This window comes from Thermostichus sp. MS-CIW-41 (assembly GCF_054058915.1).
Map to the genome: position 1 here is coordinate 1 of NZ_JBSSBO010000010.1, position 54,404 is coordinate 54,404.

Here is a 54,404-nt window from a genome sequence, read left to right on the forward strand (position 1 = left end):
AAACAGAAAGATCAACTGGTAGTAATCCGTACTGAACATATTATACATTATTTTCAGTATAGTTGAGCTTATTATTGACTAGAGTCATGCTCTCTTCAGGATCCTGGAAATTTCTTTGCTACCATCTCAAGTAGATGGCCTGCGGCTCAGATCCCCATCCTGCTAGCGGTTTCTCGTGCCTGTGACCTTGCCAACCGCCTCGCTGCAACAGGGTACCTGGTTTAAGTTGATCTGCGGTGCAAGTTTCCACCACTTGCCCTCGGTTCGGGAGCTGGCTTTCCTTTACACGCTGGCCGGGGCAGATTGCATTGATGTCGCTGCCGATCCGGCCATTGTGCGGGCCGCTCAAGAAGGGATCCAACGGGCACAAGCCGAAGATCCCCAGGCGGGGTTCCCTTGGTTGATGGTCAGCGTCAATGACGGCGAAGACGTGCATTTCCGCAAGGCGGTGCTGACGGCTCCTGTTTGTCCTGCCGACTGTCCTCAGCCTTGTTTGGCAGTCTGTCCTCCCCATGCCTTGACACAGGCAGCCCTTCCTGCTCAAGTCCACATCCAGACAGAGCTGTGCTACGGCTGTGGGCGCTGCGAGCCGGTTTGCCCCCACCGGCGCATTGCTACCTTCGGCTACCAAGTGGCTCTGTCAGAAGTCTTGCCGCCTTTGGTCGAGCTGGGCATTCAGGCGGTGGAGATCCACACCTGCATTGGTCGCCAGAGGTCATTCGAGCAATTGTGGGGATCCCTGAAGCCCTGGCTACCTCAGCTCCAGGCCATCTCGATTAGCTTTAACGATGGCCCAGGCCTAGAGGCTTACTTGAGGGATTTGCTGGCCCTCATGGATCCCTTGCCGGAGGTGTTGATCTGGCAGGTGGATGGCCGGCCTATGAGTGGGGATATTGGAGCTGGCACCGGCAAAGCTGCCCTAAAGTTGGCCGAGAAGGTGCTGAACATGGGCCTGCCCGGCTATGTGCAATTGGCGGGAGGAACCAATGCCCAAACGCTGCCGCTGTTGGATCCCCGGTGGCCGGTGGCGGGGGTAGCCTTCGGCAGCTATGCGCGACAGTTGGTGTCAGCCTATCTGGAAGGGCCAGCCCACAGCTCATCGGAGTCAGGATGGAATCCCGGATTGGTGGCAGGGATCCCGTTGGCCAAGCAGTTGGTGCAGCAAGTAAAGCGGCGATCCGTTGCTTTTAGGCAAACCTGTTTTTCCTGCGTTTAACGACGTTGCTCAGCCATGAGTTTCCCCGTACAGCCCTCAACCCCAAGTCCGTCGATGGATCCGGAAAGTGCTCCGCACCGCTTACGTGAACGTACCGGCTTTCCCGGCCAGGTTCAATACAGCGACGACCTGAGTAAGCTTTTGGATATCCTGCCTGCTCCGATTCGTGAGCGCCTAGAACAGCATCCCCACTTGGATCGATTGGTGGAGGTGGTGCTGGATTTGGGTCGCCGCCCCGAAGCCCGCTTCCCCGGCTTTGCCGATTACCTTTCAGAAGACGTGATCACCCGGGCCGACTTGGATCAGGTGATCAGCCGGGTTGGAGAGTTCAGCAGTGACAACCGCGCAGGCATTGCCTCTACCCTGCACCGGATCAGTGCCATCCGCAACCGCCAAGGCACGATCATCGGCCTCACCTGTCGGGTGGGTCGCTGCGTTATCGGCGTGATCAGCATGATCCGCGACTTGGTGGAACAGGGGCGCTCCATGCTGTTGCTGGGCCGACCGGGGGTGGGTAAAACCACGGCCTTGCGGGAGATTGCCCGTGTGCTGGCCGATGAGCTGGGCAAACGAGTGGTTATTATCGACACTTCCAACGAGATTGCCGGCGATGGCGATGTGCCCCACCCGGGCATTGGCCGGGCCAGACGGATGCAGGTGGCCAGCCCAGAGCTGCAGCACAAGGTGATGATCGAGGCAGTGGAAAACCACATGCCCGAAGTGGTAGTTATCGACGAGATCGGCACTGAACTGGAAGCTTTGGCCTCTCGTACCATTGCCGAGCGGGGGGTACAACTGGTGGCCACCGCCCATGGCAACCGCATCGACAACCTGATCAAAAATCCCACCCTCTCCGACTTGGTGGGCGGGATCCAATCCGTCACCCTGGGAGATGAAGAGGCGCGGCGGCGCGGCTCTCAAAAGAGTGTGTTGGAGCGCAAAGCCCCCCCCACGTTTGAGATTGCCATAGAGATGCTGGAGCGATCCCGCTGGGTCATCCACGAAGATGTGGCCGCCACTGTGGATCGCCTCTTGCGCAACCGCGAGCCCCTGACCCAAACCCGCAGTTTAGACGAACACGGCCAGGTGGTGATAGTGCGGAGCACCGCTGGCGCAAACGGGCGCCCGGCTCTATCTGGCCCCCAATGGCCCCCTGCCGGCAGCACAATCTCCGCAGCACGGGAGCGGGGAGGATGGCAACGCTCTGGACGGATGGAAGCTCTGCCTTCAGAGCCGCTTGAAAGTCGCTCGCAGCAGCAAGGAGAATCGGGTTTGCTCCTGGAGAGGCGAGAGGACTCCGTCCCGCTAACGCCGGCGGGATCCCGTCCTGCCGCTCAGGTGGTGGCCGAATCCAGAGTAGAATCCGGCTCTGACGAAGAAGAAGATTTGGACTGGGAGGGATCCGCCCTAGCCCCGACAGGACGGCAGCAGAATCCGGATGGGCCGCTGATGATCTACCCCTACGGAGTGAGCCGCTTCTACCTGGAGCAGGTGATCCAAACCCTGAAACTGCCGGCGGATGTCACCAAAGATCTAGACGAGGCAGACATTGTCTTGGCCTTGCGATCCCAAGTGCGTAGCCGTTCCAAGATCCAGCAGATGGCCCACTCCCGCCAGATCCCGATTCACACCGTCAAGGCCAATACTCTGATTGCCCTGGCTCGCGCCCTGCGCCATATTCTCAACATTGAAAGCGAAGAGGGATCCGATTCCGACCTGGAGCTGTTCATTCGCGCCAGCTCAGGTGATGAAACCGAAGCTCTGGAAGAAGCCCGCCTGGCGGTGGAGCAAATTGTCATTCCCAAGTCTCAGCCGGTGGAACTTTTGCCCCGTTCGCCTCTGATCCGCAAGCTCCAACACCAGTTGGTGGAACATTATCACCTGCGGGCTCAAAGCTTTGGGGAAGAGCCCAACCGCCGCTTGCGCATCTATCCCAACTAGCCCCACACGATAGCGCAGCCAATAGTCCAGCTCTAGAGAACCTCTATCCATTGAGCCGTCGTGGCCAGAGAGGGAGGACTCCGTCCCGCTTCTGTGAACGGGATCCTGGGCTAAGATTTGGCTACGCCAAGTGCGGTTCCCGCTGTTGCGACAGCGCTGCAGGTGTCGGCCCAGTGTCGTAGGTACAGCAGCAGGGTGCCCTGGGCATAGCACCATTTATTGCTATAGGGATAGCTAATGACTGCTACAGAAGTACGCTGGACCACTCGGGATATCGAGGCTCTTCCAGAGAATGAATGGATCCGCTACGAGATCATCGACGGAGAACTGCTGGTGACTCGCTCTCCTCATCACAAACATCAGCACATTATCGGGTGTTTGTTCTCCGCACTGCATCGGTGGTCGCTAGAAACAGGATTGGGAGAACCCTCAATCATGCCAGGGATCCTCTTTTCCGAATTTGATAATGTGTCTCCCGATGTTGTTTGGGTTAGTTATGAGCGGCTATCACAGATTCAAGATGAAGCAGGACATTTTCGGGGTGCCCCTGAGCTGGTGGTTGAAGTCCTATCACCTGGAAAAGTTCATAAGGATCGAGACCGCTTGGCAAAACGGAAACTCTACTCTGTGCATGGGGTGCAAGAGTACTGGATCGTCGATCGGCTGGCTCAGAGAGTAGGGGTGTATCGCAGACAACAGGCCCAGTTGGTCTTGGTAGAAACGCTGTTGGCTCAGGATGCGTTGTCTTCTCCCCTGTTGCCCGGCTTTGTCTGCACGGTTGCTGAGCTGTTTACCTCCCGACCCTAGGCTCCAGGCGTACAACAGCCGAAAGGGATCCCATCCCATCGGCCAAATCAATGAAGCAACCAAGATGCCTGCTGCTGCGTACTCTAGCCGGAAAAAGTGCGGCTTGGCCCTGGCCGAAACTGTTCCGGTGTAACAAAATGTTAAGGGCAGCATTTGTACCGGGATCCCTTCTGAAGGGGCCGGTCTTTTGCTGGCTCATGACCTACATTTCGCACACCTCCAAGGACACATAGCCATGTACAACAATCGTCGCGGTTTTCTTCGCTGGCTGGCTCTTGGTTTGGGCTCGTTGGTGGGTTGGTTACCTGGGTTTGCCCGGCGCCGTTTTGCCCTGGCCCAGGGAACTGCTTCTGGCTCTAAGGCTTCTGAGCCGGAGTTTGTGAAAGTTGCCACTCTGGCCGATCTCAAAGATGGCCCCTTCAAGGTGGAAAACGCCTTTGGGAAAAACACCGCCACCCTCTGGCTGGTCGGGGATCCGCAAAAAGAAGATTCTCTGCTGGCTTTGGATGCCGCCTGTCCCCATGCGGGGTGTGATGTGAACTGGCGGGGGGAGAACTTTGTCTGCCCCTGTCATGGCTCGGCTTTTGCTGCCGATGGCAGCCGTACCCGTGGCCCGGCCAAGGCAGACCTGGCCATCTACAAGGTCAAGGTGGAGAAGGGAGAAATTTTTGTAGCCAAAGCCTCATAAAGTTCTGGGCAGGCTGTGGGCTTTGAGGCCAGGCAAAAGGAGTCGGGTATCCGGATTGAGAAGACAATGGGCTGAGCTACCGAGGCTCTCCCTATGGCTCGTCCCTACCGCTATCTGTTCCTCTCCACCCCTGTTGGACCTCTGGGATCCGGGGCCGGTGGTGGGGTGGAGCTCAATCTTGCCAACCTGACGCGTGTCTTACTCCAGATGGGATCCCAAGTGCGGGTGTTGGCCCCTGTGGGATCCCGAATGGCGGAGTTGCCGGAGGAGGTGATCGAGCCGGTGGCGGGCCTTCCCCCGGCCTATGCGCAAACCCAGCGCCGCGATCAGCCGGTTCTGATCCACACCCCCTCTCTGCTGGCCAACCTGTGGCAGCGGGCTGCCCACCTGCAAGATCAGTTCGATCTAATCGTGAACTGGAGCTACGATTGGCTCTCGTTTTATTTGACGGATTTTTTCCGCACCCCGGTGGCCCACATTGTTAGCATGGGATCCCTCAGCGATGCCGTCGATCAGGCTCTAGAGCACATTGCCCATCGCTACCCTGGTCGGCTGGCGGTGCATTCGCGGGCGCAAGCCCAGACCTTTGCCTTTGCCCGAGCCGAGATGGCGGCAGGTCGGGATCCCTTTGTCTATCTGCCCTGCGGGGTGGATCTGCGCCTCTACGACTTTGTGCCCCAAGGGAATGGATCCCTGTGTTGGATTGGGCGCATTGCCTCCGAAAAGGGCCTGGAAGACTGTGCTGCCCTAGCCGAGAAGACGGGAAGGCCGGTGGTGATCCTAGGCCACCTGCAAGAGCCAGGCTACTGGCAGCAGATCCAAGAGCAGTACCCGCATGCCCAATTGGATTACCGAGGGTTTTTGCCCACCCCGCAAATGCAGCGGATCTTGGGGCAATGCTCAGCCTTGATCATGACCCCCAAGTGGGTGGAGGCCTTTGGCTTGGTGGCGGTGGAAGCTTTGGCCTGTGGCGTGCCGGTGATTACCTACCGCCGGGGTGGGCCCGCGGAAATTGTCAGCGATGGAGAAACCGGCTGGATCGTCGAGCCGGACAACGTGGCAGCTTTGGCAGAGGCTGTAGAGCGCCTAGATCACATCGACAGGAGCCGCTGTCGGCAACGGGCAGAAGAGCACTATTCCCTGGGCGCGATGGCAGAGCAGTTTCTGGCCTGGAGCAGGCAGATTGGCCGGGATCCCACCTGGGCAGCCCGCGAGGGAGGAGACAGGCAGTGGTACTATTAACTTACTTAATTCTGGCGAACTGTGTCAGACACGCAGCCCAACAACGGGAACGTTTTGACTTACGACGGGGAAACCATCATGACGACTGGGAAAGGATCTGTTGCGCTGGTGCGATCAGAGGTTCGTCGGCGGTCACAGGTTCTGGGAACGCAGGTGATCAGCCAGGGCAACGCAGCCCGGCTTGGGGTAGTCAGCGAAGTTTGGGCGGATCTGGAAGCCAAGCAGGTTCTGGTGCTGGGGGTGCTGGAAAAAGCCCTTGCCGGATCCCCCCGTTTGATGGAGCTGCGGCAAGTAACAGCGTTGGGTCAGGATGCAGTTCTTGTCCCCAGCGAAGAAGTTTTCGATAACTTGGATTTGGAGGGCCTGAGTCGCGTGGTTGGCAGCGAGGTGGTAACCGAAGAAGGGATCCGCCTTGGCAAAGTTAAAGATTTTGAGTTCAACTCCGTCTCCGGCATCATCACGGGTTTGGTGCTCTCCAACCTCGGCCTCACCTTTTTACCCGGCTTCATCCTCAGCACCTATCTGCTCTCCACTGACGAGATTGTCTCTGTGGGCGGGGATCGCCTTATTGTTGCCGATGGCGCTGAGACCCGCCTAACCCAACTGGCCAAGGGGATTTTGGAAACCCTGGGAATCGGCAAGCCCCCTTGGGAAGCCGGAGTTAGCCCTGCTCCTGCCCTGCCCAGTGCTGTCGAGAGTTCCGCCGTCGAGGAAGATTACGAAGAAGAATACGACGAGGAATACGAAGCCGAAGAAGAAGACGTTTACGCAGAAGAAGAGCCTGAACCTGAGCCGCAGCCTGTGCGTCCACGCCCGCCTGAGCCCGCACCCGCCCCCGAACAACCGGCTTGGGAACAGGAGTATGCCAAAGAAGAGGCCCCTCCTTCTGAGCCTGCCCCTCCTCCTTCCAGCTCCACTCCTGTGGATGGTGATCCCTGGGAAGATAAGGCCGGGGAGCCCACTTAAGTTGCCGGGCTTGTATCAACTCCCCTTTCCCCTCAGGGAAGTGGCTGGGGGTGGTCGCGTCAGCCGAGAGTACGGTCGTTCCCCCTGATGTCAGGGCTGCTTCTTGCGTCAATCCCCAGCTGTTTTCTTCCAAGGGGTGAAGGGATCCCCCATCTGTCTATCCCGGCAGGGCAGGATCGGCTTCGGCCAAGAAGCGCAAAGCCACCGACAAAAAGGTCTGCGGCGCTTCAATGTGCGGAAAAGCAGCCCCTGGCAACCGGTATATCGGCACCTCCGGGCGCAAGGTGCGATATCGCTCTGCCTGTTCTGGGCCGGTGAGGCGGTTCTGTTCTCCCCAGACCAGAACCATGGGCTTGGTCACCACGCGAAAGTCGTCTTCGATGGGCAAGTTGAGCTTGCCGGTGAGAAAAGAACGGGGGGCAAATTGAGCCCCCGCTTGGTGAGCTGCCCGGTAATAGTAGTCCACCACCGCCTCATCCAGGGCGTAGCTGGGGGAGCATGACTCTAGTCAATAATAAGCTCAACTATACTGAAAATAATGTATAATATGTTCAGTACGGATTACTACCAGTTGATCTTTCTGTTTACTTTCGAGTCTGCCAACATGGTAGCCAAAGCAAAGCAGAAAATTGGTAGTAAGACGACACGGAAACTGCGCTTTGGGTATTCTACTCAAAGCTTTGCGGGATACCGCCATTCTGTTTGGACTCCGTCCCGCTAACGCGAATGGAAACAAACAGAATGCTATCGCTGCATAGTTGAACAGTGATGTTCAGCAGTGTTCAGCGTAAATGTATCAGAACAAGCTCTGCTCTGTAAACAAGCGTACACTCCAGGGGGCGGTGATGCCGTTGTAGAAAGCCAACCCCAAAACGGGCAGGCTGAGAAATCCATAGGCAATCTGGGCCAAAGGGATCCCAAGGGCATCGGGGATGAGGCTGTTGTCTCCCAGAGGGGCGATGAGCAGCAGCTTCTGCCAATGGTGGGGCTGTAGGCGGGCCGAGCGCAGCACAAACCCTGCCGAGAGGGAATTGGCAATGACGTGACACGGTCGCCCGATCACCTGCTGGACAAAATCCCCGATCATCTCGGCATAGAGGCTGCCGGTGTACTTCAAATCTGGACGTTCTGAGTTGCCCCACCCCAACAAATCCAGAGCATAGACTTGATGGTGCTGCCCCAGCTCCGCCATAATGGCACGAAACTCATAGCTGGAGGAGCCTGCCCCAATGCCGTGCAACAACAACGGCTGGCCGGATCCCATGACCTTGTAAAACAGGCGATGGCCGCGCCAGAAGTGATGCCTTTCCTCTCCCGGCAGCAGGCTCTGCAGAGGCTGAGTTTGGGAAGAGATCCAAGCGTTGAAAACGGCTAGAGCACCCAAGCCGCCGACAGTAGTCCAGAGCCCGATCTTGAGAACTTGGCTCAGCTCTTTCATCCTCAGCAGCCTAGCTAGGGAACCTACTTTTTCTTAAGGCGGTAGGTGATGCGCCCTTTGTTGAGGTCATAGGGGCTCAGCTCCACCTTGACCCGGTCGCCGGGCAAGATCTTGATGTAGTTGCGGCGAATTTTGCCGGAGATATGAGCGAGCACGTTGAAGCCGTTGTCCAGATCCACTCGGAACATGGCGTTGGGCAGGGATTCGGTAACAACCCCCTCCATTTCAATGGCATCTTCCTTAGACAATGAGCCCTCCCAAAAACGACATAACAAACAACAGAACAATCCACAGCCGCGACGACACGCGCTGTTAAGAAATGAAAATATACTCCATCTCTTCTATCCTAACCGTTGCAGTCCTTCATCAGGGGATCCCTTAGGACTGAAAAGGCGTGCGATCGGTCAAAATTTCTGCTCCAGACTCGGTGACCAAGACCGTGTGCTCAAACTGAGCTGACCAAGAGCCATCTACTGTGACCACCGTCCATTGGTCTGGCAACACTCGGGTTGCCTCTCCCCCCGCATTCACCATCGGCTCAATGGCCACTGTCATGCCGGAGCGCAGCTTGGGATTGGGCAGATCGCGGGTGCGATAGTTGGGAAACTGCGGCTCCTCGTGCAGGTTGCGCCCCACCCCGTGACCGACATACTGCTTCACCACCGAGTAGCCCCGCCCCTCGATGTAATCTTCAATGGCGCCTGAGACATCCTGAAGCCAAACGCCGTGGCGCACGTGGTCGATGCCCGTCTGCAGGGCCTTGGCCGCTGTATCGATCAGATCCCGAGCTGCGTCGCTCAGGGGTTCCAGGCCGATGGTGATACAGGAATCCGCATGCCAGCCCTCGACGATGGCACCAAAATCCACTTTGACCACATCTCCCGGCTGCACCACTTTACGGGGACTGGGGATCCCGTGCACCACCTCATGGTTGACACTGACACAAACGCAGGCGGGAAAGCCGTAGTAGCCCTTGAAACTGGGCAAAGCATTGAGTTGGGCCACCCGTCTCTCAGCATAGGTATCGATATCTGCCGTAGTCCAGCCCGGCTCTAGGCGCTCCGCGATCTCCTGCAATACTTGGGCCACCACCCGACCGGCCCGCCGCATTTTCTCCACTTCGCGGCGAGATTTGATCTCAATAAGCTGCATGCCCCGCCGCTGGGAGGGATTTCCAGCTCCTGCTCTGATCACGCCGTCCTCCTAAAGCCTTCCAAAAGAGCCTGCAGATGTTCCTGTACGGATTCCATCGGCTGGTTGCCGTTGACCCGTTGCAAGCGCCCCTTGGCCTCATAAAAATCGATCAGGGGAGCCGTCTGCTGCCGATAGACCTCCAGACGCTTGAGAATCACCGACCGATCCGCATCATCGCTGCGCCCCTGTTCCTTGCCCCGGGCCAGCAGCCGGGCCACCACCACCTCATCCGGCACCTCCAAGTTGAGGACGTAGTCATAATCTTGGCCCAGCTCTTGCAGCAGCTCTTCCAAGGCCTCTGCCTGGGCTAAGGTGCGAGGAAATCCATCTAGGATCCAGCCCTGCTCTGGAGATTGCTGCAACTGCCCCTTCACCATTCCGATCAGCACCTCGTCAGGCACCAGCTCTCCCGCATCCATGTAAACCTTGGCCTGGCACCCCAGGGGCGTTTGGGCTTTCACCTCGGCCCGCAACAGATCGCCTGTGGAAATTTTGGGCGTGTGGTAGATGGCCGCCAGCCGCTCCGCCTGTGTACCTTTGCCCGCCCCCGGCGGCCCCAGAAAGATCAACCTCGGCACTACTGTTTGACCATCCCTTCGTAGCGTTGTGAGATGACATAAGTCTGGATCTGCTTGGAGGTCTCGATCGCCACCCCCACCAAAATCAGTAGCGAGGTCGCCCCCAAACCTTGGAAAGTGGTGATGCCGGTTGCCCGTTCCACCGTCGTCGGGATGATGGCCACCGCGCACAGGAACAAAGCCCCCAGCAGCGTCAGGCGGTTGAGGATCCCTTCGACATACTCGGCAGTGGCCTTGCCCGGGCGTACCCCTGGAATGCTGGCCCCCATCTTCTTCAAGTTTTGAGCCAGATCCACCGGGTTGATGAGCAAAGAGGCGTAGAAGTAGCTGAAGAAGAGGATCAGCACGAAATAAAAAGGAATGTAGAACCAGGAGGTGGGGGATAGGAAGTTGGCCACTTGCACCAAAGTCAGGTTTTGGGTGTACTGGGCCAGGGCCAGAGGCAGGGACATCACCGAGTAGGCAAAGATGATCGGCATCACCCCCCCTTGGTTTAGCCTCAGGGGCAGATAGCTTTTCTGCTCGCGGAACAGCTTGTTGCCCACCTGGCGCTTGGCGTAGACGATAGGGATCTTGCGGCTGCCTTCTTGGACAAAGACAATGCCGACAATGGTGACCAAAAAGATTGCCAGCAACAGCAAGATGCCACCGATGGTGCTGCTATCGGCACGGGCCAGGCTAATAGTCTGTCCGAGGGCACGGGGCAGAGTGGCAACAATGTTGACGAAGATCAAGAGCGAAGGGCCACTTCCCACCCCTTTCTCCGTGATCATCTCTCCCAGCCACATCACAAACAGGGATCCCGCCGCCAGAGCCAGGGTGGTGGAGGCCATGAAGGCCAACTCATTGGTGGTACTGGCAAACTCCCGCACCCAAAAGGAAATGCCAATGCCCTGGATGATGGCCCAAACCAAGGTGACATAGCGGGTGTATTGAGAAATCTGCCGCCGCCCCTGTTCTCCCTCGTTTTTCTGCAGGTTCTCCAAGGCTGGAATGGCCGAGACCAGCAACTGCATGATAATTGAGGCATTGATGAAGGGCAGGATCCCAAGGGCGAAAATTCCCAAAGCAGAAATCCCCCCGCCGGAGAAGACATCCAGCAAGCCAAACACAGGGCTGTTGGCAGCTTCGGCAGCAAAGCGGGCCCGATCGATACCGGGAATGGGGATGTAAATGCCCAGTCTGACCAACAGCAGCAAGCCCAAGGTGAGAAACAGACGGCTGCGCAGGCCAGAGGCCATAGCCATCTGCATAAAGGTCTCTTGGGCAGAGGGGGCGGAACCTCGTGTGTCAACCATAGGGAAGAGAATCTCGCGGGAGCAAAGGGCAAGGTTAGCTATCTACCACTCTACGCTGCTGGTGGAGCAGTCGGCAAAATCAAAGCAAAATCAAAAAAGTGCAACTCAGCGCCACCCGGCAGAAGCTGGCCAGAGCAGCGGGAAGGGGCGGTCTAGGATCCCAAGATTTCCACCCGACCTCCGGCTGCCTCGATCTTGGCTTTGGCTGAAGCGGTAATAGCCGCCGCCCTGATCGTCAGGGGCACGCTGACTTCCCCATCTCCCAAGATCTTCAGCGGGCCATCGTTGGTGGTGACGATCCCTCGTTCCATCAGGCTTTCCAGGCTGACCTCGCTGCCGGCAGGCAGATCCGCCAAGGCGCGCAGGTTGACCAGGGTGTATTCCAGACGCCGCGTGTAGCGGGGGAAATGCTTAAGCTTGGGCAAACGCCGGTAGAGGGGAGTCTGGCCCCCTTCAAAGCCGGGTCGTGTACCACCCCCCTTGCGGGCCTTTTGCCCCCGCATCCCCTTGCCACAGGAGGCCCCCTGCCCGGCAGAAACGCCACGACCTAGCCGCCGCCGCCGCCGCGTCGAACCTGCTTGAGGCCGAATGTCTTCCAGTCGCATGTCTACCTCTAGCTCACTTGCTCAATATCACCTGTCCATCACTTGCCCAATAGGCGGCGCACATCGATGTCTCGGTCTTGGGCCACCTGCTTAAAGGTACGCATCCGCCGCAGCGCATCGATGGTGGCACGGGCATTGTTGAGGGGGTTGCTGGATCCCAGTTGCTTGGCCAAGCTGTTGCGTACACCCGCCAGCTCCAGAACGGTGCGGACTGCCCCCCCTGCAATGACGCCTGTGCCAGGAGCTGCTGGCATGACCAAGACAGTGGCACCGCCGCCTGCCCCCTGCATGGGATGGGGTACGGACAAACCTTTGGTGAGGGGCACCTCAATCAGGTGTTTTTTACCGTCCACAACTCCCTTGCGCACTGCTCCGATCACATCGTTGGCTTTGCCCACGCCAACCCCGACTTGGCCCCGCTCGTTGCCGACCACCACCACAGCGCGGAAGCTCAACTTCTTGCCGCCCTTGACCACCTTGGTGACGCGGCGAATCTGGATGACCCGCTCTTGCCACTCGGTGGGTTGCTCTTCGCGGTTTTTTTTGCTTCTGCGACGTTCCCTCTGCTCAGCCATGTGCTATGTCCTCAGTAGCTAGAACTGTAACCCTGCTTCTCGGGCAGCTTCTGCCAAAGCCTGAACGCGCCCGTGATAGAGCTTGCCCCCCCGATCGAAAACCACGCGGGAAATGCCCATCTGTAAGGCTCGTTCGGCAACTGAGCGGCCCACCAAGGCAGCCGCTTCTTGAGTAGCCGTCCCGGTTTCTTTGAATTTTTCGCGCAGCTCCGTGTCCAAGGTGGAGGCGGAGGTTAAGGTATGCTGGGCTACATCGTCGATCACCTGGGCGTAGATGTGTCGATGGGAGCGAAACACGGCCAGGCGAGGCCGCTCGGCAGTGCCAAAGACCTTGCGGCGAATGCGTCGATGACGACGTTGGGTGGTGATTTTGCGGCTGGTTTTCATAGGACTCCGTCCCGCTTTCGCAATGGGCTATTTACTTCTTCGCTTTCCCGGATTTACCCGCCTTGCGGCGAACTTGTTCCCCTAGATAACGGATCCCTTTCCCCTTGTAGGGCTCCGGAGGCCGGACGGCTCGGATGCGGGCGGCAGTATTGCCCACCAGTTCTTTATCTGTGCCTGAGACAACAATGATGTTGTTTCCCTCAACGGCAATTTGGATGCCGGGGGGAAAGGGGATCTCCACAGGGTGACTGTAGCCAACGTTCAAAACCAACTTGCTGCCTTGGATGGCAGCCCGGTAGCCCACGCCCACCAATTCCAGCCGCCGCTCAAATCCCTTGGACACTCCGTCTACCATGTTGGCGACCAAGGTGCGGCAGAGGCCGTGCAGTTGGCGGGCAGGACGAGAATCGTTGAGACGGCTGACCGTGAGCATCTGAGCGTTTTGCTGGACTGTGATCAAGGGCGGCAAACTGCGGGACAGTTGACCTTTCGGGCCTTTCACTGCAATGTGTTGGCCGTCGATCTGGATCTCCACCTTGGCAGGAAGGGCGATGGGGCGTCTACCGATACGGGACATGGGAAAAACTCCTGACCAGAGAAAACTTAAGGTCTAGTAGACAAGACAGAGGACTTCACCACCAATGCCCTGCTTACGAGCCTCCCGGTCGGTCATGATGCCGTTGGAGGTGGAGATGATGGCGATCCCAATTCCTCCCAGCACTCGGGGCAGCTCTTTGTGGTTGCGGTAAACCCGCAGGCCGGGTCGGCTCACCCGCTTTAAGCCATTGATGATGGGCCTGCAGTTGCGGCCTTTGCCCTTGTACTTCAATCGCAACACCACTCGGGCTTGGATCCCTTCTCCCTCCTCCTTCCATTCGCTGACAAACCCTTCCTCATGAAGAACGCGAGCGATGCTGCGGGTCATGCGTGTGGCCGGAACTGCCACCGACTCGTGCCGAGCCATGGTGGCATTGCGAATGCGGGTGAGCATATCGGCGATCGTGTCGTTGGTGTGGGCCATCGGTGGGTCAGTGCTCCTCGGAAGATCGATGCAGATCAAGAAAAGTCAGGGTGGGCAACCTAGGAGGCAAAGGGCATGCCAAACGCTTTGAGCAGGGCACGGCCCTCTTCGTCGGTTTTAGCAGTGGTCACAATTGAAATATCCATACCTCGCAACTGATCTACAGAGTCATAGTTGATTTCGGGAAAAATCAGTTGTTCGCGGATGCCCAGGGTGTAGTTGCCTCGTCCATCAAAGGCTTTGGGGCTGACGCCGCGGAAGTCACGGATACGGGGCAGAGCAATGTTGATCAGGCGATCCAAAAACGCATACATGCGCTCCCGCCGTAGGGTTACCATCAGGCCAACCGGCATGCCCTTGCGAATCTTGAAGCTGGCAATTGCCTTTTTGGCGCGGGTGATCACCGGACGCTGACCGGTGATGGCGCTGATCTCGGCAATGGAGGATTCCAGAGCCTTGGCATTTTGGGAAGCTTCCCCCAAGCCGCGGTTGATCACGATCTTCTCCAGGCGGGGCACCTGGTGGATGTTGGTGTAGCCCAACTCCTTTTGCAGCTTGGGGACAATGACGGTGTTGTAGTGGATTTGCAGACGCTGGGGCATGGTGGCTTCTCCTTGTGGCTCTGGGCTGGGTCAGAGCCAAACCAATGGTGGAAAGGGATCAAAAGCTTAGTCGAGAATCTCACCCGTTTTCTTAAGGACGCGAACCTTGCGACCATCGGCGGTGATTTGATAGCCGATACGGCTGGCCACCTCCTGCTTCTTGGAATAGGCCATCACTTTGCAGACGGGAATGGGAGCTTCCTTGGTCTCAATCCGGCCACTTTCCCCTTCTCGCTGAGGTTTGCGGTGGTAGGTAACAATGTTAACCCCTTCCACCAAAACCATGTTGCGTTCGGGAAAAACGCGCAGCACCTCGCCGATTTTGCCTTTGTCATCGCCGGAGATCACCTGAACGGTATCCCCTTGCTTGATACGCATTTTGTAGCGCAGGCTGTTGCGGTGCTTGCGAATGCCCGGTCGCCGAACTAAGCGCCGAATTTGGCTGGGTTTGAGGGGGCGAACCATCAGAGTACCTCCGGGGCCAGGGAGATGATCTTGGTGAAGTTTTTCTCCCGCAGCTCACGGGCTACAGGGCCGAAAACGCGAGTTCCACGGGGGTTGCCGTCGTTGTTGATGATCACGGCGGCGTTGTCGTCGAAGCGGATGCACATGCCGTCGGGGCGACGTACCGTATCGACGGTGCGGATGACAACAGCCTTGACAACATCGGATTTTTTGACGGGCATGTTGGGCAAGGCATCTTTGACGACGCCGATGATCACATCGCCCAAGCTGGCGTAGCGACGGCCACTGCTGCCCAGCACGCGAATACACATCATCTTGCGAGCACCGGTGTTGTCGGCCACCGTCAGCATAGTTTGCTGCTGAATCATAGTTTCTTCACCTCCCTCAGGATTTCGGCAACTTGCCAACGCTTGGTGCGGCTAAGGGGACGGGTTTCCGTGATGCGCACCAGATCCCCTTCTTGACAGCGGTTTTCCTCGTCGTGGGCCTTAAACTTCTTGGTTTTGACGACGATTTTGCCGTACTTCGGGTGAGCAACTCGATTTTCCACAGCAACAACCACCGTTTTTTGCATCTTGTTGCTGACAACAATGCCAATCTTCTCCCGAACAGCCATTACTCCTCCTTGGTTGGGCGTTTGCCCCGCTTACGCTCTCCCTCCACAGTTAGTAGTTGCGCCAGCTTGTGTTTGCGCAGCCGGATGAGATGGGGCTGGTTCAACTGCCGCGTGGCCTGCTGCAAACGCAGCTCAAACAGCTCTTTCTTGACGGCGTAGATTTCGTTGCTCAGCTCTTCGTCCGATAAAGCACGGGCATCAGCAATTTTGGGCATGGGCATGGCTGAACTCTCCTCATACACTGCTGGTGGCCACCTCTGAAGCCGTTGCCTGGGCGGGCTCTGGCTTTTCAAAGTCGGCTTTGGTTACAAACTTGACCTTAATGGGCAGCTTCTGGGCAGCAAGGCGCATGGCCTCGCGGGCGATGGGCTCTGCCACTCCCCCCATTTCGAAGAGGATACGGCCCGGCTTGACGACACAAACCCAGTACTCAGGGTTGCCTTTGCCGGATCCCATGCGGGTTTCCGCGGCTCGCTGGGTAACGGGCTTGTCGGGAAAGATGCGGATCCAGATTTGGCCACCCCGCCGGACGTAGCGGGTCATGGCCCGACGGCTGGCCTCGATCTGTCGAGCTGTAATCCAGGCGGGTTCTAGGGCCACAAGGCCGTATTCCCCAAAGTTGATGCGGTTGCCACGGGTCGCTTTGCCTTTCATGCGCCCGCGCTGTTGCTTGCGGTACTTGGTGCGTTTGGGGCTTAACATGGCCGTTCCTTAAGTCAACTGCGATAGGGATCCCTGGACGTTCCGGTGTTGGCCCTCAGGCCTCCTGAGCCGAGCGATCTTCAAAGGTGGGCCGCCGCCGCTGCTGCCGACGTTTGGGCTGTTGCAGGGGAAACTTCTGTTCGTGGCGTTCCTGCCCGGGCAGAACTTCCCCTTTGAAGACCCAGACCTTGACCCCGATGATGCCGAAAGTGGTGTGGGCGAGGTGCTCGGCGTAGTCGATGTCGGCCCGCAAAGTATGCAAAGGGATCCGCCCCTCCCGCGTCCATTCGGTGCGGGCAATCTCGGCCCCGTTCAGACGCCCGGCAATTTGGATTTTGATCCCTTGTACACCTGCCCGCTGGGCCCGTTGGATCACCTGGCGCACGATGCGGCGAAAGGCAATCCGCCGTTCCAACTGTTGGGCAATGTTTTCCGCCAACAAGGTCGCCTCGGCATCGGCACGGGTGACCTCTACTACATTGATGCGAATGGTTCGCTCGCCACCACCTCGTGAACCAGGGCTTTGTCCCGCTAGCGCGGACAGCTCTTTCTGTAGACCTTGGCGCAAAGTCTCTAGGCTGGATCCGCCCCGACCCACAACTACCCCAGGGCGAGCAGCCCGGATCTCCAGGTCAATTTGATCCGCTTTGCGCTCGATTTGGATATCGGCCAAACCAGCACTGCTCAGTTGCTTGGTCAGGTAGGTGCGAATCTGGTCGTCCTCCTGTAACAAGGCTGGGTAGCGGGCCGGATCGGCAAACCAGCGGCTGCGATGCTCCTTAATCACGCCGAGGCGGAAACCGGTGGGGTGGATCTTCTGTCCCATGGTGGTGTCGGTTGAAGGGTAAAGGGCTAGAAATACAGGAGGTTAAGAGGCCGTCGCCGCTTCAGCTTCCTCTATGGGCCGGACGGCGATGGTGATGTGACAGGTGCGCTTGCGAATGGGGTAGGCCCGCCCTTGGGCGCGGGGGCGAAACCGTTTCAGGACGGGCCCCTGATCAGCATAGGCCTGGCTGATCACCAGATCCCGGGGATCCAAGCCGTTGTTGTGCTCTGCGTTGGCCACCGCCGAGCGCAGCACCTTACGAACCGGCTCACAGGCAGCGTAGGGCATGAACTCCAAAAGAATCAGGGCATCGGCATAGGTGCGCCCACGGATCTGATCCAACACCCGCCGCACTTTAAAGGGGGACATGCGGATATAGCGGGCTACCGCTTTAACCTCAGGGGATGAATCGGCCATGGCCCTCTCCTTGCCTACTCGATACTTTTCTGTTCGTTATTCCTCTCAACGGCGAGCGGCTTTTTTGTCGCTCCCCGCGTGACCGCGGAAGGTACGGGTGGGAACGAATTCCCCCAGCTTGTGACCCACCATCTGATCGGTGATGTAGATGGGCACGTGTTGCTTGCCGTTGTGAACGGCGATGGTGTGGCCGATCATGACCGGCAAGATGGTGCTGGCCCGCGACCAGGTCTTGATCATGTGCTTCTCGTTGCGCTCGTTCATCTTCTCCACCTTGAGAAGCAGCTTGGCATCCACAAAGGGGCCTTTTTTCAGCGAACGTCCCATAAGAACCTCAACCGTTTGATAAGCAATTCACTGTCGAAAAAGCTTCGGGGAGCGAATGGCCAGCGGCTACTGAGCAGCCCTTCCGCCCTTGTCTCGACGGCCCCCGCGACGACGACCGCGCACGATGAACTTGCTGCTGGGCTTGTTGCGTTTGCGGGTCTTGTACCCCAGGGTGGGCTTGCCCCAAGGGGTGACAGGGGTACTGCGGCCTATGGGGGCTCGCCCTTCCCCGCCGCCATGGGGATGATCCACAGGGTTCATCACCGAGCCACGCACCTTGGGACGGCGCCCCAACCAACGGCTACGACCCGCCTTGCCCAGGCTGATGTTGTTGTGGTCAACGTTGCCCAGTTGGCCGATGGTGGCGTAGCACTCGCCGCGGATCATGCGGACTTCGCCGGAGGGCAGCTTGAGGGAGACATATTTGCCTTCTCTGGCCACCACTTGAGCGCCAGCCCCGGCGGCGCGAACGATCTGCCCGCCGCGACCGGGATACAGCTCCACATTGTGAACCACCGTTCCCAAGGGGATCCGCTCCAGGGGCATGGCATTGCCGATCTCAAAGGGGGCCTCTGGCCCGGCCATGATGGTGGATCCCACCTGTAGGTTGCGGGGAGCGAGGATGTAGCGTTTCTCGCCGTCTTCGTATTCCACCAAGCAGATGTGGGCACTGCGGTTGGGATCGTACTCGACGGTTTTGACAGTCGCCGGGATCCCCCGCTTGTCGCGACGGAAGTCGATGATGCGGTAAAGCCGCTTGTGGCCACCACCGCGGTGCCGGCAGGTGATGACGCCACGGTTGTTGCGCCCTTTCTTGCGGTGAATAAATTGCAGCAGCGACTTTTCCGGTCTGGGCCGCTTGCCGTTCTCGTCACGGGACAGCTCCTCGAAGTCAGAGACCGTCATGTGACGGGTGCTGGGGGTGTAAGGTCGGAGAGTACGAATGCCCATGGCTCGGGTAGGGGTGGGGGATGGGATGACAACAACTCAAAAAGGGGGGTTAGGTGTCCGGGAAGAGGGTGATGGAATCTCCCTCGGCCAAGGTCACAATGGCTCGCTTGGGACGGGTGCGATAGCCAACGAAGCGGCCCACCCGCCGCTGCTTGCGCGGGGGCTTCAGGGTGTTGACGGAAGTAACTCGCACGCGGAACATTTCTTCGACAGCAGCTCGGATGAGCGGCTTGGTGGCAGTGGGCAGCACTTCAAAGACGTATTTGCGCTGCTCCATCAAGGCGGTTGCCTTTTCGGTGATGACGGGGCGCAACAGGACGTCGGCCAGGATCCGCTTGCTCTCAGTCATCGCTTTCCTCCTCTGCTGGGGCTGTTTCGGCCTCTTCTGCAGTTGGCGGCTCTACTCCTTGAGCCAGTTCTTCTGCTGGATCTTGGGGCTCTTCGGTTTGCTCTTCTGGCCCCTGCGGATCTGCTGGACGTCCTTGGAGGGCAGCTTGGTTTTCCTGGGCCTCAGGTTGGGCTGGGGTTTGCTCTGCTTCCTCGTGTTCGCTTTCTGGAACGGCCTGATCTTCCGGCCCATCTCCGGGCAGGGCCTGATCTTCGGCTATGTCGGCCTGAGGTGCATCCTCAGAGGGAGTCTCCAGAACTGCCGGCGCAGCGTCGGATCCCCAACGGGCCTTGAGCTGCTCTAGGGCAGAAACGGTGATCAGCACCCAATCGACGTTGAGCAGATCGAAAACGTTGATCTGATCCAGGCCGATCAGCTTAACGCGGGCGATGTTGCGCACGGCCCGCTCTACGGCTTCCGAGCGTTCGGCAACGATGAGCAGAGCCGATTGATCTTCCATCACCCCCCAGCGCAGCAAAGCCTGGGCCACAGCACGGGTTTTGGGCGGGTTGAGCTGCTCCTGGAAATCCTCCACGACGATCAGGTCTTCCACCCGACTTTGCAGAGCGGTGCGCAGGGCCAGTTGCCGTTCTTTGCGGTTCATGGCCAGGTTGTATTCCCGCTTGCGGGGGCCGAAGATCACCCCCCCTTTGCGCCAAAGTGGGGAGCGGATGGAGCCGGCACGGGCCCGACCGGTGCCTTTCTGCTTCCAAGGCTTGCGACCGCCGCCGCGCACCTCAGCTCGGGTCTTGGTGTGGGCGTTGCCCTGACGAGCATTGGTCATCTGCCGGCGCAGTGCCAGATAGAGGATGTGGGCGGCTGTTTCGGGACGAGCAACTTTAAGGCTCAGCTCCGCGCTGCCCACCGTTTCCCCTTGCCAATTTTTCACCACACAACTTGCCATGGTTCCCTCGTCTTTGCGGATGCGGGTCAGCCTTTGCCAGGGATCCCTCCTTAGCGCTTGTTGCCCACCTGCTTGGCAGGGGTGATCTCCAGCAGCCCTCCTTCTACCCCGGGCACGCAACCCTTGATCACCAGCAGATCCCGCTCTGGATCCACCTGCACCAACTGCAATTTGCGGGTGGTGACTCGGCCACCTCCCAGCCGCCCTGCCATGCGCATCCCCGGAAACACGCGGCCTGGGGTTGTGCCGGCGCCAATGGAACCCGGTCGGCGGTGGTTTTTGGAGCCGTGGGACATGGGGCCACGACCGAAGTGGTGGCGCTTTTGATAGCCGGCAAACCCTCGCCCGATGGAGGTACCTGCCACATCCACCAACTGGCCGGGGGAAAACATCTCGACGGTAATTTTCTGCCCCAATTGGTAAGCTTCCGGCTGATCAACGCGAAACTCTCGCAGGTGGCGCAGCAGCTCTGTCACCCCTGCTTTGGTGAGGTGGCCCCGCTGCGCCCGCGTGAGATGCTTTTCGGCAGTGGGCAAGTAGCCCAACTGAATGGCGTTGTAGCCATCTGTGGCTTGGGTTTTGATCTGGGTCACGGTGCAAGGCCCCGCCTGCACGACAGTGACCGGAATGGCCAGCCCTTCTGGAGAGAAGATCTGGGTCATGCCGACTTTTCTTCCGAGGATGCCAAGTGCCACAAGAACCTCCAATCGAGCCTGCACGACTCGTTTTCATCAACTGAGAGCCAGCTCACTCCGACAATCGGCTAGCCGTCCGCGAAGCGGGCCGTAGGCCAATGGCTCAGTTAGCCGGATGGATAGGCATACAGCAATAGCGTGGCAGCAGGAAGCTCAAGACAAAGCTGAGTCTGCCGGCTGAGGCGAAAGAGCAAGGTAGGGATCCCCCGAGGCCAAGTTCAGCGCCGGCAACGCTGAGCCTTTTGCTTAGTTCACCCCCAAAGCTGCACGCCAAACTGCTTTTGTTGAGAGCTGCTCAGACTTACCTGCTAAAGAGGCAGTATCTGGTGTAGCAGCGCGCCGGGTCGCCAAAGCGGATGGACTCAGTTGGCAACGGAAAACAATCATAATGAAGCGAAGGCCCGTTTGTCCAGACTTTTGCTGAGAAAATGGGTTGGTTGGAGAGGCCGGAGAGGGTAAGGGCAGCTCAAGTGGAAGAAAAGAGCCATTGGCCAGGGAAGCCATCTCCCTTCCAAAGTGTAATGGGCTGGGCAGGCAGTGGGCTGACCCAGGCTTGTGTAGATCACTATCGGAGATTGTTGCAGGCAGGAGCCGATCCGGGCCGGGTCTTATTTTTGGTGCGGAGTCAACGGCAAGCGGATGAGGTGCTGCGGCGCTTGCAGCAGTCCAGTTCGGGCTTGGTGGGGCCGTGGCGGATCGAGACGTTCTTGCAGCGGGTTGGGCGCTCTCTGGCCGATCATTGGCCGCAGGTGTGTGCCCGCCTTCCTCAGTTGCCTCCTCAGTTTGAGCCGATCCCCTTGGCCAAAGATCTCACTCAATTTCTCTGCGAACGAGCCTGCGCTTTGTGCCCTCGGCATGGGGAAGCCTTTGCCGGGGTCGGGCTCAAGGAGTTCCAGATCTGGGATCAGATCAGCAGTGCTGCTTATATTGCGGGGGCTTCGGGTTTGCCGGCAGAGGTGGTGGGATCCCGGCTGGCCCGGGCTTGGCCCGAGGAGGCAGATCCGCGGCGGGCAGAGGCTTTGCAGGCAATGGGCTGCTGTGTGGGTCGGCTGTGGGAGGCAGCGCTTCGGTTGGGATCCCTGGATTTTGGCCTGCAAATTCGGCTGTTTGGCGAGCACATCCTGCCGCTGGCGGAGTTTTGGCAAGAGTGGGATCACCTGATTGTGGATCAGGCGGAAGACAGTTGTGCCGTGGCGCTGGAGTTTTACCGGCAGGGGCAATCCCATCTGCAAAGTCAATTTTTCAGCTACACCCTTGGTGGTGGGGTTTCCTTGACCGGGATCCCAGAGGCAGTAGCTGACTTCTTGATGGCAAAAACGCAGGTTCGGTTTCTGGAGGGGAGCCATCGCGCTTCAGCAGGCATGATCCGCTTAGGGGTGCAGATTGCGCGGGTGTTGGATCCCCAGTTTTCCCATCCGCTGCCCGAGCCGCAGGGGGGAGGACTGCCGCTGGTGCAAACGCTGGAGGAAGAGACCCAGTTTGCGGCAGTGGAGGTGATGGTTGCCCAAATTCGCCGGCTTTTGGGGGCCGGGATCCCGGCCCATCGCATTGCTGTTTTGCTGCCCCGTATGGATGTGGGGGTGAGCCTGAGCTTGCAGGAGCAGTTGTCGGAAGTGCCGGTTTTGTCGATTGCCCCCTTCCCGGCGTTGATCCGCTATCCCTTGGTGCGGGCGGTGCTGACGGCAGCAGAATTGGCCCATCCCGAGTGGGGTGCTTTTCCCACTTTGCCGGCTTGGCGGCTGATGTTGAGCTGGGTGCTGGGGCTGGATCCCATCCGGGCAGCTCTGTTGGCCGAAGATACCTGGGATCCGGTGGGGCGTTCTCTGCGTCCCCGAACGGCAGTACGGCAGCCAGAGCGGGTGGGGTTTGCCAACCTGGAGCGCTACCAGCGACTGTTCGATTGGCTGCGCGGCTATCATCCCGGCCCTTCATTGGCCGCTTTCTTCCAGCAGTTTTTTGCCGATCACTTAGCCCCGGCGATTGCTTCCTCTCAGGATCAAGAGCTGCTGCGCGTGTTGATGGAAGCGGCACGGCGGTTTCGCCAGGCCTTCCCCGCCGAAGGGGATCCCGCCTTTTTGGCCATGATCCGCTCGGGACAGACCCCCAGCAGCAGCCGCTTCGAGCCCGACTATTCCCGTTACTTGGTAGTTGCAACTCCGGGGGCCTACATCACTCGGGGTTTGGAGGCGGATTACCAATTTTGGTTTGATATCACCAACCCCAGCTGGTCCCGCTCCCTCTGGCATGTGCTCTACAACAGCCGTGTGCTGACGCCGGAATGGGACGGGGAGGTTTTCGATGCGGCGCGGGATTTACAGGCGCGTCAACAGATTTTGGCCCGCACGCTGCTGAACCTCTGTTGCCGCACTCAGAAGGGGCTGTGGCTGGTGCGCTCCAATTTTAATTATCGCGGCGAGGAGAACACCAGTATTCTGGACTACCTGATTTTGAAGGGGTTGAAGGCCATGGCAACCGCCGGCTAAGGGAGAGCCTATCCTGAAAGGGTGCTGGCAACTCAGGCCTCCAAGAAATCGGGGGATGCACTGCAGGAATGGTCAAAGGCAAGGGTTTTAGAAGAGCGGCGCAGCCGCCCCTCTTATTGTGGGGGTAGGAGTCGGCGGCAAAGTGTCTTAATCTTGTTTGAAACAACGATAAAGCAATACAGCAGAGCCTTTCCAAGAAATGGCTGGCCGGGATCCCTCTCAGGCAGGGGTAAGACTGATGACCTTGGGTGGCGCAGAGGGCCGGCGTCTCAAGCCGGCTGGAAACGGCTGTGGGCATTCCCTCTGTCTTCCAACACAGTCGAGTATCGAGTAGAGTGGGGGCGCCTGCTTTGATTTGGATTGGGTTTTATGAATCCAGCTACCCCTCCTGCTGCGCCCTCGTCCCGCCGCTTTCCCCTTCGTCCCGTAGCAATGGTGGCCCTCACTGCCGGCTTCTTGGCGGGGTTAGGAGCGGGGGGCTATGCCTTACTGCAGCGGCTACGGCTGCAGATGCACCGGGATCTGATCTTCTATCGGTACACCGTCTTTTCTGAGTTTGGCTATGGAGGCTCGCCAGCGTTCGATCCCGGCCAAAGTGATCGCTGGTTTCCTCTTACCTATCCGGTGTTGGCCCGCTGGGGGGGATCCGCCGACCCGAGCCGCCGCAGCTACGCCTTCTACACCTTGCAAAGCCATGGCCTGCCCTACAGCCGTTGGTGGTTGGAGGATCGGCTGCGGCAAAATTCGGCTCAGCCACTGAGTCTTTAAGCGTACCGCAGCTTTGCAGCTTTATAGCCTCTTCACAGAGCCTTCATGAAAGGCAAATAGGGGTATTCTTGGACGAGAGCTGTCTTGCGAGATCCAGGGAGAAAGGCTTTATCTCCCCTTTGTCTCGGCGGATCTGGACTAGCTTGGGTTGAGTTTCCTTGGGCTGCCATGGGCTGATGGATCCTGCCACCTTTCTGGAGCACTATGGGTTTGAGCTGGAAGGTCAACCCAGCCAGGTTTGGGTGGAGCGCTGGGGCCAGTCGTTCCCGGCCCGTTGGATCCCGGCAGCCTTGCTAGAAGCCCTCTACCAGGGGCGGTACAAGGCCGCCTCTGTGGAGCAGCTTCTCCGCCTTTGGCAGCGTCGCGGCTCTCCTCATCTTACCTTTCCCCCAGAAATCGGCCAGTTCCTTTGGCAGGAGCAGCAGGAGCGGATCCGCTCTTTGGCTGCGGCTGCCTTTGCCTGTTCTCCTCTGCCGCCGGTACCCCCCGCGGGATCCCTGTTTTCCCGAGAACCGGCCATATCTCTAAACTTGTTGTTGGAGCAGTTGCAGGAGCTTCCCCCCAAGCTGCGCCGCCTGCTTGCCCAGTCCCCTCCTCCCCAACTCGCCCGTGCTGGTGGGGCAGAGTCCTCAGGGATCCTAGAGCTCCAGCAGACGGTCGTTGACCCTCCAACTCCTGCCGAGCCCCCTCAGGGACAGTCTTGATGGGCTTGCCACTCTCTTTCCTCAGGGATCCTGGCCATGAACTTTCCCCTCGATTGCGACAGCGGTGCGGAGCACATTTTTGCCGCCTTGCCCTGTGGGGTGATCACCGTCAGCGACACGCGCACCCCTGAAACCGATCACAGCGGCCAGTTTATCTGCACAGCCCTCCAGGAATCCGGCCACCGGGTGGAGAGGTATTGCATTCTCCGAGATGAACCGCAGCTCATTCGAGAGCAGGTTCAGGATTGGGCCGGATCCCTGCCGGTGATCTTGTTGAATGGCGGCACAGGCATCGCCCCCCGCGACACCACCTATGACGCCATTGAGGCTCTCTTAGAGAAAACCTTGCCCGGTTTTGGGGAGATCTTCCGTCAGCTCAGCTACGCCCAGGTCGGCAGTCGGGCCATCGCCTCTCGGGCCATCGCCGGGATCCACGGAAAGTGCTTGATCTTTTCCATGCCTGGCTCCCCAGCAGCCGTGCAACTGGCTATGCGCAGCCTGATCCTGCCGGAGCTACCCCACCTGGTCAAGCAGCTTCACCAGGGCAAACATTGAGGGAGCAGACCGTCCCCCCCCTAGGCCAGGATGGCAGTCGCCTTGGCGAGAGCCTCCTCCCGCAGCAGAGCAGCTTTGTCGGTGCGCTCCCAGGGCAGATCCAGATGGGTTTGCCCAAAGTGCCCATAGACCGCTACGTCTTGGTAGAAGCGCCCTCCCCGTTGGCGAGGCAACTCCCGCAGTTGGAACTGAGCCAAAATGGCTGCCGGCCTCAGATCGAAGTGGCGCTGCACCAGCCGCAACAGCTCTTCGTCGGGGATGCGCCCTGTGCCAAAGGTTTCCACCAAAATGTTGATGGGGCGGGCTACCCCAATGGCGTAGCTCACCTGCACTTCACATTTTTGCGCCAAGCCAGCTGCCACGATGTTCTTGGCCACGTAACGAGCCGCATAGGCAGCGCTGCGATCCACCTTGGTGGGATCCTTGCCGGAGAAGGCCCCGCCCCCATGGCGAGAATAGCCGCCGTAGGTATCGACGATGATCTTGCGTCCGGTCAGGCCCGCATCTCCCTGAGGGCCGCCGATGACAAACTTGCCGGTGGGATTGGTGAGGAAGCGGGTGTGGCTATCCGGCTTGATGGGCAGCTCGGCAAACACCGGCGTGACCACCGCCTCCCAGAGATCGGCGCGGATCCGCTCTTGTACCGCTGCCTCTTCCGTAAGGGTGCCAATCGTGGGCGTGTGCTGGGTAGAGATGAGCAGGGTGTGAATGCCCACCGGGCGACCCTCCTCATAGGCTACAGTCACCTGCGTTTTGCCATCCGGGCGCAGATAGGGCAGGGTGCCGTTTTTGCGAACCGTGGCCAACTGGCGGCTGAGGCGGTGGGCCAAGCTAATGGGCAAGGGCATCAACTCGGGAGTTTCATCGCAGGCAAAGCCAAACATCAACCCCTGATCCCCGGCCCCGACCAAGTCGAATTGATCTTCCTGGGAGCCGCGACTTTCCAGGGCCACATTCACCCCTTGGGCAATATCGGGAGATTGCTCATCGAAAGCCACCAACACCGCGCAGCTTTCTGCACAAAACCCATTCTTGGCATCGGTATAGCCAATTTCGGCCACCTTGTCCCGCACCAGACGGGTGAAGTTGACCTGCGCTTGCGAGGTGATCTCCCCGGTCAACAAAACCAGGCCCGTATTGACCACCACCTCGGCGGCCACCCGACTGAGGGGATCCGCCGTCAAGAGGGCATCCACGATGGCATCGGAGATCTGATCGCAGATTTTGTCGGGGTGCCCCTCCGTCACCGACTCCGAGGAAAACAAAAACGACTTGGACAACGAACCTTCTCCTTAAAAGCTAGAACTGAGAACCTGAACAAAAAACAAGGCTCACCCGCTCGTTCATCATCCGTGGGAGAGAGAGTCGGCCAGGGATCTCTAGGTGCTCCCCATCGCCAACGCAACCAGCCCCAACCCAGCCAGGGAAAAGGCCCAGCAAACAGCAGGTGACCCAAACCGCTGACGCGACCAGCGCCCTCGCGAAAGCCTTGCCCCACTGCCGCGACCAGAGCTATGGGAGCCGCTAAAGGATAAAGTCGCCAGATAAATTCCCTCAGCAAAGAGGGCTATCCTCTAGAGAAAACTTTATTGCCTTTATCTTTCGGTTACTGACTAACCGCAGGAATTGGCACCGTAGCGGAGGCTTCCGCCGGGTTGCCGCAGCTTCATTGGGCCTGATCCCTCAGTCTGCTCTGGATAAAGAACGGAACTTGTCCCTATAGTACCCCCAACCTTGATCCATTTGTCAAAAAAATGAGCTGTGGGCGGCCTCAGCCAAACAGACCCTGCCACCAGTCTGTCCCCTGAGCGGCTTTGAGAAAGAATGCGCCGGCCAAGCCCAGGGGGGAGAGAACGCCGAGAAAGCCAACTGTCCCCAATCCCCAAGCCAAGCGGTGCAGATGCTTTTTGTCGGCAGGATTTGGCGTCGTTTCGGCTGAGATGGCCAACAGGGATCCCAAGGCTGCCAATAGGGATCCCCCCAGACCTGCAAAGTAGCTGGGCGCTAGCCACGGTTGCAACTCGGCGGCAGATACGACTTGGATGCGGGGCAAGACTTGAAAACACCCTATTGCCAGCACTGCCCAGATGAAGCAGTACATTAGCAGGCTATCTCGGAAAGCAGCAGCCGGTTCTCTCATGATCCCAGCCAATGCAACCAGATGAGGGATTAGGATGGGGGCGGTCTGCTGTGGGGGAACTTGAGTTTGCCCTAACAGTCGCGTCAGCGGTGCAGTTCCCCTGCCGTAGGCACAGCACCTTCCCCTCAGCTTGTGTGGCGAATCTCAATTTTTTTTATGATTATGGCCCAACCCGCCCTGTCTGGCTGGCCTGCACCGGCTTCGGGATCCCAGCCCCTGCCCCCCTCGACAACAGAACTTGAGGCTGCTTGCGATAGCTCACCGGGCACAGAGGCTGACCCAAACTGGCGGCATCGCCAAAGAATGCAAAAACGCCAGCAGATCCAGCGGCAGCGTCTGTCGGGCATGCGAGATGACAAGGGCTTGATCATCGTGCACACGGGGCAGGGCAAGGGAAAGACCACGGCTGCCTTTGGCATGATCTTCCGCGCCCTCGGCCAGGGATTGTCGGTGGGGGTGGTGCAATTTATCAAGGGGGCCTGGGATCCAGGAGAAGCCAAGCTATTGCGGAAATTGGCCGAGCATCCAGAGCTGGGCCTGGGGAAAATAGCTTTTTACGCCATGGGAGAGGGCTTTACCTGGGAAACCCAGGATCGGGAGCGAGACATCGCCCATGCACAGGCGGCCTGGGAAAAGGGGCGGGAGCTGTTCACCAGCGGGGAGTTTCAGTTGGTGCTTCTGGATGAGATCAATGTCGCCCTCAAGTTGGGATATCTCTCGCCGGACAGGGTGTTGGCCGGGCTAGCGGAGAAACCGGAGCGGGTTCACCTGATCTTGACGGGGCGGGGCGCGCCGGCAGCGTTGATCGACCGAGCCGATCTGGTGACGGAGATGACTTTGGTCAAGCATCCCTTCCGCGACCAGGGGATCAAGGCGCAAATCGGCATCGAGTTCTAACCCTTGGGCAGGAAAGATGGCCATTCTGCTGGCGGCAGCGGCAAGCGGCAGCGGCAAAACCACCATCACTCTGGCTCTGTTGGCCGCTCTGAGACGGCGGGGCCTGCGCATCCAACCGTTCAAGGTGGGGCCGGATTACATCGATCCTCTGTTTCACACAGCGGTGAGCGGGATCCCCTGTCGCAATTTGGATCCCTTCTTGACCGACGAGGACTTTGTGCAGCGCTGCTTTCGCCACCATTGCCAGGGCAAGGATGGAGCCATTGTGGAGGGGGTAATGGGCCTCTTCGATGGACGAGCGCCGGGATCCCTGCCCCTCCCCGAGGGCGGAACGGAGCCTTTTTTTGCCAGCAGCGCCCATGTGGCCCGCCTGCTCGGGATCCCTGTGGTGCTGGTGATCGATGGCAGTGGCATGGGAACGACGGTGGCCGCTTTGCTCTACGGCTTGAGCCGCTGGGATCCCCGCCTCTCCATTGCCGGGGTGATCTTCAACCGGGTGGCCTCGGAGCGGCATGGACAAATCTTGCAGCAGGCGGCGGCTGCAGTGGGGATCCCGGTCTTGGGCCAGTTTCCCCGGCGGGAGGATTTGCGGTTGCCCAGCCGACACCTGGGGTTGGTGCCTGTCTCAGAACTGGATCACTTCCCCCACTGGCAAGCTGCCTGGGCCGAGCTGGCGGAGCAACACGTCAATTGGGATGGCCTATTGCCCCTGATTCGGACGCTTCCTCCGGCGGTGGGAGAGCTGTGGCCGTCCCGCTGCTGCGAACAGGTACGGGTGGCGGTGGCCCAAGACCACGCCTTTAACTTCTACTACGCCGACAACTTGGATCTGTTGCGGGCCTGTGGAGCCGAGCTGCTGGAGTATTCCCCCCTCCAGGTGGGGCTATGGCCACCGGAGCCCTGCGACGGCGTGCTGCTGGGGGGAGGGTTCCCGGAATTGTTTGCAGCACCTCTATCTGAGAGAATTAACCAACAACCTCCCCCGCCCACCCACCCACCCCTCTACGCCGAGTGCGGCGGACTGATGGTGCTGGGCCAATCCCTTACCGATTTTCAGGGAAAGACCTACCCGATGGCCGGGCTGTTGCCCATCACAGTAGACATGGCCAACCGGCTGTGTTTGGGCTACCGCGAAGCTGCGGTTTTGCGCCCAACCCTGCTGGCCCCAGCCGGGGATCGCCTGCGCGGGCATGAATTTCACCGCTCCCGCAGCACCCCCATCTCCCCCAGCCCAATCTACAGCTGGGGATCCCCCGCCCAGCTTCAACAGGAAGGATGGGCCACCGAGCGCCTTCACGCTTCGTACCTGCATCTGCACTGGGGATCCCGTCCTGATTTGGCCCTGAGATTATTACAGAACTTCTTAAGAATCTCGAAAGGGGATCCCTAAAAAACCGTGCCATCGCTGAGCAGTTGGATGGGAGGAGAAGCATCTGGCCTGAGCTGGGCAGCGATTTGCCGCCCTGCCGTCCAGGTTCCCCCTTGCAGTATCTTCACCAGGGGCAACTCTTGGGCAGAGCAGCCAAGCCTTTCCCGGATTAAGGAGGCAACTTGATCCAGCAAAATCACCGTCAGGGCCCGCCACTCCACAATCACCGTCGAATCTGGGGGATGCGGTTGCTGCCCAATCTCCGGCTGCTTGAGCTGGATCACCCCCAAATCCACAAACAGCCCCCCGTTGCGATACTCCGCCAAACCCGTCAGCTCATCCAAACCCCCGATTGGGATCCCCTCCTGCTGCAACGGCTCCAGCAGGGAATAGGTCATCCATTGGGACAACTTGTGAAAAGGCACCCAATGGCTCCCCGGCTCCGTTTGGGGCAGGTGGGGATAGGGCCAGACATCCCCCAGAGGGATCCCGGCCAGCGAGACTCGCCCAGGCCAAATGGAGCTAAACCCCCTCTGAACCGCCTGTAAGACCTGTGCTGCCTCGATCCCACCGCTGGGATCCTCAGGCTGGATGGCGTCCCACAACCGGCCTGGACGAGGAAGATTGTGACCAGATCCAAAGTATTGAGGTTGAGCCCGCAAAGTTTGTGCCAACCTTTGCAGCAGTTGCCAGCGCCCCTCCAGTCCCAGTAAAGGATTTTCCGGCCCCACCTGGAAAGCTGCTGCCAAATCCGCCAAGGTGATCCGCTCCAGGCCCGCCGCATCCACCTGCAGAGGCTGCTGGGGATCGCTGGAAAACCCACCTTGCCAGAACCAGTCGAAACTGGCCAAGGCCAAACCTTCGGAACGACCCACCACCGTCTGACTTTCTGGATCCCAGTACTTCCAGGCAGAGCCTGCGCCTGCGTCCAGCAACACGCTGACGATGGCCAGATCCCACTTGCATCGCAGCCGCTCCAGCGGATCCATGTCTTTAAGTCGATTTTCCAAACGGGCTAGGCGCTCCCCGGATCCCACCTGAAAATGTTGCCAGCGGCTGTGGAAGGGAATTTCCCCGTTGGGATAATGGGCCCGCATTGTGGTGATCACATAGTCGGCTACGGATCCCAGCCGGTTCAGGTCGAGGCGAAAGTGCTCTGATTCATCGGCCAAAACCCTTTCAAATAGCAACTGACAGCGATCCCGAATGGCTTGGGGACTCTGCAAATAAGCCACTCGTTTCTCCAGATCAACAGGTGTCAGCATCAAGCCGTTCCTTCTCAATTGTCCATGCCGGGAGTTTTCTCAGCATAATCGGGCGGGAACCCACCTTGATCTGCATTCGTCTGCAAGCCTTGGCCCACTTGACACTCCCGCCGGTCTCTTGTCAAAAGACCGCGTCTTACTTCGCGATCGGTGAGACCCTTGCAAGAGAAAGCTTTGAGGCAACTGTCCTGCTGACACGAGCAGCCCTGAGCCATTTTGAGAAAAGACTGGGCCAAGCACTGGGTGAGGATCCCGATAGATAAGAGCATTGACTCGAGGTAAATTTTGATGTCCCTGTTAAGAGAAGTGTTGAATACTACATTTGACTGAAGTAGACTTCGCCTACTCTGTGGCCTTAACCACTTCCTTGAGGGGTTGTCGATTGTTATGATAGATGTAATCCTAGCCCTAAGCATAAATTACTAGTTAGGTCATTTGCAGCTAGGCTAAGCCCCAAAAGTGCCAATCCGTTAGGGAGGAGCGTGATGTTCACACGGTTGGCGGAACAATACCGCAGCTATGTTCAAGATCTGGTGATGAGTTTGCAGGCCCTGGCCATCGTTTTGGAGAAGCGGGGCTACCCAGCCTCTTGCTACACCTGTGGTACGTCTTTCGAGAGTGCCTCGTTTATGGTCAGTTTACGAGAGGGGCACCTAATCCGCTTTTTGGTTTCCGAATGCTCCATTAGCTGGACAGAAATGCGGGATGACCGGGAGCTTATGAAATTGGAAGGGGCAGAGGCGATTCGCCAACTGCAGGAGCTGGCAGAGCTTATCAAAGATGAGCTGTTGGTCGCCGCCACGCCGGCTGAAGCTCTGGTGGCCAGCACCTGATCCTGGCAGGCCCTAGGTCTGCTCAAACCCAAGCCGTAGCCGATTGGACAACTAAGCCTAACCTTCTAGGCCGCTGCTTTGGAGATTTTTCCCCTGTTGAGGAGTAAGGGTGGAATAGGGATCCCCCTCGACGGAGTGGCAGTTGGCTGGCTGCCCATGCCGCTTGTATGGGGATCCCGGATGACCCACTTTCCGGGTTTGTATGCTTATGGCCGTGAAGACTCTCCAGGCAGGGCGTCACTGCTGCCAGGGATCCCGTGTCGACAGCTTCATCTCTCCCCTGACTCTGACGCCTCTTAAACCCCTGTCCCCAAGACAATGCAACAACCGCCCCTGGGCCTGGAAGAAAGCCCTGAAGCAGACCTTATTCGTCTCTATACCCCCAAGGGGATTCGAACCCCTGTCGCATCCGTGAAAGGGATGTGTCCTAGGCCTCTAGACGATGGGGGCGCTCTCCGACAAGGCGATCCTAATCCTAAAGAAGGATAAGTAAGCTTGTCAACCTTTTAATCTGCATCCCCAGACCCACGCCCTGCCAAGTTCAGAATCAAGATCCCCAGCAAAGCCAGGCTCAGCAGGCTGGCAATCACGATCGGTTCATCTGGGATCACGTCCATCTTGGCTTCGCCTTCCCCCATCGTTAAAAAGCTACACCTCAGACCCGTTCCACATCCCAGAAGAAGAGGGATCCCGCCATAACCACCCCGTCTCTTTGCTGTTCTAGCCGGCTCACACCCCATCGAGCCCCGTACGGAGGCGGGCCGGTGAGTCGTCCTGAGCAAAGCATCCGTCCGGTGGCTTAGACTACACTAGTAAGGACTGACCCATCGTTTGGACTGGCATGATTCCCACCGTTATTGAGCAATCTGCGCGAGGCGAGCGCGCCTTTGACATTTACTCGCGTCTCTTGCGGGATCGGATCATTTTCTTGGGCACCCAGGTGGACGACGACATTGCTAACCTGATTGTGGCCCAGATGCTCTACTTGGAGTCCGAAGACCCTGAAAAAGACATCTACCTCTACATCAACTCCCCCGGCGGCTCTGTCTATGCTGGCATGGCCATTTACGACACCATGCAGCACATTCAGCCGGATGTCTCCACCATCTGCATTGGTTTGGCTGCTAGCATGGGAGCCTTTCTGCTGGCAGGGGGCACCAAAGGCAAGCGCATTGCCCTTCCCCACGCCCGCATCATGATCCACCAACCCCTTGGTGGAGCTCAGGGGCCAGCTACCGATATTGAAATTCAGGCCAAAGAGATCCTCTTCATCAAAAACAGCCTCAATAGCTTGCTGGCCTACCACACCGGTCAACCTCTAGAGCGCATCGAACGAGATACCGACCGCGACAACTTCATGACCCCAGAACAAGCCAAAGAGTACGGCCTTATCGACCAGGTGATCAGCAAGAGACCCCAGCCAACCCTGGCAGCCGTTTCTTGACCGTCCAGGCCCTGCGGGTGGGTTTGCTCTGCTCCCTCAAAGAAGGGAGCTTTTGGTTTTGGCCGGGGATCCCACCCGAAGGATATTAAGAAAGCCAAAGAAATCTGTATTCTCAGCGGGAAGCAGGGGGTCTTACTTTAATTAAACTAATCAAACTCATAAAGAAAGTAATGATCAGCCCATTATTGCGGATGGTAGCTTAGGATTAAACCTATATAGAGTTGTGTTTGCCGAGATTCTAGCTTAGGCGCTGTATAAATTCCTTTCCGCTGGGTTTGCAAATCCAGGGAGTCGAAGCTAGTGATTGAAGGCGCTCGAAAAGAAGGGTTTAGGGCTTCCATCCGCCGGGATGAAGAGTGTCTTAAAGCCCAACTTTGGCCTCATGGTTGTGGGGCGGTCTTATTCACGGAAACTCGGCGGTCTCGAGTTTTGGCCCTGAGTTTTTCCTCTTGGTTGCATCCGTGAAGGGCATTTTCTGGTTCTGTAATTCGTTCAGAGGGAGATCAACGTGGCCTACTCAGCAACCCAATCCAAAAGCGGCTATCAAGCCGGTGTGAAGGATTACCGACTCACCTATTACACTCCCGACTACACGCCTAAGGATACCGATGTCTTGGCCTGTTTCCGGGTTACTCCTCAGCCGGGTGTTCCTCCCGAAGAGGCCGGGGCGGCTGTGGCGGCTGAGTCTTCGACGGGCACCTGGACAACGGTATGGACAGATTTGCTGACCGACTTGGATCGGTACAAGGGCCGCTGCTATGACATCGAGCCGGTTCCCGGCGAAGACAACCAGTACTTCTGCTTCGTCGCCTATCCGCTGGATCTGTTCGAGGAAGGCTCGGTGACCAACATGCTCACCTCGATTGTGGGCAACGTTTTTGGCTTTAAGGCCCTAAAGGCGCTGCGGCTGGAAGATGTACGAATTCCGGTGGCCTACCTGAAAACCTTCCAAGGCCCTCCCCACGGCATTCAGGTGGAGCGGGATAAGTTGAATAAGTATGGCCGTCCGCTGCTGGGCTGCACCATCAAACCCAAGTTGGGCCTTTCTGCCAAAAATTACGGGCGGGCCGTGTATGAAGCTCTGCGGGGCGGCCTGGACTTCACCAAAGATGACGAAAACATTAACTCCCAGCCCTTCCAGCGCTGGCGGGATCGCTACTTGTTCGTGATGGAGGCTGTCCACAAGGCCCAAGCGGAAACCGGCGAGATCAAGGGCCACTATTTGAACGTGACAGCGCCCACCTGCGAAGAGATGTTCAAGCGGGCCGAGTTTGCCAAGGAGTTGGGCGCCCCTATCATCATGCACGACTACTTGACAGCTGGCTTCACTGCCAACACCAGCTTGGCCAAGTGGTGCCGGGATAACGGCATTCTGCTGCACATTCACCGGGCCATGCACGCGGTGATCGACCGGCAGAAGAACCATGGCATCCACTTCCGGGTGTTGGCCAAGTGTTTGCGCATGTCCGGTGGCGACCACCTGCACTCTGGGACGGTGGTGGGCAAGTTGGAAGGCGACCGCGCCATCACGATGGGCTTTGTGGATCTCATGCGGGAAAACTACGTAGAGGCCGATCGCTCCCGCGGCATTTTCTTCACCCAAGATTGGGCTTCCATGCCAGGGGTGATGCCAGTGGCTTCCGGTGGGATCCACGTTTGGCACATGCCGGCGCTGGTGGAAATCTTCGGCGACGACTCGGTGCTGCAGTTTGGCGGCGGAACCTTGGGACACCCCTGGGGCAATGCGCCGGGCGCAACCGCCAACCGGGTGGCCTTGGAGGCTTGTATCCAAGCTCGTAACGAAGGTCGAGACCTGGCCCGCGAAGGCAACGACATTATCCGGGAAGCAGCCAAGTGGTCACCAGAGCTGGCGGCTGCCTGCGAGCTGTGGAAGGAAATCAAGTTCGAGTTCAAGGCCGTCGACACCCTCTAGAGATCTGCTGGGGGCAAGGGATCCCTACGGTTCTCTTGCCCTGCTGGCCCCCTCCCTGGATCGGCAATGGATCTGAAACAGATCGCCAAAGACACCGCCAAGACCTTGATCAGCTACCTGACTTATCAGGCGATGCGCACGGTGCTGGCCCAACTGAGCGAAACAGATCCCCCCAGGGCCCTTTGGCTACAGCAGTTCTCCGCTCGGCAAAACCTTCAGGATGGAGAAGCCTACCTGCGGGCTTTGCTGGCTGAGCGTCCTGAGTTGGCCTATCGCATCATGACCGTTCGTGAACACATTGCTGCGGAGGTGGTCGATTACCTGCCGGAAATGGCCAAAGCCGGCATCCAGCAAGCCAACATGGAGCACCGCCGCAATCATCTGGAACGGATCACCTCAGCAACAGGATCCCTACCCGTTACCCACCCGGAAGCGGGATCCCCCCCACAAAACCCTAGGCTCGAAACGGAGTGACACCGATCATGCAAACCTTACCAAAAGAGCGCCGCTACGAAACCCTCTCCTATCTGCCGCCGCTGACGGATCTGCAGATCATCAAGCAGGTGCAGTACATCTTGGATCAGGGCTACATCCCGGCCATAGAGTTCAACGAATCTTCTGAACCGACGGTTCGCTATTGGACGCTGTGGAAGCTGCCCCTGTTCAGTGCCACTTCTCCCCAGGAGGTGCTCAGCGAAGTGCAGGCTTGCCGCAGCGCCTACCCCAACTGTTTCATTCGCGTGGTGGGGTTCGACAACATTAAGCAGTGCCAAGTGCTCAGCTTCCTGGTCTATAAGCCCAGCGGCCTGCGCTAAGGGAGCTCTGGTCAGCGAAAGGGGAGAGCTTCTCCCCTTTTGGTCAAGCCTCCTGGCTTGACTTCTTTGTATGGCCGTTCTCGGTGGCACGGCAATAGAGACCGTGGTTCGGTAATGGTCATGTACAACGTTGCCGTCAACGGGCAACCGGGGTTGGGAACCAGCCTCGTTGGTCTCGGATGTTGCAGCACTCCTTCAGAGACCTGCGGGTCTATGAAGCAACTGGGACAGAGGAAGGGACAAAAACCTCACTGTTAAGGGGATGGGGCACTAGAAACCCCATCTGCCTATACGGTGGGGTAGTTCATGGTGACCCTATTTCTAGGATCCGATGCCCATAAGGGATCCCAGCCCTACCGCCAGAAGAGCGGCCAGGGTTGTTTGAATACTGTTTACAACTTCGTTGGTCATCCAGGCCAAACGGGGTTGTAACACCACTCCCATCCAGCTTTCCGCCAGGGTGGCCAGGATCCCAGCCAGCCAGCAGATGCCCAACCAAAATGGGCTTTCCCCCACCCACTCCCCGCCAATCCCCCAGGCCAACCCGGCCATCCCTGCCGCTGCCGCCACCCCCGCCAGGGATCCCTCTAGGCTCACGGCTCCTTCTGTGCCCGCCGGCACGGACTGGAAGGTGGTGATCAAAAAGGTCTTGCGGCCATAGGCTTTCCCCACCTCGCTGCTGACGGTATCGGCCAATTTCGCTGCAAAGCTGGCGCTGTATCCCAACCACCACAGGGGATGCGGGAAGAAAGCGTATCCTAGCGCACATACTGCCCCGGTTAAAGCGGATCCCCAGACGTTCTCCGGCCCTCGCGCCCCCTCTCGCTTTTCGGCGATCCCCTGCGCCTGCTTGCGCCGGATCCCTAGCTTGGTTACGGCTGTCCCTATTAAAAAATAGGCGGCTACCACCGCGTAGCCCCGCCCGCCCAGCCCCCCCCACACCAGCAAGCCCAGCAGGCCCGCGTGGATGACCCCTGCTCGCGTCAGAGCTTTCTGAGGGCTCAGCAGACCCAGCACCACCAGAGCCAGGTTGAGCCAGAGTGCCACCCCCCACTGACTCAGAAGCCACGCCTGCCACATATACCCTTAAACTTTAGCCACAGCAATTTGGCCAGATAATTCTCAGCACAAGCACCAATATAGCAATCCGTGTTAAATCGCAAAAAAATCTTTTATCGACTAAATGCCTCTCCCTGTAAACGTGCCGGTCAAATCTCCCACCACCCTCCTATTCCTCTTAGAAGGAATCAGCACCCGGCCTTCCCTTGTCTATCCTCTCCCTGAATTCCTGAGAATCTTATCCCCTATCACCTTCGTATGCTCTTCTTGCCAACTCTCTGGTAATGCCTCTGCTTGGGTAATATCCTGCTTTGCCCTGCTGTGATTCTAAACACTAACGGCTTCCCCAAACCATCCACACTCACATGGATCTGAGTGCTGTATCCACCTCGACTCCTCCCCAAAGCTTGCTCCCCTTTTTTTGCGGCTGCCCAGGGGTGAGCACGAACGACAGTTGAGTCAAGGATAAGATGCTCTAAGTCAGGGTCTTTCCCAAACTCCCAAGCAACTCCAGCGATGGAATCTCTGGTGTATCATTTTCCATATCTTTTTGGGAGGTAGCGCCACAGGGATCCAGAGCGAGCTATTACAGCAGGCCTTGGATAAACTGTTTGCATCCTGCCTCTTTGCCGATGTGGATCTGGATTCTGTTTTCAGGAAAGCTATAATTTTTTGCTATTTTATTTGCTGTGATCTGCAGCAAGATAACTCATCAGACCTTACCCAAAAACTGTCCTTATCATAACTAAATGCAAAAAACCTAACGACTACACCTTTTGCCGTTCAACTGGGATCTTCAGCCAACGGCTTAGTTCCGAGGCCAACCACTCCAGCTCTGGCTCCTGCAAAGGGATCCCCGCTCCCAACTCGTATTTGCGGTTGCCCGCCCAGATGTTCAACTGTGGGCTTTGGCGTGGGATCAGCTCTAGCCGGTCAATATCCCATCGCCGACTGGGGGGAACATTGCGAAACCTCAGGCCAAACACCTCGTGAGCCAGGCGAATGTATTTTGTGTCGATCCGTAGGTGGACTTTGCCGAATAGACCGTAGAGGATCCCGCCCACCATCCCCAACCCCACCGTCCAGAAGGGCAGGGTGAATAGGCCAAACATCAGATTGGCCGGAAAAGGCGCATGCCCAACCGATATGATCGTGAAAAAGGTGATGAAGGAGTTCCAAGCGATGGCGAAAGGCAGCAACACCAAAACACCGATTTGCCGGGCCGGGATCACCACCTGAAAGGTCTGTTCGGACTTGTGCAGTTGAATCCGGCTGCCTGCTGGCTGTCGAGTAGGGACTGCTGCTGCGTCTGAGGGAATCAAGGCGGGACGACGATCCAAATGCTCCAGCGCCTCCAGGGCCTGCCGGGCGGAAGCAGGACGATCCGCCACCACAGGTTCCGTCATCCACCGCAGCCAGTCGCGAAAGGGCGGGCTCAGTTGCACCGCTTGCTCGAACACAATCCGGGCTCCCTCCTGGGGCAGATCCGCCGGGTGTTGGCCGGTGAGCAGGTGGATTAGGGTGGCACCTAAGCTGTAGAGATCGGAAGCGGGCACGGTTCTGCCGCCAAATTGCTCTTGAGTGCTGGACTGATAGGGGCTGCTCTATGTTTGGCGGGCTTGGCCCTTTGGAATGCCTTCAACCCGGCCCAAGACTTGGACGCAGCCGGCAGAGTGGCCCTCCAGGCTCCTGCCAACCCGGATCCCTCTCCCTCGCCCAGGCCAGACTCCGGATGGGATGGGGATCTGCCCGCAACCTCTTCAGAGACGATGACCTCGGCCCCGGCTAGTCTTTCTGAAGCCACCTCTCCACCTTCTCCTGAGCAGATTGACCGCTTTGCCCGCACCCTCCCGGCGGTGCAACCTCTTCTGGAGAGCACCCAAAATCGCCTCCAACAGGCCAACAGCAGCGAGGAACGTCGGCAAATCGAACAACAGTTTGAGGCTGCTGCTGCCGAGATCATCGTCGCCCATCAACTGACTCCAGAGGACTATCAGCGCATCTCCGCCAGCGCCCAATTGGATCCGCAGGTGGCAGCCGCCATCACCGCAGCCGTGCGCCGTTGGAGGTCTCCGTCGCGCTAGCGGGACAGGGCCCTTGCGGCCAGCCGTGGAGAAAACACCTCGTAGATGACGGTCAAAGGCTGGCCCCTGTGCAACAAAAGATAATGCCTAGCCCAGAAGGGACCGGAACACCGTAGCAGCCGGGCCACCGGCTCAGCCTCGCCGTAGTAAAGGCCGCGCAGCTCGCGAAAGGTCTCCAGTTTTTCTTGGATCAGATTTTGGCCAATGGGCCGATCGGGATGGGGCAAGTATTGAACCAGATGTTCGGAGTTCCACCAAGAGGTGGCATAGAGCAAGGGCTGTTGAGAGGTTACTCCGCACAGCCAAACCCGCCGCCGCATCAAAGGGGATCCCAGCCGCCCCAAATCTCTGGCCAGCTGTTGCATGGACTTGGGGGCAGTGCCCTGCTCTGCCTGTAAATCAACCCGGCCCGTGTCCAGCAGATGAGCCTGAATCGGCTCTTGGATCAAGGCAGCAAGATTACGGGTGGTAAAGCCATCCCCCAAAAGCAGCAAGCGCAGCACGGGATCCACCTGCACCAGCTCAGGCTGTACCGGGTCTGGCTCCCCCTGCCAATGCAGCTGTAGAGGCCACCAATCGCCTTGGCCAGAGGAGACATTGCCCAAAGAGCCATCTGCAGAACGGAGAGCAGCGCTCCAAGGGGATCCGGAAGCGGCGGCATGGCAGGTGAGGGGAGAGGGGGAAAGTTCCAAGGCGGCGGTTCAGTTGTTAAGTTCTGTATCGCCCCTAGTCTAACCCACCCACCGTCTCTGCTCCGAGGACTTTCGTGACATACTCCGGCACTCATGCTGATGCACAGAGGGCGGGGCTTCCCGGCGGTCTAGCTAACTCGTGCCCGGCTGAACGAGCAGTCGCACCACCCAGGGGACGACCACGACGACACTGATCAGGCGTGCCAAGTGCATGACCACCACTGTGCTGGTTTGGGCTCCCATGTCCAGGGCTATCAGGCTCATGTCGGAAATGCCTCCTGGAGCTGTGCCCAAGATGGCAGTCAAGCGCTCGATCCCCAGCCAACGGGAGATCAGGTACCCCGACAAGACCCCCGTGCCCACCGCAATCACTGTACAGAGCAGGGCTGGTCGCCACAGATCTTTCAGGGCCAGAAGCGTATCGGCAGTGAGCTTAGTACCCAAAAGAATGCCCAACACCACCTGCATGGCAAAACGGATCCCGGCTGGGGGAGCGGGAATTGGGATCGCTCCCCAGACATTCACCAAACCCACCGCCACCATGGAGCCCACCAGTGCTCCCGCCGGAAGCCTCAGCTTGACCCCGATCAGGGCGCCGGCCAGCCCGATCAACACCGTCCAGAGATAGCTCATCATTTGGGCTTAGCTTTGAGAAAAGAGGAACGCTGTGAGTCCGGGCCTGGCCCAACCCCTCTACGGCACTGGGCACAGACGCCGTAGAAGTCAAGCACATGGTACTCGATCGCGAATTGGTACTGACTGGAAAGCTGTGCCTCCAAATCTTCCACCGGACAATCGGGCAAAGGCACCACCCGCCGACATTCGGTGCAGATCAGGTGGTGGCGGTTGTGGCCATTGCTGGGCAGAACCTGGTAGTAGGTCTGCTGGTCTCCCAAGTTGACCGCTTGCAGCTTGCCCTCATTGCGCAGAGCATCCAAAACTCGGTAAACCGTGGCCAGACCGACGGTGTGGTTGGCATTGCGCAACTCCAGAAAGATCTCTTGCGCCGAAAGGGGTTGTGAACGATGCTCTAGCACCTCCAGAATCAATTTCTGGTTGCGGGTCTGGCGGGAAGAAGACATGATCCCTTCGTGTAGGTCGTTCTTGGGGGTCAACGCTCAGCGTCTGCCTCAGCTTTCATGCGCTCTAGGGTCTGGTGCATCTGGTCAAACATTTGGGTCAGGGAGAGCCCAAACCCCCCAAGCTGAGTTTGCAGTTGTTTGATGGTCATTTGAGCCATAAAGTCGTCGGAGAGTTCCAGCCGCTTCATGAAAATGCGCTGGCGCTCCAGCAACTCCTCCATCTGTTCGATGAAGATTTTTTTGCCTTCCCGGTCGAATTGGCCGTACCGTTGACCAAGCTGCATCAGGTTTTGGAAATCCTGAAACAGTTGCTTGGCTTCCTCTTGGACGATCTCAGAGTCGAAGAAGCTCATGGCCTTCCGTTTGCCCTGAATAAACTGCATTGGGTATACCCATCCTATCCGAATCCGATTGCCTCAGCAGGAGGCAACCCCTTCTGCGAGTACGGGATCCCGCCCTTCTGGCTCAGGATAGACTCTGGCTTGTTTGCCTCGGTGTCCGGTATGCTTCCGTTTCCTTGTGTTAAGGCTTACACTCAGCCGGCTGTGGCCCGGCGGTGGTGCGAACGGGTGCAGGGATCCCGACCTCTGTTTCTGGCCTGCTTGGGGTTTACCGAAACGGCTCTCGTTCCCGGCATTTCGGCTGCCGGCGCTACCCCCTCCTTGCGTCGCTACACGGCTCTTGCCGATGGCGAAGTGTTGCTGGCGGGCCATTCTCACCGCTTGCCCACCTCTCCCGATGGCTATCCTTCCCCAGTGGTGATCAGCTGCGCCATCCTGAGGGAGTTGGGGATCCCGTGCCGAGTGTTCGATTGTGGCTTGCCGGAACCTTTGCCGGGGGCAGAAATGGTGAGCTCTGGGGGGGTAGCCCGCTGCTTGAGCACAGGGCAGGCTCTGTCTTTGGAGCAGGTGGGATCCCTTTGGCAAGAAGGGTACGACCGCGGATCCCGGCTGGAGCAAGGCTACTGTGTGATTGGGGAGTGTGTGGCAGGGGGCACCACCACGGCGCTGGCGGTGTTGTTGGGACTGGGGTGGGCAGCAGAGGGCATGGTAAACAGCAGCCACCCGGTCTGCAACCACGCCCAAAAGCTGGCCTTGGCCCGGCAGGGATTGGCCCGTCTGCCAAGGGGAGCTTCTGCTGCTGAGGTGGTGGCGGCAGTAGGGGATCCTATGCAGCCCTTTGTGGCCGGGTTGGCGATGGGCGCAGCGCAACGGGGAGCGGTGCTGCTGGCAGGAGGAACCCAAATGTTGGCGGTGCTGGCCTTGATGCAGCGCTGGGGGGAAGAGCAGGGGATCCCTTGGCCCCCGGAGAACGTGGTGGTGGGAACCACCCGCTGGGTAGCAGAGGATCCCTCGGGCAATACGGTGGCCTTGGCAGAGTTGTTGGGGGTTGCTCCCCTTTTGGCCACCCAACTGAGCTTTGCCAATAGCCGCTATCTGCCTCTACAGGCTTACGAGCGGGGCTATGTCAAGGAAGGGGTGGGGGCGGGTGGGCTGGCCATTGCCAGCAGCCTTTACGCCGGTTGGGGCCAAGCGGAGCTGTTGGCAGCAGTTGAGCGCAGCTACGAACGCCTGGTGCTTCAGGCCGGCTCCAAGGGGGCCATGGTCAACCCCTCCCGCAGCAATTGCTGATGGTAGAGCTCCGCCTGTTCTTGAGGGCCGACCCAAACAACTGCTTGCCCTTCGGCATCCACCTGCACGGTCAGTTGCCGCGCTAGGGGCAAAGTCATGCCGGGGATGTATTTCAGCAGACATTCCGTAACGTGCTGAAAGGTATTGAAATCGTCATCCAAGACGATCACCTTGAAGTGGGGGTAGGGCTGGCGAACCTGGGTTCTCGAGGGCGAGAACTGCTGAGCAGGTCGAGTTGGAGCTTCCGTAGTCATAGCAGAAGAGATCGACACAACTACCGAGTAACTTGGGTCTCTCAGGGGTGAGAAACCGGTCGCTTCTGATGATCTATCTCTATCTAGTTTCTAGTCTAATTGGCATCTTGTTGGCAGCTTGTGTCTGTATTCGGATCCCTTGTCGGTCGTTGGCGTCAGCTAGAAATCGCAGGAGCCCCGCACTGTACCCGTAGGGTCAGTGCCGGGAGGAATGCGCTTTGATGAAGTACAATGAACTTATGAGCCAAGTCCTGACCATATCCTGTAAGCTCAAGGCGTCCCCGTCGCAAGCCGCCAAATTGGACGCGACGATGGAGGCTTTTGGCCAAGCCTTGAACTGGGTCAACCAGAACACGCCGGAGAAGATCGTCAACGCGGTCAAGCTGCAATCCCTTTGCTACTACGAGATTCGAGCCCGGTTTGGCTTGTCTAGCAACTTGGCTCAACAGGTGTGCAGACGGGTAGCGGGTTCCCGCAAAGTGGCTAAGCAGAAAAAGCGTCCCGTCAAGGAGTTTAAGAGCGGCTTTGTTACCTACGACGCTCGCATCTTTTCGTTCCGTCAAAAAGACTGGACGGTGTCGCTGACCACGGTGGAAGGGAGAGAACGCTTTGAACTGGTCATTGGCAACTACCAGCGTGGGATGCTGGCTGGTTCCAACCCCAAATCTGCCACCCTGGTCAAGCGCAAAGATGGCTCCTACTACATCCAGATTTGCGTAGAGAAAAAACCACCCAAGCAACAAGATACCGACAAGGTGATCGGGGTGGACTTGGGGAGGACAGATATTGCCCATACGTCAGAGGGGGACAACTGGAATGGACAGCAGTTGAACAGAGTCCGAGACCACTACTCCCGGTTGAGGGCGGTACTCCAACGCAAAGCCAGTAAGGGCACCCGCAGTTCGCGGCGCAGATGCAGAGAACTGTTGCAACGGCTGTCTGGCAAGGAGAGGCGCTTTCAGGCGTGGGTCAATCATCGCATCTCCAAAGCTATTGTCTCTAGGGCAAAGACCACAAACAGCGCTATCGCCCTGGAAGACCTGACAGGGATCCGGGAAAGGGTCAATCAACAACCCCGCAGCAAAACCGAAAGGCGCAGGGCCAACAGTTGGGCGTTCTACCAACTACGTCAGTTTCTGGAGTACAAGGCGAGGGTTGCAGGGGTTTCTCTGATTCTTGTGCCGCCCGCCTACACGTCGCAGACCTGCCACAAGTGTTTGCATATCCATCCCGATCCTGCGCAATCCTACCGCAGTGGCAAGTCGTTCAAGTGTGGGCACTGTGGATGGGAAGGGGATGCGGATTTGAATGGTGCGAATGTGATTGCGCTCTTGGGGGCTGTCGTAAACCAGCCTAGAGGTCCGGGCTTGTTTTGTTCTCTGGTAGAGCAGAACAGGCTCAGGGCTACTGAAAGCCCGCTCCGTACCGCTTAGCGGTCGGAGCCGGGTAGTTTACCGATAGAGCATGGTTCCTCTAAAGCTCTTCCCGCAGCGGGCGGCGGGGCTTTTGCCCGCCGAAGTGGCGCTCGAAATACAGGGCAGTGGCCCGGCGTAGAATCCCGGCTTGGGCAAGGGCCTGACACAGGGATCCCCCTGGCGGCAGGTGCTTCTGGATCTGTTCGATTTGGGCGGCGCTGACCAATCCAGAAGCCTTGAGGTAGTCGGCCACGTGGCGTCCCCCCGCCAGTTGAACGGAGTAGCCCCCTTCGCTGAAAAATTTGACGGTCTCCGGCTTGAGGCCACTGTGGTGGGCCAGCACATCCGTGAAGGTGCCCCCTTCCTTTTCCCAAGCGTGAATGACGGTTTCGATGCCGGCATTGTCGATCAGGCCAGCCGCCCGCAATTGGGTCAACACCCGCTGTACCCAGGGGGTGGCCCGCTGCAAGGCTTCCAAGTCCTCTTCCCCCAAATATTGCTGCGGGGGCAATTCGCTTTCTGGGGCACTCAGCTCGGCTGCCCAGTCGGCTACGGTCAGGGTCTTGAGATCCTCTGCCTCTGGCCGGGCTTTCTCCGAAGCTGGGGTCGGTGCAGCTGCAGGTGGGGAAGTTCGCCGGGCTTCGGCTAGCGCTGCAGCTAGAGCACGGTTTTCCACTTGAGCCGCTTGCAGTTGGGCCTGGAGCTGGCTCACTTGGGCTTGGGCTTGCTGCAAGCGATCTTGAGTTTCTCGCAGTTGGGCTTGGGTTTCTTGGAGCTGCACTTGCAGGCGGTGGGTGGCCTCGGCAGCTTCTTGGCGAACGTGGGCCAGGTCGGCAGTTAAGCGCTGCTTCGTAGACTGGGCCAGTTGGAGTTGATGTTGGTGCTCCTGCAGCGATTGGTTCAGGGCGGCCACTTGGGCTTCCATTTGCTGCAGAGTATGACGCAGGTGGGTTTGCTCTTGGAGCTGCTGTGCCTGATCCTGCTGTATCTTCTGCTGCTCCTGCAGTTGGGATCCCAGCTCTTGCAGCTGGTGTCTGGCCTGAGATTGCCATTCTGTCAACTCGTGGCAGCGGCGCCGCAGGGTCTCCAGCTCTGCTTGGGCGGCTTGCAATTGCGCGGATCCCTGAGTTTGCTGGGCTTGGAGTTGCTCCTCCAGTTCCCGAATGCGCTGCTGGGCAGCCTTTTGTTGTTCAGTGCCCTGCTGGATTTGGGCTTCCAATTGGGCAATGCGCTGCTGCTGCTCCTGCTGGCGGGCTTGATGGTCGGCAACCTGCTGCAGCGATTGTTCGACCAGAAGCTGTTGCTGCTGCCGCTGCTGCTCCAGTTGCGCTTCTAAGATGGCAATTTGCTCTTGGTAGCGCTCCAGCTGGGCTTTGTATTGCTGGGTAACTCTGTAGGTCTCTTGGGCTACCTGTAGAGGGGAGACATAAAGAGGGGGCTGATCGGGAATGGTGGACCACTGCTCCACCATCACCTCCCAACTGTTGGCAGCTCCTTTCTGGCACCGCAGCCGCTGTTGCTTGTCCAAGGCCCATTCCAACCAGTGGGGTTGTACCCAGCCCTGCTGCACCAAGATCTCCCCCAGCTTGCGCTCCGGGTGCTGCCGCTGCTGAATCAGGGCCTGATGGATGTGCTCCAGCTCCAGATACCCATGCAGCATCAAGATCTCGCCGATACGCACCAGTTCGACCGGGATCAACGGATAGAGATCTTGGGGGGCAATCCAGCCGTGCTGCATACACAGCTCCCCCAACATCAAGGGGGTATCGGCCTTTTCCCACATGGCCTGAGCCAGTTGGGCGGGGGTGAGCAGTCCTGCTCGGTTGAGGGCTTCTCCCAAGCGGATCTCAAACTTTTCCTGCTCGATGGCGGTTGGGGTGGGGCTGGTCGGCGGATTCATTGGGCCTCTCGGACGGGAAGAGTAAGCTCTGCTACAACTATCGTAGTGGAAAATCCTTAGAGAAGTAGCATGCTGCAACCGAAACGCATTTTGTCAAGCCGAGGATCCACGGATTTTGCTGGAAGGTCGCTTTTTAAGTCCTAAGAGGGGCGCTGTTCTTGGCTTTGGGCAAACTGTTGCAGCCGCCGCAGCATCAGCAATTGTCCCAAGCCCAAGGGCAGGAGAGAGACGGCCTCTACCCGCAACTGCACCCAGCCGTTCCCCCACAGCCAGTCACAGTAGCCATCGGCTCCTCCCCACATCAGCAGGCGCAGCCGTTCCGGCAGCAGGGTTTCCACCTGGTGCATGATCGAGAGGGGGCCCCATTGGGCCGCAAAGGTGCTGCCCGGCTCCAGCCTTTCGGGAAGGGATCCCTGCAGTTGCTGGGGCCAGATCCACTGCTGCAACAATCCCACCTCTGTCAGACAGCGCTGCACGGTCGATGCACTGGCCTCGACTTCAACCCGGATGGTGGAGGATTGAAATGTCCCTAGCATATCCGTTCCGCGTGGGCGCTCTGGTGACCGGTGCCACGGTTCCCCCGGCGATGCCTGACTCTATTCTGGTCAATTTGTAGGGTTTGCCCACCCTTTCTCAGCAATCTTGTCTTTGAATCGTCCCCATTTGGTAGCCATCTTCGCCCAGAGCTTGGATGGAAAGATCGCAGCCCACCGAGCGCAGAGGCCCTCCTTCAGCAGCCCTGAGGACTATCGGCACTTGGAAACCCAAGCTGCTCAGCAACAGGCTTTGATCATGGGGGCCGCCACTCTGCGGGCCTACGGCACCAGTCTGCGTATTCGGGATCCCGAGTTGATCCAACGCAGAACCGCTCAGGGCCTCTCTCCCCAGCCCCTGACGATCATCTGTTCCGACAGCGGGGATATTCCTGAGGATTTGCCGTTTTTTCGCCAGCCCCTCACCCGTTGGCTGTGGACAACTCCCAAGGGATCCCGGATTTGGCAGAACCGAACCGGCTTTGAGGACATCTGGGTGGCTGCCGATTGGGATCTGCCGGCACGGCTGGCCCGCCTGCGCAGCTTGGGCATTGAACGGGTGGGGTTGTTGGGCGGGGGGCGGCTTTTGGGGGCATTTCTCCAGGCAGGGGCCTTGGATGAGCTGTGGGTTACCCTCGCTCCGGTGCTGCTGAGTGGATACGCCGATGCGCCTGCCAGCATTGAGGGTTGGCAAGTGCAGGGATCCCTGCCCCAGTTGGAGCTGCTGGAATGCCGCCGTGGCTCCAAGGAGCTGTTTTTGCGCTACCGAGTCGAGTGGCCCTGAGAAATGCTCTATACAAACACAAAAATTTTTGGACAAATTCAGATTTCCCAGAAATCCACAGGTTTTCCCCAGGCTTTCCACAGGCGGGCGGGCCGTTTTCCACAGGGCTTTTTCCTCGGGGGGCGGCATCGGGGGTTTCTGTGGAAAAGTGGAGGTGGGTAAGGTTCAGGCGACTACACCCTGAGAAACGTAACGGGATCGCGCCGTTTTTTCCGATCCCATCAAGGCCAATGGAGAGCTTTTGTCCTGTTGGATCCCTGACTTGGGATTGACACCCCCCGTGGGTTAAAGGGCAGAATAGCCGCACCTGAGGGTGAGTGGTGTGGAGGTGTTCCCAACCGCTCTCCTCAGAAAAGACTTCATCTGTTCTACAGCCCACGACAGGCTTAGGAACAGTTGTGCATGCCCTCCCTCCCATCCGCCGGGATAGGGGCAAGCTATGAACCTATATTGCTTGCTTTTCTGCTTGCGAGCCTGCTGAGGCTCTTGGCCTATCTAGGTTGGGTTTTGATGTTGCGGGTTCGCTCTGTTCGAGCTGCCCAAGTTTTGGCTGTGGCCGCAGGTTTTGCGGGATACCGTTTTCTCCCCTCTTAAGCCCGAGTGAGTAGTTGGACTATGAGTTCTCACAGCGTCAGCATTTTGAGCGAAATTCCTGAGGAGCTGCATGACACCCTCCAAAACTACCTCTCCCGCCATCCCGACTGGGATCAGGATCGGGTGGTGACGGCAGCGCTCTCGTTATTCCTGCTCCAAAGCGGGGAGAGCGACCGGCGGGCGGCACGCATCTACTTGGACAGCCTGTTTCGCCGCAACTGAGCCCCAAGGATGGCCCGTGAAAACCGGGGCAATGGGAACCTTTTGTTAGCCTGGGTAGGGATCCTGTCCCACCGCTGTCATTTGGACACTGGGGGGAGGGCGCTAAGAAGTGAAAAGGATCTCAAAAGAGGCAAAAAAGAGCATGACTCTAGTCAATAATAAGCTCAACTATACTGAAAATAATGTATAATATGTTCAGTACGGATTACTACCAGTTGATCTTTCTGTTTACTTTCGAGTCTGCCAACATGGTAGCCAAAGCAAAGCAGAAAATTGGTAGTAAGACGACACGGAAACTGCGCTTTGGGTATTCTACTCAAAGCTTTGCGGGATACCGCCATTCTGTTTGGAAACAAACAGAATGCTATCGCTGCATAGTTGAACAGTGATGTTCAGCAGTGTTCAGCGTAAATGTATCAGGCAAAGACGTGCCACGGGGCTTTGGGCGAGGAAAAGACAATCGGCAAGCGGCTAAGTCACAGGATCCAGAGCGGGGATCCGAGATCCCATCCCCAGAGGCGGCTCTGACGTGGGTTCAACGCTACCGACAGGCGGGGGATCTGAAAGCTGCTCTGCACCTCTGCCGGCAGCTTACCCGCGCCCATCCCCATCTGTTCGCCGCTCAGGCGTTGCTGGGATCCCTTTATCTCCAGATGGGGGATCCCCGCCAAGCTTTGACCCCCTTGCAACTGGCTCTGCACCTGCGGGGGGATTGGGTGCCGGCCTGGCAGGATCTGGGCGATGCCTGGATGCAGCTTGGCAACCCAGAGGAAGCGGCGCGAGCCTACGAACAGGGCCTGGCCTTTGCCCCCGGTGATGGGCAATTGCTTTTCCGATTGGGCAGTTGTTGGCTCACCCTGGGGAAATTGGCCCAGGCAATTGAGGTGTTGCAACAGGCAGCAGCAGCCCAGCCTCCCCAGGTCTATGCCTTGGCAGCTTTGGGGAATGCCCTGATGCTCGATGGCCAAGCTGGGGAAGCGGAAAGTTGGTTTCGCCAAGCTCTCGCCCTTGCACCCCAGGAGGGGCGAATTCTCGTTAACCTCGGCCACTGCCTGCACCTGCAAGATCGCTTGGAGGAGGCCGCCGATTGTCTGCAACGGGCCATCTCGCTGTTGCCGAGGGATGCCCAGCCTCACAACAACCTGGGCACCATCTTGCAGGAACAAAACCGGTTGGAAGCGGCCATTGAAGCCTATCGGCGCAGCTTGCAGTTGGCCCCCCACTGGCCGGAGATCCACTACAACCTGGGCACGGCTTTGCTGACCCTGGGCCGCTACGAGGAGGGGTGGCGGGAATACGAATGGCGGCTGCAGCGACAAGAGGCGGCCTACCCGCGCTTTCTTTCCCCTCTGTGGACGGGATCCCCCCTGAGCCATCAGACCCTGCTGATCTGCGCCGAACAAGGGTTGGGGGACACGATTCAGTTTGTGCGCTACTTGCCGCTGCTGGCCGAGGCCCATCCCCAAGCGCAAATCTGCCTTCGCTGCCAGGAATCCCTCGTGGAGCTGTTCAGAGGGTGCCTGCCCCAGGTGCAGGTGATCTCGGAAACGGATCCCTTGCCCTCTTTCGATTGCCATCTGCCTTTGCTCAGCTTGCCACAGCGGTTGGGTACCACCCTGGAGACGATCCCTGCCTGCATCCCCTACCTTGTCTGTCCCGTTCGCGCAAGTGGGCCGCAGACCTCTTCGAGCCTCTCCTGGCCGGAGCTTTCCCAGGAGCGGATGAAGGTGGGGCTGGTGTGGGCCAGCGGTCGGCGTGCCCATCCTGAGCTCAACCGCGTACAAAGGCTGAAAAGTTGCCCTCTGAATCTGTTGCTCCAGCACTTGCATGGGCCTTCCATCCAGTGGGTTAGCCTGCAGGTGGGGGAAGATCTAAGGCCGCTGGGATCCCTATTGGAGCAGCACCAAGTGTTGGAGCTGGGATCCCGTTTCCGCAGTTTTGTCGATACAGCCGCAGCCGTTGCCCAGTTGGATCTGGTGATCAGCGTTGATACAGCCGTTGCTCATTTGGCCGGGGCGATGGGCAAGCCGGTATGGGTGCTGCTCCCCTTTGCCGCCGATTGGCGCTGGCTGCTCCATCGAGAAGATAGCCCCTGGTACCCCGGGGTAATGCGACTGTTTCGACAAGACACACCGGGAGACTGGGTTGGCGTGTTGAGGCGGGTGCAGGCCGCTCTTGAAGAGAGGTTGCGAGGGATCCCCTCTCAAGACCGTGCCTGTTCCTCTCCCTGAACGATGCGCTGAAATAGATAGCCGGTGCCTCGGGCCGTCAGGATCAGCTCTGGGTTGCTGGGGTCATCCTCCAGCTTGGCCCGCAGCCGCGAAATGTGGACATCCACCACCCGCGTATCCACATGGCGCTCCGGGGTATAGCCCCACACCTCTTGCAAAATCTCGGAGCGGGAAAAAGGCTCCCCCGACCGACTGACCAACAACTCCAGCAGACTAAACTCCATCCCCGTCAGGCGAATGCGCTCGTCCCGTTTGTAGACCTGCCGCTTGTTGGTATCGATGCGAATATCCCCCACTTGAATCACCCCAGAACTGGGGATCCCATCGTGGGCCGACCGCGCCACCCGGCGCAACACCGACCGAATGCGAGCTTCCAGCTCCTTGGGCGAAAAGGGCTTGACCACATAGTCGTCTGCCCCCAGCTCTAGCCCTGTGATACGGTCGGCTACATCTCCCAGCGCCGTCAGCATGATGATGGGGATGTCCGATTCTTTGCGCAGCTCCTGGCAAACCCCATAGCCATCCAGCTTCGGCATCATCACATCCAGCACCACCAGGTCGGGATCCTGCTTGTGGAAAACCTCCAGCGCCTCCTCGCCGTCCGAAGCTGTGACCACATCGTATCCGATCATGGACAGACGGGTTTCCAAGATGCGTCGAATGCTGGCCTCATCATCGACCACCAGAATCCGTTCCTTACGCTGTGCTTCCACGGTGCTGCAACTCCTGAACTTCTAACGGTACTCGGTAAAAGAGAAATCTGAAAAAGAACTAAGGTGGGCGCTATCTTGAGTTGGGCGGATGCAGGAACCTCAGGGGCTGCTCCTCAGTTGGGCAGACTCACCGAGTGAAATTGAACACTCACAAGCAATCATCTGCAATTAACCAAAGCCGCACCCCAGGGATGCAGCTCCGGGAAACAAGCGCCAAGCAGAAGGCCCTCTCAGCAGTGGATTCAATCTTGTTAAAAGCTCCAACTTCAATCCCACCTGATGATGCTGCCCAGTACCTGGTGCAAGGCACTCCTCCCCCCAAACCATTGCTCAAACCTGAGAGGCCTTCGTAAGAAGTTACTTTCCATAACCTAATTTATCATCCAAAATCGGCTGCCAACCCGCCTCGATGCTCTATTTTGCGGCTATTGGGCCGGACTTGATACATACCTTCACAACTTTTTCAGGCCGATGCCCATTTTTCGGGATGTCCCTCAGGAAAAGCCGGGGATCCTTGACCGTTTGCGGTGGGAACAGCGTAGCAACTGGCCAATAGCTCGGCGGAACGGATTTCTCGATCCGTATGATGCTCCAAAACGCGCCGCAACAGACGTTCTGCCTCCAGCCAAGCAGCCAAAGGCAGCGAATCCTCAGGCAGAGGCAGTGTGGAGCTGGGCAGGGATCCCAAGGCACGCAAGGCAGAAGCGGAGACCCAGGCAATTGGGCTGGGCCGCTGGGCCACCCGGCAGGGATCACAGACCAAGCCACCCCATTGGGGGCTGAAAAAAACGCTGCCGACCAACCCCCCTTGACAGAAGTAGCAGGCTTGTACCTGAGGGGCGAACCCCGCCAACGCCAGGAGGTGGTACAACCCGTGGGTGAGCAAGGGCAAAACGGCCTGTTCCGAAGCAGCCCGCTCGATGCGTTCCAAGTGTTCGACCAACACCACAAACAGCTCTTCCTGAGCTTGATCGGGCAAGGCCAACAGCAAGGCCACCTCCGCCAAATACTGCGCTGCTGTGAGATGGGCTAAGCTGCGGCTGAGACGAGGAAAAGTCTGGAGGGTTTCCGCTTGGACAATGCGCTGTAAACGCTGGGAGGTATCTGCTTGGGCAGACCAGCGCCCCCGCACCATCAGCAAGTCGTTGATGACAAAAGGCTCCATCCGCCCTCCCAGCTTGGAAGGCTGCTTACGGGATCCCTTGGCCACCGCCCGGATCAACCCTTGCTCGCGAGTCAAGATGGTTACAATCCGATCCGCCTCTCCCAGGGGGATCCCTTTGAGATTGATGCCCGTAACCCGATAGGTGCGCCCACTCATGGGGTTCCTCTGGCTTTCAGCTCTTGCATCAGCTCCAGCCCCCAAGAGGTGCCGATACGGCTGGCCCCCGCCTGGATCATGGCCTCTGCTTGAGCCACCGTGCGAATGCCGCCCGACGCTTTCACCCCCACTTTGCCGCGGCTGAGTTGCCACAACAGTTGCACATCTGCCGGCGTCGCCCCCCCCATCCAGCCGGTGGAAGTCATCAGAAAAGCCGCCCCCGCATCGATACAAATCTCCCCGGCCAGCTTTTTCTCCTCCTCGGTCAGCAGAGCCGTTTCCAAAATGGCCTTGATGCAGACCCCCGTTTCTTCCACCAGTTGGGCAATCTCAGCATGGAGGCGATCCAGCTCCCCCGCCTTGAGCCAAGCCAAGTTGATGCGGACATCCAGCTCCCGGCACCCCTGCTCCACCGCCAGTTGGGCCTCGTAAAGCTTGGCCTCTGCAGTGGTTGTGCCCAGGGGAAACCCCACCACCGTGCTCACCTTGACCGGGGATCCATGCAGCCGCTCCACCACCCGCGGCACGTAGCAAGGAGGAACGCAAAAAGTGGGGAAGCCATAGCGCAAGGCAATCTCACACCCCTGGTCAATCTGTTCTGGAGTAACCATCGGCAACAGCAGAGTATGGTCGATGTACTCCGCCAAATTGAGCGAGCTATCCGCTATGCCCTTGCGCTCCAGAGAGAGCATTGGTCGATCCCCCAGCACCCATCTTTACTCTAGCTTCAGCTAGAAATCGCAGGAGCCCCGCACTGTACCCGTAGGGTCAGTGTCGGGAGGAATGCGGAAGTTATGATAGAACCATGACCCAAGTCCTGACCATATCCTGCAAGCTCAAGGCGTCCCAGTCGCAGGCCGCCAAATTGGACGCGACTTTGGAGGCTTTTGGCCAAGCCTTGAACTGGGTCAACCAAAACACACCCGAGAAAGTCGCCAACGCCGTTAAGCTCCAGTCTCTGTGCTACCGCGAAATCCGTGCCCAGTTCGGCTTGTCCAGTAACTTGGCTCAACAGATATGCAGACGGGTAGCGTCTGCTCGCAAGGTGGCACAACAGAAAAACCGCCCCGTCAAAGCGTTCAAGGGTGGCTTCGCTACCTACGATGCCCGTATCTTTTCGTTCCGCGAGAAAGACTGGACGGTGTCGCTGACCACGGTGGAGGGTCGGGAGCGCTTTGAGCTGGCGATTGGCCGCTACCAGAGAGAACGGCTGGCGGGCTCCAATCCCAAATCTGCCACCCTGGTCAAGCGTAAAGATGGCTCCTACTCCATTCAAATCTGTGTGGAAGCGGAGCCATCCCCACCGCAACGCACGGGCAGAGTGCTGGGGGTGGACTTGGGGAGGACGGATATTGCCCATACGTCAGACGGGGACAATTGGAATGGACAGCAGTTGAACAGAGTCCGAGACCACTACTCCCGGTTGAGGGCAGCACTCCAACGCAAAGCCAGTAAGGGCACCCGCAGTTCGCGGCGCAGATGCAGAGAACTGTTGCAACGGCTGTCTGGCAAGGAGAGACGCTTCCAAACGTGGGTCAATCATCGCATCTCCAAAGCTATTGTCTCTAGGGCAAAGGTCACAAACAGCGCTATTGCTCTGGAAGACTTGACAGGGATACGGGAGCGTATCAACCAACAACCCCGCAGCAAAGCCGAGCGGCGCAGGGCCAACAGTTGGGCGTTCTACCAACTACGCCAGTTTCTGGAATACAAGGCGAGGGCTGCAGGGGTTTCTCTGATTCTTGTGCCGCCTGCTTACACGTCGCAGACCTGCCACCGGTGTTTGCACATCCATCCCGATCCTGCGCAATCCTACCGCAGTGGTAAGTCGTTC

General features: G+C 58.5%; 63 protein-coding genes, 1 tRNA gene, 1 pseudogene and 1 riboswitch (1 of these 66 running past the window's edge). Of the genes and pseudogenes, 24 read left to right on the forward strand and 41 right to left on the reverse strand.

Annotated features, from left to right (window positions below; genetic code table 11):
* Positions 1-175 precede the first annotated feature (175 nt).
* From ACVWXE_RS04625 to ACVWXE_RS04650, 6 genes are all read left to right on the forward strand, one after another.
* Entirely contained in the window at positions 176-1,216 is a 1,041-nt protein-coding gene (locus ACVWXE_RS04625; RefSeq protein WP_457489704.1) for a Light dependent period protein LdpA domain-containing protein, read from the forward strand.
* Positions 1,217-1,270: 54 nt separating this feature from the next.
* Positions 1,271-3,157, forward strand: coding sequence for a R3H domain-containing nucleic acid-binding protein (locus ACVWXE_RS04630; protein ID WP_457489731.1), 1,887 nt, complete (start codon positions 1,271-1,273; stop codon positions 3,155-3,157).
* Positions 3,158-3,394: 237 nt separating this feature from the next.
* The gene (locus tag ACVWXE_RS04635; protein WP_457489705.1) at positions 3,395-3,964 is read left to right on the forward strand and encodes a Uma2 family endonuclease; all 570 of its coding nucleotides are present in this window, start codon (positions 3,395-3,397) and stop codon (positions 3,962-3,964) included.
* Positions 3,965-4,199: 235 nt separating this feature from the next.
* Positions 4,200-4,652, forward strand: coding sequence for a QcrA and Rieske domain-containing protein (locus tag ACVWXE_RS04640; RefSeq protein ID WP_457489706.1), 453 nt, complete (start codon positions 4,200-4,202; stop codon positions 4,650-4,652).
* Positions 4,653-4,745: 93 nt separating this feature from the next.
* A complete protein-coding gene (locus ACVWXE_RS04645) occupies positions 4,746-5,894 on the forward strand; it encodes a glycosyltransferase (protein WP_414384084.1) in 1,149 nt (382 codons plus the stop codon).
* 108 nt (positions 5,895-6,002) lie between these two features.
* A complete protein-coding gene (locus tag ACVWXE_RS04650) occupies positions 6,003-6,860 on the forward strand; it encodes a PRC-barrel domain-containing protein (protein WP_238376801.1) in 858 nt (285 codons plus the stop codon).
* A 157-nt stretch (positions 6,861-7,017) separates the two neighbouring features.
* Here the strand turns inward: ACVWXE_RS04650 and ACVWXE_RS04655 are convergent, their stop codons facing one another.
* The 24 genes from ACVWXE_RS04655 to rplC all read right to left on the reverse strand — a co-directional run bounded on the left by ACVWXE_RS04655 (position 7,018) and on the right by rplC (position 20,849).
* Positions 7,018-7,329: an alpha/beta fold hydrolase gene (locus tag ACVWXE_RS04655; protein ID WP_414332241.1), complete on the reverse strand. Its 312-nt coding sequence runs from the start codon at positions 7,327-7,329 to the stop codon at positions 7,018-7,020.
* A 327-nt stretch (positions 7,330-7,656) separates the two neighbouring features.
* Entirely contained in the window at positions 7,657-8,298 is a 642-nt protein-coding gene (locus ACVWXE_RS04660; RefSeq protein ID WP_457489707.1) for an alpha/beta fold hydrolase, read from the reverse strand.
* Between the two features lie 23 nt (positions 8,299-8,321).
* On the reverse strand, positions 8,322-8,546 hold the full coding sequence (gene infA / locus ACVWXE_RS04665) for a translation initiation factor IF-1 (protein WP_011434173.1): 225 nt from the start codon (positions 8,544-8,546) through the stop codon (positions 8,322-8,324).
* Positions 8,547-8,676: 130 nt separating this feature from the next.
* Positions 8,677-9,450 (reverse strand): type I methionyl aminopeptidase, encoded by a 774-nt coding sequence (gene map, locus ACVWXE_RS04670; RefSeq protein WP_414349590.1) that lies wholly within the window; start codon positions 9,448-9,450, stop codon positions 8,677-8,679.
* A 38-nt stretch (positions 9,451-9,488) separates the two neighbouring features.
* Positions 9,489-10,070, reverse strand: a complete 582-nt coding sequence (locus tag ACVWXE_RS04675; RefSeq protein WP_011434171.1) for an adenylate kinase — start codon at positions 10,068-10,070, stop codon at positions 9,489-9,491.
* On the reverse strand, positions 10,070-11,368 hold the full coding sequence (gene secY / locus ACVWXE_RS04680) for a preprotein translocase subunit SecY (protein ID WP_414412798.1): 1,299 nt from the start codon (positions 11,366-11,368) through the stop codon (positions 10,070-10,072). The genes ACVWXE_RS04675 and secY overlap by 1 nt, the downstream gene beginning before the upstream one ends.
* A gap of 152 nt (positions 11,369-11,520) precedes the next feature.
* Positions 11,521-11,973 (reverse strand): 50S ribosomal protein L15, encoded by a 453-nt coding sequence (gene rplO / locus ACVWXE_RS04685; protein ID WP_414349592.1) that lies wholly within the window; start codon positions 11,971-11,973, stop codon positions 11,521-11,523.
* Positions 11,974-12,011: 38 nt separating this feature from the next.
* Positions 12,012-12,548, reverse strand: a complete 537-nt coding sequence (rpsE, locus tag ACVWXE_RS04690; protein ID WP_011434168.1) for a 30S ribosomal protein S5 — start codon at positions 12,546-12,548, stop codon at positions 12,012-12,014.
* An 18-nt stretch (positions 12,549-12,566) separates the two neighbouring features.
* The gene (gene rplR, locus ACVWXE_RS04695; RefSeq protein WP_414349593.1) at positions 12,567-12,935 is read right to left on the reverse strand and encodes a 50S ribosomal protein L18; all 369 of its coding nucleotides are present in this window, start codon (positions 12,933-12,935) and stop codon (positions 12,567-12,569) included.
* A gap of 31 nt (positions 12,936-12,966) precedes the next feature.
* Complete coding sequence (rplF, locus tag ACVWXE_RS04700) at positions 12,967-13,512, reverse strand: 50S ribosomal protein L6 (RefSeq protein ID WP_011434166.1); 546 nt, start codon at positions 13,510-13,512, stop codon at positions 12,967-12,969.
* A gap of 33 nt (positions 13,513-13,545) precedes the next feature.
* Positions 13,546-13,956, reverse strand: coding sequence for a 30S ribosomal protein S8 (gene rpsH / locus ACVWXE_RS04705; protein ID WP_011434165.1), 411 nt, complete (start codon positions 13,954-13,956; stop codon positions 13,546-13,548).
* Between the two features lie 59 nt (positions 13,957-14,015).
* Entirely contained in the window at positions 14,016-14,558 is a 543-nt protein-coding gene (gene rplE, locus ACVWXE_RS04710; RefSeq protein WP_414328930.1) for a 50S ribosomal protein L5, read from the reverse strand.
* Between the two features lie 66 nt (positions 14,559-14,624).
* Entirely contained in the window at positions 14,625-15,023 is a 399-nt protein-coding gene (rplX, locus tag ACVWXE_RS04715) for a 50S ribosomal protein L24 (RefSeq protein WP_011434163.1), read from the reverse strand.
* Positions 15,023-15,391, reverse strand: coding sequence for a 50S ribosomal protein L14 (gene rplN / locus ACVWXE_RS04720; RefSeq protein ID WP_011434162.1), 369 nt, complete (start codon positions 15,389-15,391; stop codon positions 15,023-15,025). Before rplN ends, rplX begins: the two co-directional genes overlap by 1 nt.
* Complete coding sequence (gene rpsQ, locus ACVWXE_RS04725) at positions 15,388-15,639, reverse strand: 30S ribosomal protein S17 (RefSeq protein ID WP_011434161.1); 252 nt, start codon at positions 15,637-15,639, stop codon at positions 15,388-15,390. The genes rplN and rpsQ overlap by 4 nt, the downstream gene beginning before the upstream one ends.
* A complete protein-coding gene (rpmC, locus tag ACVWXE_RS04730; protein ID WP_011434160.1) occupies positions 15,639-15,860 on the reverse strand; it encodes a 50S ribosomal protein L29 in 222 nt (73 codons plus the stop codon). Before rpmC ends, rpsQ begins: the two co-directional genes overlap by 1 nt.
* A gap of 13 nt (positions 15,861-15,873) precedes the next feature.
* Positions 15,874-16,341, reverse strand: a complete 468-nt coding sequence (gene rplP, locus ACVWXE_RS04735; RefSeq protein WP_011434159.1) for a 50S ribosomal protein L16 — start codon at positions 16,339-16,341, stop codon at positions 15,874-15,876.
* Between the two features lie 55 nt (positions 16,342-16,396).
* Positions 16,397-17,167 carry a 30S ribosomal protein S3 gene (gene rpsC / locus ACVWXE_RS04740; RefSeq protein ID WP_011434158.1) on the reverse strand — a complete coding sequence of 257 codons (771 nt, stop codon included), beginning with the start codon at positions 17,165-17,167 and terminating at the stop codon, positions 16,397-16,399.
* 42 nt (positions 17,168-17,209) lie between these two features.
* Positions 17,210-17,584 carry a 50S ribosomal protein L22 gene (gene rplV, locus ACVWXE_RS04745; protein WP_011434157.1) on the reverse strand — a complete coding sequence of 125 codons (375 nt, stop codon included), beginning with the start codon at positions 17,582-17,584 and terminating at the stop codon, positions 17,210-17,212.
* 45 nt (positions 17,585-17,629) lie between these two features.
* Positions 17,630-17,911, reverse strand: coding sequence for a 30S ribosomal protein S19 (rpsS, locus tag ACVWXE_RS04750; protein ID WP_414331934.1), 282 nt, complete (start codon positions 17,909-17,911; stop codon positions 17,630-17,632).
* Positions 17,912-17,977: 66 nt separating this feature from the next.
* Positions 17,978-18,862 carry a 50S ribosomal protein L2 gene (gene rplB / locus ACVWXE_RS04755; protein ID WP_414349595.1) on the reverse strand — a complete coding sequence of 295 codons (885 nt, stop codon included), beginning with the start codon at positions 18,860-18,862 and terminating at the stop codon, positions 17,978-17,980.
* A gap of 49 nt (positions 18,863-18,911) precedes the next feature.
* Positions 18,912-19,211 carry a 50S ribosomal protein L23 gene (locus tag ACVWXE_RS04760; protein WP_011434154.1) on the reverse strand — a complete coding sequence of 100 codons (300 nt, stop codon included), beginning with the start codon at positions 19,209-19,211 and terminating at the stop codon, positions 18,912-18,914.
* A complete protein-coding gene (gene rplD / locus ACVWXE_RS04765; protein ID WP_457489708.1) occupies positions 19,204-20,154 on the reverse strand; it encodes a 50S ribosomal protein L4 in 951 nt (316 codons plus the stop codon). The genes ACVWXE_RS04760 and rplD overlap by 8 nt, the downstream gene beginning before the upstream one ends.
* 50 nt (positions 20,155-20,204) lie before the next feature.
* A complete protein-coding gene (gene rplC, locus ACVWXE_RS04770; protein WP_011434152.1) occupies positions 20,205-20,849 on the reverse strand; it encodes a 50S ribosomal protein L3 in 645 nt (214 codons plus the stop codon).
* 521 nt (positions 20,850-21,370) lie between these two features.
* Here rplC and ACVWXE_RS04775 point away from each other — a divergent pair.
* From ACVWXE_RS04775 to ACVWXE_RS04790, 4 genes are all read left to right on the forward strand, one after another.
* Positions 21,371-23,332, forward strand: coding sequence for a hypothetical protein (locus ACVWXE_RS04775; protein WP_457489709.1), 1,962 nt, complete (start codon positions 21,371-21,373; stop codon positions 23,330-23,332).
* Between the two features lie 369 nt (positions 23,333-23,701).
* Positions 23,702-24,100: a hypothetical protein gene (locus ACVWXE_RS04780; RefSeq protein ID WP_457489710.1), complete on the forward strand. Its 399-nt coding sequence runs from the start codon at positions 23,702-23,704 to the stop codon at positions 24,098-24,100.
* Between the two features lie 176 nt (positions 24,101-24,276).
* Complete coding sequence (locus ACVWXE_RS04785) at positions 24,277-24,804, forward strand: hypothetical protein (RefSeq protein ID WP_457489711.1); 528 nt, start codon at positions 24,277-24,279, stop codon at positions 24,802-24,804.
* Between the two features lie 36 nt (positions 24,805-24,840).
* Positions 24,841-25,359, forward strand: coding sequence for a MogA/MoaB family molybdenum cofactor biosynthesis protein (locus ACVWXE_RS04790; protein ID WP_414399829.1), 519 nt, complete (start codon positions 24,841-24,843; stop codon positions 25,357-25,359).
* 20 nt (positions 25,360-25,379) lie between these two features.
* Here ACVWXE_RS04790 and metK read toward each other — a convergent pair whose 3' ends face one another.
* Entirely contained in the window at positions 25,380-26,639 is a 1,260-nt protein-coding gene (gene metK, locus ACVWXE_RS04795; protein ID WP_457489712.1) for a methionine adenosyltransferase, read from the reverse strand.
* 312 nt (positions 26,640-26,951) lie between these two features.
* Positions 26,952-27,063: riboswitch (SAM riboswitch) on the reverse strand.
* Positions 27,064-27,130: 67 nt separating this feature from the next.
* On the reverse strand, positions 27,131-27,499 hold the full coding sequence (locus ACVWXE_RS04800) for a hypothetical protein (protein ID WP_011434147.1): 369 nt from the start codon (positions 27,497-27,499) through the stop codon (positions 27,131-27,133).
* 132 nt (positions 27,500-27,631) lie between these two features.
* Between ACVWXE_RS04800 and cobO the strand changes: the two genes are divergently transcribed.
* Together cobO and ACVWXE_RS04810 are read left to right on the forward strand one after the other, a co-directional pair.
* A complete protein-coding gene (gene cobO / locus ACVWXE_RS04805) occupies positions 27,632-28,396 on the forward strand; it encodes a cob(I)yrinic acid a,c-diamide adenosyltransferase (RefSeq protein ID WP_457489713.1) in 765 nt (254 codons plus the stop codon).
* A gap of 16 nt (positions 28,397-28,412) precedes the next feature.
* Positions 28,413-29,786, forward strand: a complete 1,374-nt coding sequence (locus ACVWXE_RS04810) for a cobyrinate a,c-diamide synthase (protein ID WP_457489714.1) — start codon at positions 28,413-28,415, stop codon at positions 29,784-29,786.
* On the opposite strand, the gene ACVWXE_RS04815 is transcribed toward ACVWXE_RS04810, so the two are convergent.
* Complete coding sequence (locus ACVWXE_RS04815; protein WP_457489715.1) at positions 29,783-31,030, reverse strand: URC4/urg3 family protein; 1,248 nt, start codon at positions 31,028-31,030, stop codon at positions 29,783-29,785. The two genes, ACVWXE_RS04810 and ACVWXE_RS04815, sit on opposite strands and share 4 nt — an antisense overlap.
* Before the next feature lie 485 nt (positions 31,031-31,515).
* Here ACVWXE_RS04815 and ACVWXE_RS04820 point away from each other — a divergent pair, with 485 nt between their 5' ends.
* Positions 31,516-31,863: a DUF1815 family protein gene (locus ACVWXE_RS04820; RefSeq protein WP_011434143.1), complete on the forward strand. Its 348-nt coding sequence runs from the start codon at positions 31,516-31,518 to the stop codon at positions 31,861-31,863.
* A 377-nt stretch (positions 31,864-32,240) separates the two neighbouring features.
* Here the strand turns inward: ACVWXE_RS04820 and ACVWXE_RS04825 are convergent.
* Positions 32,241-32,313: transfer RNA gene (locus ACVWXE_RS04825), tRNA-Glu, on the reverse strand.
* A 391-nt stretch (positions 32,314-32,704) separates the two neighbouring features.
* On the opposite strand from ACVWXE_RS04825, the gene clpP reads away from it, so the two are divergent.
* From clpP to ACVWXE_RS04845, 4 genes are all read left to right on the forward strand, one after another.
* Positions 32,705-33,307, forward strand: coding sequence for an ATP-dependent Clp endopeptidase proteolytic subunit ClpP (clpP, locus tag ACVWXE_RS04830; protein ID WP_011434140.1), 603 nt, complete (start codon positions 32,705-32,707; stop codon positions 33,305-33,307).
* Between the two features lie 508 nt (positions 33,308-33,815).
* The gene (locus ACVWXE_RS04835; RefSeq protein ID WP_011434138.1) at positions 33,816-35,240 is read left to right on the forward strand and encodes a form I ribulose bisphosphate carboxylase large subunit; all 1,425 of its coding nucleotides are present in this window, start codon (positions 33,816-33,818) and stop codon (positions 35,238-35,240) included.
* A 66-nt stretch (positions 35,241-35,306) separates the two neighbouring features.
* On the forward strand, positions 35,307-35,714 hold the full coding sequence (gene rcbX / locus ACVWXE_RS04840; RefSeq protein WP_011434137.1) for a RuBisCO chaperone RbcX: 408 nt from the start codon (positions 35,307-35,309) through the stop codon (positions 35,712-35,714).
* Between the two features lie 8 nt (positions 35,715-35,722).
* Positions 35,723-36,055 carry a ribulose bisphosphate carboxylase small subunit gene (locus ACVWXE_RS04845; RefSeq protein WP_011434136.1) on the forward strand — a complete coding sequence of 111 codons (333 nt, stop codon included), beginning with the start codon at positions 35,723-35,725 and terminating at the stop codon, positions 36,053-36,055.
* Between the two features lie 321 nt (positions 36,056-36,376).
* Here the strand turns inward: ACVWXE_RS04845 and ACVWXE_RS04850 are convergent, their stop codons facing one another.
* From ACVWXE_RS04850 to ACVWXE_RS04860, 3 genes and pseudogenes are all read right to left on the reverse strand, one after another.
* The gene (locus tag ACVWXE_RS04850; RefSeq protein WP_414389982.1) at positions 36,377-37,135 is read right to left on the reverse strand and encodes a TIGR00297 family protein; all 759 of its coding nucleotides are present in this window, start codon (positions 37,133-37,135) and stop codon (positions 36,377-36,379) included.
* 94 nt (positions 37,136-37,229) lie between these two features.
* Positions 37,230-37,783, reverse strand: a pseudogene (locus ACVWXE_RS04855) (IS5 family transposase); the annotation flags it as partial.
* A gap of 98 nt (positions 37,784-37,881) precedes the next feature.
* The gene (locus ACVWXE_RS04860; protein ID WP_457489716.1) at positions 37,882-38,670 is read right to left on the reverse strand and encodes a hypothetical protein; all 789 of its coding nucleotides are present in this window, start codon (positions 38,668-38,670) and stop codon (positions 37,882-37,884) included.
* 21 nt (positions 38,671-38,691) lie between these two features.
* On the opposite strand from ACVWXE_RS04860, the gene ACVWXE_RS04865 reads away from it, so the two are divergent.
* Positions 38,692-39,198: a DUF4168 domain-containing protein gene (locus tag ACVWXE_RS04865; RefSeq protein WP_457489717.1), complete on the forward strand. Its 507-nt coding sequence runs from the start codon at positions 38,692-38,694 to the stop codon at positions 39,196-39,198.
* Here the strand turns inward: ACVWXE_RS04865 and ACVWXE_RS04870 are convergent.
* The 4 genes from ACVWXE_RS04870 to ACVWXE_RS04885 form a co-directional block, all read right to left on the reverse strand.
* Positions 39,195-39,890 carry a chorismate pyruvate-lyase family protein gene (locus tag ACVWXE_RS04870; protein ID WP_457489718.1) on the reverse strand — a complete coding sequence of 232 codons (696 nt, stop codon included), beginning with the start codon at positions 39,888-39,890 and terminating at the stop codon, positions 39,195-39,197. The genes ACVWXE_RS04865 and ACVWXE_RS04870 overlap by 4 nt on opposite strands.
* A 132-nt stretch (positions 39,891-40,022) precedes the next feature.
* Positions 40,023-40,526 carry an AbrB family transcriptional regulator gene (locus tag ACVWXE_RS04875; RefSeq protein ID WP_414330730.1) on the reverse strand — a complete coding sequence of 168 codons (504 nt, stop codon included), beginning with the start codon at positions 40,524-40,526 and terminating at the stop codon, positions 40,023-40,025.
* Positions 40,523-41,005 carry a Fur family transcriptional regulator gene (locus ACVWXE_RS04880; protein WP_457489719.1) on the reverse strand — a complete coding sequence of 161 codons (483 nt, stop codon included), beginning with the start codon at positions 41,003-41,005 and terminating at the stop codon, positions 40,523-40,525. The genes ACVWXE_RS04875 and ACVWXE_RS04880 overlap by 4 nt, the downstream gene beginning before the upstream one ends.
* Positions 41,002-41,325: a DUF1825 family protein gene (locus tag ACVWXE_RS04885; protein ID WP_011434128.1), complete on the reverse strand. Its 324-nt coding sequence runs from the start codon at positions 41,323-41,325 to the stop codon at positions 41,002-41,004. The genes ACVWXE_RS04880 and ACVWXE_RS04885 overlap by 4 nt, the downstream gene beginning before the upstream one ends.
* A 150-nt stretch (positions 41,326-41,475) precedes the next feature.
* Between ACVWXE_RS04885 and cobT the strand changes: the two genes are divergently transcribed.
* Positions 41,476-42,603, forward strand: coding sequence for a nicotinate mononucleotide-dependent phosphoribosyltransferase CobT (gene cobT / locus ACVWXE_RS04890; protein ID WP_041436788.1), 1,128 nt, complete (start codon positions 41,476-41,478; stop codon positions 42,601-42,603).
* Here the strand turns inward: cobT and clpS are convergent.
* Positions 42,552-42,857 (reverse strand): ATP-dependent Clp protease adapter ClpS, encoded by a 306-nt coding sequence (gene clpS / locus ACVWXE_RS04895; RefSeq protein ID WP_011434126.1) that lies wholly within the window; start codon positions 42,855-42,857, stop codon positions 42,552-42,554. The two genes, cobT and clpS, sit on opposite strands and share 52 nt — an antisense overlap.
* A 239-nt stretch (positions 42,858-43,096) precedes the next feature.
* Here clpS and ACVWXE_RS04900 point away from each other — a divergent pair, with 239 nt between their 5' ends.
* The gene (locus ACVWXE_RS04900; protein WP_457489732.1) at positions 43,097-44,290 is read left to right on the forward strand and encodes an RNA-guided endonuclease InsQ/TnpB family protein; all 1,194 of its coding nucleotides are present in this window, start codon (positions 43,097-43,099) and stop codon (positions 44,288-44,290) included.
* 40 nt (positions 44,291-44,330) lie between these two features.
* Here ACVWXE_RS04900 and ACVWXE_RS04905 read toward each other — a convergent pair whose 3' ends face one another.
* On the reverse strand, positions 44,331-46,172 hold the full coding sequence (locus ACVWXE_RS04905; RefSeq protein ID WP_457489720.1) for a hypothetical protein: 1,842 nt from the start codon (positions 46,170-46,172) through the stop codon (positions 44,331-44,333).
* A gap of 140 nt (positions 46,173-46,312) precedes the next feature.
* Positions 46,313-46,708 (reverse strand): hypothetical protein, encoded by a 396-nt coding sequence (locus tag ACVWXE_RS04910; protein WP_457403774.1) that lies wholly within the window; start codon positions 46,706-46,708, stop codon positions 46,313-46,315.
* A 112-nt stretch (positions 46,709-46,820) separates the two neighbouring features.
* Here ACVWXE_RS04910 and ACVWXE_RS04915 point away from each other — a divergent pair, with 112 nt between their 5' ends.
* The 3 genes from ACVWXE_RS04915 to ACVWXE_RS04925 all read left to right on the forward strand — a co-directional run bounded on the left by ACVWXE_RS04915 (position 46,821) and on the right by ACVWXE_RS04925 (position 50,536).
* Positions 46,821-47,489, forward strand: coding sequence for a RibD family protein (locus tag ACVWXE_RS04915; protein WP_457489721.1), 669 nt, complete (start codon positions 46,821-46,823; stop codon positions 47,487-47,489).
* A gap of 615 nt (positions 47,490-48,104) precedes the next feature.
* Positions 48,105-48,305 (forward strand): DUF2811 domain-containing protein, encoded by a 201-nt coding sequence (locus ACVWXE_RS04920; protein ID WP_041436785.1) that lies wholly within the window; start codon positions 48,105-48,107, stop codon positions 48,303-48,305.
* A gap of 428 nt (positions 48,306-48,733) precedes the next feature.
* Positions 48,734-50,536 (forward strand): tetratricopeptide repeat protein, encoded by a 1,803-nt coding sequence (locus ACVWXE_RS04925; protein WP_457489722.1) that lies wholly within the window; start codon positions 48,734-48,736, stop codon positions 50,534-50,536.
* Here ACVWXE_RS04925 and rpaB read toward each other — a convergent pair.
* From rpaB to deoC, 3 genes are all read right to left on the reverse strand, one after another.
* Positions 50,509-51,249 (reverse strand): response regulator transcription factor RpaB, encoded by a 741-nt coding sequence (gene rpaB / locus ACVWXE_RS04930; protein ID WP_011434119.1) that lies wholly within the window; start codon positions 51,247-51,249, stop codon positions 50,509-50,511. The genes ACVWXE_RS04925 and rpaB overlap by 28 nt on opposite strands.
* Positions 51,250-51,712: 463 nt before the next feature.
* Complete coding sequence (recO, locus tag ACVWXE_RS04935) at positions 51,713-52,570, reverse strand: DNA repair protein RecO (RefSeq protein ID WP_457489723.1); 858 nt, start codon at positions 52,568-52,570, stop codon at positions 51,713-51,715.
* A complete protein-coding gene (gene deoC, locus ACVWXE_RS04940; RefSeq protein ID WP_414399412.1) occupies positions 52,567-53,262 on the reverse strand; it encodes a deoxyribose-phosphate aldolase in 696 nt (231 codons plus the stop codon). The genes recO and deoC overlap by 4 nt, the downstream gene beginning before the upstream one ends.
* A gap of 113 nt (positions 53,263-53,375) precedes the next feature.
* On the opposite strand from deoC, the gene ACVWXE_RS04945 reads away from it, so the two are divergent.
* Positions 53,376-54,404 carry the 5' portion of an RNA-guided endonuclease InsQ/TnpB family protein gene (locus ACVWXE_RS04945; RefSeq protein WP_457489724.1) on the forward strand. The gene runs 165 nt beyond the window's last position, so the window shows 1,029 of its 1,194 coding nt (coding positions 1-1,029); the start codon lies at positions 53,376-53,378; the stop codon falls past the right edge of the window.

Coding starts and splice junctions, on each gene's coding strand:
- ACVWXE_RS04780 (WP_457489710.1), top strand. CDS start 23,702: ATGAATCCAGCTACCCCTCCTGCTGCGCCCTCGTCCCGCCGCTTTCCC.
- ACVWXE_RS04630 (WP_457489731.1), top strand. CDS start 1,271: ATGGATCCGGAAAGTGCTCCGCACCGCTTACGTGAACGTACCGGCTTT.
- ACVWXE_RS04905 (WP_457489720.1), bottom strand. CDS start 46,172: ATGAATCCGCCGACCAGCCCCACCCCAACCGCCATCGAGCAGGAAAAG.
- ACVWXE_RS04920 (WP_041436785.1), top strand. CDS start 48,105: ATGAGTTCTCACAGCGTCAGCATTTTGAGCGAAATTCCTGAGGAGCTG.
- deoC (WP_414399412.1), bottom strand. CDS start 53,262: ATGCTCTCTCTGGAGCGCAAGGGCATAGCGGATAGCTCGCTCAATTTG.
- rplP (WP_011434159.1), bottom strand. CDS start 16,341: ATGTTAAGCCCCAAACGCACCAAGTACCGCAAGCAACAGCGCGGGCGC.
- rcbX (WP_011434137.1), top strand. CDS start 35,307: ATGGATCTGAAACAGATCGCCAAAGACACCGCCAAGACCTTGATCAGC.
- ACVWXE_RS04820 (WP_011434143.1), top strand. CDS start 31,516: ATGTTCACACGGTTGGCGGAACAATACCGCAGCTATGTTCAAGATCTG.
- rplE (WP_414328930.1), bottom strand. CDS start 14,558: ATGCCCCAGCGTCTGCAAATCCACTACAACACCGTCATTGTCCCCAAG.
- ACVWXE_RS04815 (WP_457489715.1), bottom strand. CDS start 31,030: ATGCTGACACCTGTTGATCTGGAGAAACGAGTGGCTTATTTGCAGAGT.
- clpS (WP_011434126.1), bottom strand. CDS start 42,857: ATGACTACGGAAGCTCCAACTCGACCTGCTCAGCAGTTCTCGCCCTCG.
- rpmC (WP_011434160.1), bottom strand. CDS start 15,860: ATGCCCATGCCCAAAATTGCTGATGCCCGTGCTTTATCGGACGAAGAG.
- cobT (WP_041436788.1), top strand. CDS start 41,476: ATGCTTCCGTTTCCTTGTGTTAAGGCTTACACTCAGCCGGCTGTGGCC.
- rplX (WP_011434163.1), bottom strand. CDS start 15,023: ATGGTTCGCCCCCTCAAACCCAGCCAAATTCGGCGCTTAGTTCGGCGA.
- rplB (WP_414349595.1), bottom strand. CDS start 18,862: ATGGGCATTCGTACTCTCCGACCTTACACCCCCAGCACCCGTCACATG.
- rpsQ (WP_011434161.1), bottom strand. CDS start 15,639: ATGGCTGTTCGGGAGAAGATTGGCATTGTTGTCAGCAACAAGATGCAA.
- map (WP_414349590.1), bottom strand. CDS start 9,450: ATGCAGCTTATTGAGATCAAATCTCGCCGCGAAGTGGAGAAAATGCGG.
- ACVWXE_RS04800 (WP_011434147.1), bottom strand. CDS start 27,499: ATGAGAGAACCGGCTGCTGCTTTCCGAGATAGCCTGCTAATGTACTGC.
- ACVWXE_RS04885 (WP_011434128.1), bottom strand. CDS start 41,325: ATGAGCTTCTTCGACTCTGAGATCGTCCAAGAGGAAGCCAAGCAACTG.
- clpP (WP_011434140.1), top strand. CDS start 32,705: ATGATTCCCACCGTTATTGAGCAATCTGCGCGAGGCGAGCGCGCCTTT.
- ACVWXE_RS04635 (WP_457489705.1), top strand. CDS start 3,395: ATGACTGCTACAGAAGTACGCTGGACCACTCGGGATATCGAGGCTCTT.
- ACVWXE_RS04810 (WP_457489714.1), top strand. CDS start 28,413: ATGGCCATTCTGCTGGCGGCAGCGGCAAGCGGCAGCGGCAAAACCACC.
- rpsC (WP_011434158.1), bottom strand. CDS start 17,167: ATGGGACAGAAGATCCACCCCACCGGTTTCCGCCTCGGCGTGATTAAG.
- rpsE (WP_011434168.1), bottom strand. CDS start 12,548: ATGGCTGAGCAGAGGGAACGTCGCAGAAGCAAAAAAAACCGCGAAGAG.
- ACVWXE_RS04875 (WP_414330730.1), bottom strand. CDS start 40,526: ATGATGAGCTATCTCTGGACGGTGTTGATCGGGCTGGCCGGCGCCCTG.
- ACVWXE_RS04645 (WP_414384084.1), top strand. CDS start 4,746: ATGGCTCGTCCCTACCGCTATCTGTTCCTCTCCACCCCTGTTGGACCT.
- rplF (WP_011434166.1), bottom strand. CDS start 13,512: ATGTCCCGTATCGGTAGACGCCCCATCGCCCTTCCTGCCAAGGTGGAG.
- ACVWXE_RS04785 (WP_457489711.1), top strand. CDS start 24,277: ATGGATCCTGCCACCTTTCTGGAGCACTATGGGTTTGAGCTGGAAGGT.
- ACVWXE_RS04760 (WP_011434154.1), bottom strand. CDS start 19,211: ATGACTGAGAGCAAGCGGATCCTGGCCGACGTCCTGTTGCGCCCCGTC.
- ACVWXE_RS04775 (WP_457489709.1), top strand. CDS start 21,371: ATGGGCTGGGCAGGCAGTGGGCTGACCCAGGCTTGTGTAGATCACTAT.
- ACVWXE_RS04845 (WP_011434136.1), top strand. CDS start 35,723: ATGCAAACCTTACCAAAAGAGCGCCGCTACGAAACCCTCTCCTATCTG.
- ACVWXE_RS04640 (WP_457489706.1), top strand. CDS start 4,200: ATGTACAACAATCGTCGCGGTTTTCTTCGCTGGCTGGCTCTTGGTTTG.
- rplN (WP_011434162.1), bottom strand. CDS start 15,391: ATGATTCAGCAGCAAACTATGCTGACGGTGGCCGACAACACCGGTGCT.
- rplO (WP_414349592.1), bottom strand. CDS start 11,973: ATGCGACTGGAAGACATTCGGCCTCAAGCAGGTTCGACGCGGCGGCGG.
- ACVWXE_RS04660 (WP_457489707.1), bottom strand. CDS start 8,298: ATGAAAGAGCTGAGCCAAGTTCTCAAGATCGGGCTCTGGACTACTGTC.
- ACVWXE_RS04900 (WP_457489732.1), top strand. CDS start 43,097: ATGAGCCAAGTCCTGACCATATCCTGTAAGCTCAAGGCGTCCCCGTCG.
- rplD (WP_457489708.1), bottom strand. CDS start 20,154: ATGGCAAGTTGTGTGGTGAAAAATTGGCAAGGGGAAACGGTGGGCAGC.
- ACVWXE_RS04850 (WP_414389982.1), bottom strand. CDS start 37,135: ATGTGGCAGGCGTGGCTTCTGAGTCAGTGGGGGGTGGCACTCTGGCTC.
- rpsS (WP_414331934.1), bottom strand. CDS start 17,911: ATGGGACGTTCGCTGAAAAAAGGCCCCTTTGTGGATGCCAAGCTGCTT.
- rplV (WP_011434157.1), bottom strand. CDS start 17,584: ATGGCCGATTCATCCCCTGAGGTTAAAGCGGTAGCCCGCTATATCCGC.
- rpsH (WP_011434165.1), bottom strand. CDS start 13,956: ATGGCCCACACCAACGACACGATCGCCGATATGCTCACCCGCATTCGC.
- rplR (WP_414349593.1), bottom strand. CDS start 12,935: ATGAAAACCAGCCGCAAAATCACCACCCAACGTCGTCATCGACGCATT.
- ACVWXE_RS04910 (WP_457403774.1), bottom strand. CDS start 46,708: ATGCTAGGGACATTTCAATCCTCCACCATCCGGGTTGAAGTCGAGGCC.
- recO (WP_457489723.1), bottom strand. CDS start 52,570: ATGAGTGGGCGCACCTATCGGGTTACGGGCATCAATCTCAAAGGGATC.
- ACVWXE_RS04790 (WP_414399829.1), top strand. CDS start 24,841: ATGAACTTTCCCCTCGATTGCGACAGCGGTGCGGAGCACATTTTTGCC.
- secY (WP_414412798.1), bottom strand. CDS start 11,368: ATGGTTGACACACGAGGTTCCGCCCCCTCTGCCCAAGAGACCTTTATG.